Raw genomic sequence first — 56,749 nt, forward strand, 5'->3', positions numbered from 1 at the left:
GCTGACCGCCCATGCAGAAAAACGCAACCGGGAAGACGCCACCGCTCGGGCGGACCGGCGCGGCCCTGCTGGCCCTGCTCCTGGCAGCCTGCTGCCTCGGAATCGGCCTCGTCACCGCACCCGCCGCCCACGCGGACGAATGGCGCGACAAACAGTATTGGCTGGCTGAATCCGGAATCACCAAGGCCTGGGAAGTCTCCAAGGGCGCCGGCGTCAAGGTGGCCGTGATCGACAGCGGCGTGGACGCCAAGCATCCGGACCTCAAGGGTGCCGTGGTGGGAGGCTACGACGCTTCCGGCTCCGGGCAACCCGACGGGCAAAAGATTGTGGGCTCCAAGACCGAGCACGGCACCCTGGTGGCCACCATGCTCGCCGGGCGCGGCCACCAGCCTGCCGACGCCACAGCCAGTCCTTCCCCTGGACCCGCCGCGCTTCCTCCTGACGGAATCGTAGGCGTGGCCCCGGAAGCCCAGATCCTCTCCGTCTCCACCTGGCTGGGTTCAACCAACCCCTCGGGCAAGAGCGACCAGGACCAGATCCCCGAAGCCGTCCGCTGGGCAGTGGACAGCGGCGCCAGGGTCATCAACATCTCCCTCGGCAGCACCACCCCGCAGTGGCCGCAGAGCTGGGACGCCGCTTTCCTCTATGCCGAGCAAAAAGACGTGGTGATTGTGGCCGCCGCCGGCAACCGGGTGGGCGGCAACATCCAGGTGGGCGCGCCTGCCACTATTCCGGGCGTCCTCACCGTCGCCGGCCTGGACCGCAAGGGGGCAGCCTCCGTCGACGCGTCCTCGCAGGGCATCAGCATCGGCGTGGCAGCACCGGCGGAGAACCTGCTGGGCGGCGTTCCCGGCGGCAGCTACGCCGAATGGCAGGGAACCTCCGGCTCCACACCCATCGTTGCCGGCGTCGCCGCACTGATCCGGTCCAAGTGGCCGGAGATGAGCGCAAAGCAGGTCATCAACAGGATCGTGTCCACGGCCAAGGACGCCGGCGCCCCCGGCAAGGACCCGCTGTACGGGTTTGGTGTGCTGAACGCGGAGGCTGCCCTCAAGGACAACGTTCCCGAGGCCTCGGCCAACCCGCTCGGCTCCATCGCGGAATGGATCAGGGTGCACCGCCGGGGGAACCTGGCCACCCCGACTCCGCTTCCCACCGCCGAGGTTCCCAGCGCAGTGGCTACGCTGCCGGAGGCCACGGTACCTGCGGCAGAACCTCCGTCCCAGCGGGACAGTGCCCTTGCCGCCGCCGTCGTGATCGGTTTTGGCCTGCTGTTCGTGGCGATCATCGCGGCAGCGGTGGTCCAGCTCAGGCGGGCAGCCAGGAGTCCCGGCGAACTGCCGGAGGAGCCTGACACCGGCGTGGTGGACCGGGTGGATACGGGCCGGAAAACCTAGGGTCGGCAGCCTTCCTGACAGTTAGTGAAGATTTTCACAAACTGCTGTATCCTTGAAACCATGGCAACCACCCCAGAGCTCCAGGACCGTCCCAGGGTACTCGTCGTCGGCGGCGGGTACGTCGGCCTGTACGTAGCACTCAAACTGCAGAAGAAGATCGCGAATGCCGGTGGCATCGTCACCCTCGTGGATCCACTGCCCTACATGACCTACCAGCCCTTCCTGCCCGAGGTGGCCGGCGGCAACATTGAGGCTCGGCACGCGGTGGTCTCCCACCGCAAGCACCTCCAGCAGACCGAACTGATCCAGGGCCGGGTCACCGGGATCGACCACGCCAACCGCACTGCGGTGGTGGCACCCGCTGACGGCGGCGCGCCTTTCGAGGTTCCCTACTTCGACGTCGTCCTGGCCGCCGGTGCCATCACCCGCACCTTCCCCATCAAGGGCCTCGCGGACAAGGGCATTGGCCTGAAGACCATCGAGGAAGCGGTTGCGCTCCGCAACAAGGTCCTCGAGCGCATTGAACTCGCCTCCACCATGACCGATCCCGCTGCCCGCGCCAAGGCCCTGACCTTCGTGGTGGTGGGTGGCGGTTTTGCCGGCATCGAGTGCATCACCGAGATGGAGGACCTTGCCCGGGCCGCCGTCCGCAACAACCCGCGCATCAAGCAGGAGGAAGTCCGCTTCGTCCTGGTGGAAGCCATGGGCCGCATCATGCCCGAGGTCACTGCCAAGCAGGCCGAATGGGTTGTGGAGCACCTCCGCAGCCGCGGCATCGAGGTGCTGCTCAACACCTCCCTGGACAGCGCCGAAGGCACCCTCAAGCTCATCAACCTGCCGGACAAGTCCCCGGCCCAGGAATTCGAAGCCGACACCCTCGTCTGGACCGCCGGCGTGCAGGCCAACCCCATGGTCCGTTCCACCGACTTCCCGCTCGAGCCCCGCGGCCGTGTACGTGTCCTGCCGGACCTGCGCATCGCCGGTGACGAAGGCATCATCGACAACGCCTGGGCTGCCGGCGACGTCGCCGCTGTCCCGGACCTCACCGGAAAGGGCCTGCCGGACGGCACCTGCGTCCCCAACGCCCAGCACGCGCTGCGCCAGGCCAAGCGCCTCGCCAAGAACCTGTGGGCCTCCCGCTGGGACAAGCCGCTCAAGGACTACAAGCACAAGAACCTGGGCGCCGTTGCAGGCTTCGGCGAGTGGAAGGGTGTTGCCAACATCAACCTCGTGGGCAGCATCGGGCTCAAGGGCGGACTCGCCTGGCTGGCACACCGCGGCTACCACGGCCTGGCCATGCCCACGTTCGAGCGCAAGTTCCGGGTGATCTTCAACTGGATCCTCAGCTTCTTTGCAGGCCGCGACACCACGCAGCTGATGGACCTGGACAACCCGCGCGGTGCCTTCGTGGCAGCGGCTGCCCCGGCACCCAAGCCGGCTGCCGCACCCGCTGCGGGCGCCGTACCCGCCGCCCCGCCGGCAGGCGGCGCAGGCTCGGCGGAAAAGACGAAGGTCGATCCCAAGGAATCCGTGACGGCCAACGCCAAGTAGGACCGGTCCTGCCTTAACGCACGACGGCGGCTGTTCCCTTCCGGGGGACGGCCGCTGTTTGCGTCGGCGCTTCTTCCGCCTCCTAGACTGGCAGCATGACTGGCGAGAAAAACCTGCAGGCCCTGCTCGCGGGGATGCGTCCGGTGCAGCGGACCGGAGAGTACGTCTACGTCCTGTGGCCGCACGGGCGGCCGCTGGCAGCAGGCATTGAAGCGGCCGTCCGCGAGGCCGAAGGACTTACCGTAGTGCTGCCCCGTGCCGAGGCGGACAGCGAAGGGTTGTCCTACGACTTCGTCGGGGCCTGGATCACGCTGGAGATCCATTCTGCGCTGGAGGCGGTGGGACTGACCGCCGCGGTCAGCAAAGCCCTTACGGACGCCGGCATCAGCTGCAACGTTCTGGCAGGCTTCCACCACGACCACCTCCTGGTGCCGGTTGTTGACGCACCTCGAGCGCTTGAGGTGCTGGCTGAACTCTCCGCACGCAGCCGGCAGGGGCCGGGCCGGCTTCCGGACGTTGGCTGGCTGCAGGGTGGCGCACAGGTTCAGGATGGTGTGCGGCCGGTTCCCGGGCTGCAGCTGCGCGATGAGACTCCGGAAGACCGGGACGCGATCCTCGCACTGACAGCTGAGGCGTTCGCCATCTCCCCGGCCACGGGCCTTCCCGCAGAAGGGGAGCCGGTGGAAGTCAACGTCCTGCGCGAACTGTTCGAGGCCAAGGAATACCTGCCTGGCTTCAGCGTGGTGGCGGTGCTGGACGGCGAGGTGGTGGGCCACGTCATCAGCACCCGCGGATGGGTGGGCAGCCACGAACTCCTTGGCCTTGGCCCCCTCGGCGTCACCCCGCGGCTCCAGCGAAAGGGCATCGGGTCTGCGCTGATGAAGGAGACCATTGCCCGGGCCAACGCTGCGGGGGAGAGCGGCATAGCGCTTTTGGGCAGCCCGGAGTATTATCCGCGGTTTGGCTTCGTGCCGGCTGCCACGCTGGGCGTCCTCCCGCCCGAAGAAGCCTGGGGGGATCATTTCCAGCTCCTGCCGCTCGCGCTGTGGCCCGGAGGCGTCCATGGCGTCTTCCGGTATGCCGAACCATTCACCCGCCTCTAACGGGATACCATGGAGCCGTTGCCCCAGTAGCCCAATTGGCAGAGGCAGCGGACTTAAAATCCGCGTGTTGTGGGTTCGAGTCCCACCTGGGGTACAAAATCGTCGCCGCTGCTGGCAGCCGCGAACAAGGGAAGCCGCCCATCTTAGGGGCGGCTTCCTGCGTTTAATTCCGCATATGCAACGACTGTTATATAGATGTGACCTCAGTCACTTATCTTCGCCTGGGATATGCATTAGCTTGAAGCTAAATCAGGAACACCTGATTTTTCGCGTCAAAGGCCGTTCGCACCTTTAGATCGAGGAGCTCGTAAATGACTTTATTCCCCCATGCGGGAACCCGCGCTGCCAAGCTGACAGTGCTTGGCATCGGCGTCGCCTTTATGGCGACGGCGTGCGGCGGTTCGTCCACACCCACGGCGTCCGAGTCCACCACCGCTGCTGCGGCAGGTATCGCGTGCCCGGCACCTGAGGGCGGCGGGGGCGCGGCTGCGTCGCAGACGGCGGAAACAGGTTCCGTTCCGCCCTCTACCGGCACCACGGATACACCGCTGCGGATAGGCTCGCTGCTGCCCACCACCGGATCGCTTGCCTTCCTCGGCCCGCCCGAAATCGCGGGCGTCAACCTTGGCATTGAAGAAGTCAACAAGGCCGGCGGCGTCCTGGGCAAGCCGGTGGAAGTGATCCACCGCGACTCCGGCGATACCAAGACCGATATCGCCACCCAGTCCACGTCCGCACTGCTGGGCCAGGGGGTCAGCGCCGTCATCGGTGCAGCATCCTCGGGCGTTTCCAAGACGGTCATCAACCAGATCACCGGTGCCGGCGTCATCCAGTTCTCGCCGGCCAACACGTCCCCGGACTTCACCACGTGGGATGACAAGGGCCTGTACTGGCGCACGGCACCCTCGGATGTGCTCCAGGGCAAGGTTCTGGGCAACTACATGGCCACCTGCGGTGCGCAGACCGTGGGCATGATTGTCCTCAACGATGCCTACGGCACGGGCCTGGCCAAAAACATCAAGTCCGCCTTTGAATCAGCCGGCGGCCAGGTGGTTGCGGAGGAGCTCTTCAACGAGGGCGATACCCAGTTCAGCAGCCAGGTGGACAAGATCCTTGCTGCCAAGCCCGACGCTATCGCCCTGATCACCTTCGACCAGGCCAAGAGCATCGTCCCGCTGATGACCGGCAAGGGCGTCAAGCCCACCCAGATGTTCCTGGTGGACGGCAACACCTCCGATTACAGCAAGGACTTCCAGGCCGGTACGCTCAAGGGCGCCCGCGGCACCATCCCGGGCACCTTCGCCCAGGAGGACTTCAAGAAGAAGCTGCTGGCCATTGATCCGGCGCTGAAGGACTACAGCTACGCCGGTGAGTCCTACGACGCCGTCAACCTGATCGCGCTGGCCGCGGAATCCGCGAAGAGCACGAAGGGCGTGGATATCGCAGCCAAGCTCAAGGAAGTTTCTGAGGGCGGCGAGAAGTGCACTTCCTACGCGGCCTGTGTCACGCTGATCCGTGAGGGCAAGGATGCGGACTACGACGGCCAGTCCGGCCCGGTTTCCTTCTCGGACGCCGGTGACCCGACCGAAGCCTACATTGGCATCTACGAGTACCAGGATGACAACAAGTACAAGGCAGTCAAGGAAGAGTTCGGCAAGCTCTAACAGCCCTTCCTGAAGCACAAAGGGAGCCTCCGTCCAGATGGACGGAGGCTCCCTTTGTGTGTATCTGGAGTGAGGGCTATTCGACGGTGTCGGCAAGGGTGCCGAGGTAGAGCTGGATCACCTTCGGATCCTTCATCAGCTCCCGGCCCGTGCCGGTGTACGCATCCCTGCCCTGGTCCAGGACGTAGCCGCGGTCGCAGATCTGCAGGCAGCGGCGCGCATTCTGTTCCACCATGATCACGGACACCCCGGCCCGGTTGATCTCATGGACGCGCAGGAAGGTCTCATCCTGCTTGACCGGGGACAGGCCGGCGGATGGCTCGTCCAGCAGCAGCACTGCCGGGTCCATCATCAGGGCCCGGCCCATGGCCACCATCTGGCGCTCCCCGCCGGACAGCGAGCCGGCCCGCTGGGCACGGCGCTTGCCGAGTTCGGGGAACAGGCCGGTCACGAAGTCGAAGCGCTCAGCGAAGTCCTTGGGCCGCTGGAACATACCCATCTGGAGGTTTTCCTCGATGGTCAAAGTGGCAAAGACGTTGTTGGTTTGCGGAACAAACCCCACGCCGCGACTGACCAGCTTGTTGGCCTTCAGCCCGGTAATGTCCTGGCCGCGGACCACCACGGTGCCCGAGTGGACTTTGACCAGCCCGAACATGGCCTTCAGGAGGGTCGACTTGCCGGCACCGTTGGGGCCGATAATGCCGATGAGTTCGCCTTTGCGGGCCTCAATGCTGCAGCCGTTGAGGATGTTGACCCCCGGCAGGTAGCCGGCCACCAGGTTGGTGACCTTCACTACCGAGTCGCCGTCGATGACCGGCTGGGCGGCGGATGCCGCGCTCGTGCTGCTGCTGCTCATGGGGTGTCCTTCTCTCGGCGCTCTTCACCACTGATGTCCGTGCTGCCGTGGCGGCCGGGAGTGCCGCCGCTTGCAGGCCGCTCCGTCTGCCGGGATGTTCCGGTTTCTTCGGCTACCACGTCAAGAGAAATGATGCCGGCATTCTCGGTTCCCACCACGGACTCTTGGTCACTCACCAGCTCGGCTGCCAGTTCCTTGATGCCCTCGGAGTCACCCAGGTCCACATCATGGTGGGCGCCGAGGTAGGCATCAATAACCGCGGGGTTTTTCATCACCTCTGCGGGCGGGCCCTCAGCCACCACTTTGCCCTCTGCCATCACCACCACCCAGTCGGCGATGTGGCGGACCATGTGCATGTCGTGTTCGACGAACAGCACCGTCATGCCTTCTGCCTTGAGGTTCTTGATGTGGTCCAGCAGGGACTGCGTCAGCGCCGGGTTAACGCCGGCCATGGGCTCATCCAGCATCACCAGCTTGGGCCGCACCATCAGGGAGCGCGCCATTTCGAGGAGCTTGCGCTGGCCGCCCGAGAGGGATGCCGCGTAATCGTCCTTTTTGGTGTCCAGTTTGAACTTCTCGAGGAGGACGTCCGCCTCGGCGGTGATTTGTTTCTCCCGGCCGCCCCAGATGCCCTTGAACAGGGCCTTGGCCAGGCTTTCCCCGGGCTGGTTTGCCGCGCCGAGCCGCATGTTCTCCATGACCGTCAGTTTGCCCATGACCTTGGTCAGCTGGAAGGTGCGGACCATTCCCATCCGCGCCACCTTGTACGGCGAGACGCCGGCAATGCTCTTGCCTTCAAACTGCCATTTGCCGCTGTTGGGCGTATCAAAGCCGGTGAGGAGGTTGAACAGTGTGGTCTTGCCTGCTCCGTTGGGACCAATCAGGGCCGTGATCTTGTGGCGGGGAATTTCGAGGTATTCGACGTCCACCGCGTTGATGCCGCCGAAGCTTCGGGTCACGTTCTCCGCTACTACGATGGGATCGCGCTTCTTGCAGCCTGGACCAATGTCGCCGGCTGCGATGGGCCGGGCATCGGTCATGTAGTCCGGCTCCGTGGAGCCGGGATTGGTTGGTTCCGTGCTGTGCATGCTCATGCGAACGCCAGCTCCTTCTTGTTTCCGAAGACGCCCTGGGGCCTGAAGATCATCAGCAGCATCAGGGCGACGCCCACCAGGATGTAGCGCAGCTGCCCGGCCTGGACCGTGTTGAGCCACGTGACGGCCCCCGACTCGATGAGGCCGTACAGGATGCCCTGGGTCAGCGACAGGACTACCCAGAAGATCATGGCCCCGATCACCGGACCGAGCACCGTGCCCAGGCCGCCGAGCAGGAGGCAGGTGTAGAGGAAGAACGTCAGTTCCGTGCCGTAGTTTGCCGGCTGCACGGCTCCGCGGGGGAGGGTAAACACCATGCCGGCGAGTGCGCCGAGGACGCCGCCGATGATGAGGGCCTGCATCTTGTAGGCGTAAACGTTCTTCCCGAGGGAGCGGACGGCGTTCTCATCCTCGCGGATGCCCTTGAGGACGCGTCCCCAGGGGCTCCGCATCAGCAGCCACACCAGCGTGCAGCAGATGGCCACCAGGGCCCAGCCCACCACCCGGATGAAGAAGTCGCGGTTGTTCATGCCGAAGTAGGAGCCTTCGGGGAACGGGTTCATGGCGTAGAACCCGCCTTCGAACGCAGCAAGGCCGTTGGCCGAACCGGTCACCGAGGTGAGCTGGTTGGTGGTGACGATGTACCGGACGATTTCGGCTGCCGCGATGGTCACGATGGCCAGGTAGTCGGCGCGCAGCCGCAGCGTGGGGATACCCAGCAGCAGGGCAAAAATCGAGGAGGCAATGATGGCAATCAGCAGCCCGACAAAAAACGGGACGCCGAAGGTGAGGGTGGAGATGGCGAAACCGTAGGCTCCCACCGCCATGAAGCCGGCCTGCCCGAAGTTCAGCAGGCCGGAGTACCCGAAATGTACGGCGAGCCCGAGGGCAGCCAGGGCGTAGGCCGCCGTCGTCGGGCTGAAAATTTCACCGGCAGCGCTGGCAAGAATAAATCCAAAGTCCATGGCTGTCTCCTAACCCACGCGCTCGCGCCGGCCCAGGATTCCCTGGGGCCGGAACAAAAGGACAACGATCATGATGAAGAGGGCGCCCACGTATTTGAGGTCGGCGGCGAGGCCGAACACGGTGGTGAGCTCCACGAAGATGCCGACGATCACTGACCCGATCAGGGCGCCGAAGACGGTTCCCAGACCGCCCAGGGTGACGCCGGCGAAGATGAGCAGGAGGATGGCCGAACCCATGTCGAAGGTCACGCCCGGACGGTAGTAGGCCCACAGGATGCCGCCGAGGGCAGCCAGCATGCCGCCGGTGATCCATACGAGGCGGATGACCCCGTCAACGTCGATCCCGGACGCCGCGGCGAGGGCGGGGTTGTCCGCCACTGCGCGCGTTGCCTTGCCCAGCCTGGTCTTCAGCAGCACGATGCCGATCAGGGCAATGACCACGGCGCTGATGCCCAGGGACCAGAGGTTGTTCGGCGAGATGGATACCGGCCCCAGCTGGATCTCGGGGCTCTGTGCAAACGGCAGCTGCTGCGTGGCGCCGCCGAAGTAGAACTGGATCACGTAGCGTACCGCCAGTGCCAGGCCGATGCTGACGATCATCATGGGCACCAGCCCGGTGCCCCGGCGCCGCAGCGGCCGCCACAAGCCCCGGTCCTGGGCGTACCCGAACAGGCCGCCGCCCAGCAGGGACAGGATGATCGCGAGCCAGAACGGAAGGCCGATGGCGTTGAACGCAAACACCAGCACCGCGCCGAGCGTCACCATCTCGCCGTGGGCGAAGTTGGTGAGGCCGGTGGTGCCGAAAATCAGTGAAAGGCCCACGGAGGCAAGTGCCAGCAGGAGGCCGAAACTGAGTCCGGCCACGAGCCGGTTGAGGAGGTTCTGCCCGAAGTCCTGCTGCTGCACCACGATGCCTTTGCCGAAGGCGAAAATGACCGACAGGTTGGAGGTCTGGCTGAACGTCACCTCCCGCGGGTTCTCCTGGCCTTCAGCCAGGGTGATGCCCTCCGGCAGGGTGGATTCGTCCAGCTCCACGGTATAGGTGCCCTGCTGCGGCACGCCGATGTTCCAGGATCCGTTCGCTGTGGACTTCGTGGTTCCGGTGAAGTCGCCGCTCTTAGCCGTGATGGTCACGCCGGCCAGGGGTGCGCGGGTGTCGTCACGGAGGAATCCGCTGATGTTGTTCTGGAAGGTCTGGTTCGACGGGGATGGTGTCGGTGCGGGGGAAGTGGCCTGGGATGCCGGTGCGGCCACGAGGAGGATCGCCAGGATGGAAGCACTGATGGCTCCCAGCAGTCTCAGCAATCGGCCGCGTCTTCCGGCCGGCTGGCCTTGGGGTGTACTTCTCAAATTGAAAACCTCCACTTGGGGGCGGTCTCGGCTGCGCCTCTGCAGCCGCTGCGAACGGTCGCAGGACGGGGATGGCACCCACTGGCCCGGCACCCATCACGATTGTGAGTTCCGTCACCCTGCTTGGCTTATGCTACAGCGCAAAAGAAGCCTCAAATGCTGTGGTTCCGGCCTTGTTGGTAGCGATCAGATAACAACTGCCGGGCGCCCGGGGTCCAACGAAGGCGGCGGTGCCTGGAAAACCTTTGTTGAATAGAGGTGCTTCCTGGAAGGGTACTTTCGGACCGGCCCTGCAACCGGACGCCGGCCGTACGTCACGGTTGGGTTGCACCGCCGGCAGGCGGGGAACTTTTAGCGGTGCATCCGCGTGGAAATTGGTAGCGTGAACTTTAAGGTTCATACCCACCCACCACATGGAGGAATCCCGCAATGGCACTTGGCGGCAACCCGATCTTCAACGGAAAGAGCTTCCGTGGAGCCACCCAGGCACCGCCTGTCCCGCAGGCTCCTTACGGCCAGGCTCCCTACGGCCAGCAGTATGGCCAGCCTTTCGGCCAGCAGGGCTACGGGCAGCAGCCGTATGGCCAGGCTCCCTATGGCCAGCAGGGCTACGGCCAGCAGCCCATGACCGACGAGCAGCTGCGGCAGATGTACAACCAGCCTGCAGCGGGCCCGGCGGACACCGGCCGGATGACGTTCGACGACGTTATCGTCAAGACAGCGGCCTGCCTTGGTGTTGTGGTGGCCGGCGCTGCCGTCACCATGTTCGTCAGCATGGGCCTCGCCTCGCTGTTGATGATTGTTGGCGCCCTTGGCGGTTTCGTGCTGGCTCTGGTCAACACCTTCAAGAAGCAGCCCTCGCCGGCACTCATCCTCGCTTACGCCGGACTGGAAGGCCTGTTCCTTGGCGGCCTGACCCGGATCCTGGACGCGCAGTTCCCGGGTGTCGGCCTGCAGGCCGTGATCGGAACCCTGTCCGTGTTCGCCGTAACGCTGGTGCTGTTCAAGAGCGGCAAGGTCCGGGCAACGCCCAAGGCCATGCGCTTCTTTATGATCGCCCTCATCGGCTACGCGGTGTTTGCCCTGGTCAACATGGTCATGATGATGACTGGCGCAGTGCAGGAGCCGTTCGGCCTGCGCACCCAGGTTGAAATCTTCGGCATCCCGCTGGGCGTGTTCATCGGCCTGCTGGCCATCGGCCTGGCCGCTTTCTCCCTGATCATGGACTTTACCAGCATCGAAGCGGGCGTCCGCAGCGGCGCCCCGCAGCGCTTCTCCTGGACTGCGGCCTTCGGCCTCACCGTCACGCTCGTATGGCTGTACGTGGAAATCATCCGCCTGCTGGCCATCCTCCGCGGGGACGACTAGCCGCGGGGTGACCACCCGCCGTCGGACTCTTTGACGTAGGCCAAACAACAGCTGAGGGCCCCACCGCCAGGTGGGGCCCTCAGCTGTTTAACACGAACTCAGGCGACGCGCAGGGCGCCCGCAGCCGGGGTTACCGTGAAGATCTCCGGCGCCTTGAAGCCGGCATCGGCAAAGGCCTTGACGACGGCGTCACGCACCTTCTGCTCCGAGCCGGCCGGTGTGAGGGCGATGGCGGCGCCGCCGAAACCGCCACCCGTCATCCGGGCTCCGATGGAACCGTTGGCGCGCGAAACCTCCACCGCCACGTCCAGCTCCGGGCAGGAGATTTCGAAGTCGTCGCGCATGGAGACGTGGCTTGCATCCAGCAGGGCGCCGATGGACTCCGGCCCCTGTGCTGCCAGGAGCTCCACGGTCTGCAGGACCCTGTCGTTCTCGGTGACCACGTGCCGCACCCGCCGGAACGTCACCTCGTCCAGGAGGCCCGAGGCCTCCTCAAGGTCGGCTGCCTGGACATCGCGAAGCGCTTTGACTCCGAGGACCTCAGCCCCCAGCTCGCAGGACGCACGCCGGGACGCGTAACCGCCGTCGGCATGGGAATGCGAGACCTTAGTGTCAATCACCAGCATCACCAGGCCTGCCGGTTCCGTTTCGAAGGGAACCAGGCTGACTTCCTGGTTGCGGCAGTCCAGGAACACGGCATGGCCTTTTGACCCGCGCAGCGATGCTGACTGGTCCATGATTCCGGTGGGCGCCCCCACAAAATCGTTCTCGGCCTGCTGCGTGGCCAGGACCATGTCCTCCGCCTTCAGGCCGGCACCGGTCAGTTCGTTCAGCGCCGAAATGACCGCGCACTCGATGGCATGGGAGGAGGACAGGCCTGCCCCGAGCGGAACATTGGAGTCCAGCAGCAGGTCAATGCCGGGAACATCGATGCCCCGCCGGCGCAGTGCCCACATGACTCCCAACGGGTACTTGGTCCATCCCTTGGCCGAGCCGGGCTGCAGGGAATCCAGGGATGTGGTCACCACACCCTGGTCCCCGTACGTGGACAAGAGCCGCACCGTGGAATCGGAACGCACAGCGACGGCCACCCGGGCAGTCCGGTCAATGGCGAAGGGCAGCACAAAACCCTCGTTGTAGTCAGTGTGCTCACCGATCAGGTTGACCCGCCCCGGCGCCTGCCAGATGCCGGCGGGAACGCCGTCGAACTCCCGCGTGAACCGGGCGGCCAGGTCGTCGCTGCTTGCCGGTTCGGGCGTGGTCAGAGAATCACGAGCGGCGCTCACGCGGTTGCTCCTTCAGGCACGGCTGCCTCGGGGGCAGCGGGGGATGGGGTGGATGCCGGAACGGTCACGTTGCGCAGCCGCTCGGCCACGCTTTCCGGAGTGGTGTCATTGATGAAGGCGCCCATCGCGGCTTCCGACCCGGCAAGGAACTTCAGTTTGTCGGCTGCCCGGCGCGGCGAGGTCAGCTGGAGGTGCAGGTAACTGGCCGGACGCAGCAGGTGGTCAATCGGCGCCTGGTGCCACGCCGAGATGTACGGCGTGGGGGTGGGGTAGAGGGCGTCGAGGCGCTTGAGCAGGTCAAGGTACACATGCGCCAGCTCATCCTTCTCCTCCCCGCTCAGCGCCGCCAGGTCCGGAACCTGGCGGTGGGGAACCAGGTGGATCTCCAGGGGCCAGCGGGCAGCGAACGGGACATAGGCGCTGAAGTTCTCACCCTCCAGGACCATCCGGCTGCCGTCCCCGCGCTCGGAGCGCAGCAGCGAGCCCGTCAGCGTTTCCTTGCCGCCGGCAGCGTCGTAGAACTTCCGGGCCGCCGCGCCAAGGACCTCCGCACGCGGGGTCACGTAGGGGTAGGCGTAAATCTGGCCGTGCGGGTGGTGCAGCGTCACGCCAATGTCCGCGCCGCGGTTTTCGAACGGAAACACCTGCTTGATCCCCGGCAGCGCAGTCAGGGCTTCGGTGCGCTGGGCCCATGCCTCGATGACGGTGCGCGAACGCTCCTCGGTCAGGCCGCTGAAGGACCCGGTGTGGGCAGGAGTGAAGGCCACCACCTCGCAACGGCCATAGGCGGGCGCCTTTGTTCCCCAGGCAGCGTGGTCCGGGACCGTCCCGAGGGCCGGACCCAGGGACGGGAAGCGGTTCTCGAACACCACCACATCGTAGTCGTCAGCGGGAATCTCTGAGGGGTTGCTGGCCGTAGTGGGGCAGATGGGGCACTGGTCCGCCGGCGGAAGGTGCGTGCGGCTCTGCCGGTGGGCGGCGACGGCAACCCATTCACCGGTCAGGGCATCAAAACGGACTTCTCCCGGTTCACCCCGCGGCGGCAGGCCGCGGTGGTCGGTGGTGGTTTCCGCCGTCCGCACTTTGGGGGCGCGGGCGTCGTCGAAGTAGATCAATTCCCGGCCGTCGGAGAGCCTGGTGCTGGTGATTCCGGTCATGAAACCTGTCCTTTGGTGGTGCAGCAACTTAGCAATATTGTGCCACATTCCGCTCATAAGAGAATAGAATCAAACAAAAAGTAACACCCGCGGTGCTGCCGGAGTAGGGTGTTGGGCTGTACGGTATTGCTCATGAGTTCCGATGCACCCCTAGATACCAGCGTTGCTTCAGGCTACCGGGCGTACGCCACGGGCCGGCAGTATGAGCTCCGCCGCGGAGATGCCCTTGCCGTAGTCACTGAACTGGCGGCAGGACTGCGCCTCTACAGCCGGGGCGGGGTGCAGCTGACGGAGACCTACGGCGATGACCAGATTCCACCGGGCGGGTGCGGCATTACCCTGGCTCCCTGGGCCAACAGGGTCGAAGACGGACAGTGGTTCCTGGACGGCAAGAAGCAGCAGCTGGCCATTACCGAGGTGGCACGGAACAATGCGAGCCACGGCCTCCTCCGGAACGCCTCCTATGCGCTGGTTGACGAGTCGCAGCACTCGGTCACGCTGGAGGCCACCATCTTTCCCCAGCACGGCTACCCCTTCCTGGCCCGCCACCGGGTGCAATACTCCCTCGGAGAAGATCTTGGGCTGGTAGTTCGCCAGACCCTGGCTAACGACGCCAAGTCGCCGGCGCCCTTTGTCCTCGGGGCCCACCCTTACCTGCGCCTTGGCGATACCCCCACAGAAGACCTGGTGCTGACGGTTTCGGCTGCTACGCAGCTGCTCGCCGATGAGCGCCTCATCCCGCGCAGCAGTGCCCCGGTCCAGGGGGATACTGACTTCAGGGCCGGGCTGCACATTGCGCCGTTGAGCGTGGACGTCGCGTTGACCGGTCTCCGTTTCGAAGGGGGCAGGGCGCGCCACACCCTGGCCGGGCCTGGCGGGGAGCAGGTCAGCCTGTGGCAGGACGAGTCCTGCCGGTACGTCCATGTCTATGTCAGCACCATCTACCCCGGCCGGGACCGTGCCGTGGCAGTTGAACCCATGACCGGGCCGGCGAATGCCTTCAACTCCGGGGACGGCCTACGCTGGCTGCCGCCCGGGGAATCGTTCACCATCTCGTGGGGAATCGACTACAGCCCGGGCGCTGCGGGGTAGCAGTTTCCCATTAGGCCACGGCTGCGTAAGTATTAGGCTATGACCCCAGCCGAGGATCCCGTTACGCCCGACCCTCAATTACCCGTACGGCAACCAGCCGCCCCGACGGCCCAGGCGGGTCCGCCGCTGCGCGTCCTGACAGACCGTGAGCTGGACAAGGACATTCCGTACGGAGTGCGCATCGCCGCGTCCTGGGCCTGGCGGCTGGGGCTTATCCTCCTGGTGGCCGGCGCTTTGGTCTGGATGCTGCGGCAGATCAGCTTCCTGATCATCCCGGTGATGGTCGCCGCACTCCTGGCCGGCCTCCTCAGCCCGGTGACCCGCTGGCTGCGGCGCCGGGGACTGCCCGGCGGCCTCGCTGTGGCGGTGACCGTCCTCGGCTTTATCGGGCTGATCGCCGGATCGCTGGCGCTGGTGGGCAGGCAACTGCTCATCGGATTCGGTGAGCTCTGGTCCCAGGCCCTGGAAGGCGTGAAGCAGGTCCAGGACTGGCTTTCGGCCGGACCCCTCCACCTGACCGCCGCCCAAATTGACCAGTACGTCAAGGAAGCCACGGATGCGCTGCAGAACAACAGCAGCAGCATCCTTAGTGGCGCCTTGTCCTTTGGCAGTACCGCCGGCCACTTTGCCGCGGGAATGCTCCTGGCGCTGTTCATCCTGATTTTCTTCCTCCTCGAAGGCGACCGCATCTGGGCCTTCCTGGTCCGTCTGCTGCCAAGGAAAGCGCGCGCCGCAACCTTTGGCGCAGGCCGGAAGGGCTGGTCCTCCATGGTCAGCTACGCCCGGATCCAGATGTTCGTCGCACTGGTGGACGCCGTAGGAATTGGCGTTGGTGCGGCCATCATCGGTGTGCCCCTGGCGCTCCCGCTGGGCGTCCTGGTGTTCATTGGTTCCTTCATCCCCGTGGTGGGCGCCCTGGTGACCGGAGTCATCGCGGTCCTGCTGGCGCTCGTGGCCAACGGTCCGGTGAACGCCCTGATCATGCTCGGCATCGTGTTGCTCGTCCAGCAGCTTGAAAGCCACATCCTGCAGCCGCTGGTCATGGGCAAGGCGGTGGCCCTGCACCCGGTGGCGGTGATCCTGTCTGTCGCGGCCGGCTCCTACCTCGCCGGAATCCCCGGTGCGCTGTTCTCGGTGCCCATCCTCGCCGTCGCAAATTCGGCCATTCGCTACATCGCTGCCAGAACGTGGGAACATGAACAGGTGCTGGCAGCGCCGGGCGGCCCTTCGGTTGCCGGCGCCGGCCCGGACAACACCATGAGGCATGTTGATCCGCCGGACGCCCTCAAGGACGCCAACGGCGCCGCAGCCGGCACAAACGCAGAACATCCTGATGCCCGTACCCACGACGCGGCGCCAGGGCCGAAATCCAGAGGAGATTAGTCCGTGAACATCCTTGAAACCCTTCCCGTCACGCTGGACGATGTCCTGGAGGCGCAGAAGCTGCTCGACGGGATTATTGCGCGGACTCCGGTGGAATCATCACGCGCCCTGGGCAGGATTGTGGGCGGAGACGTCTACTTCAAGTGCGAGAACCTGCAGCGCGCCGGATCGTTCAAGGTCCGCGGCGCCTACGTCCGGATGGCACGGCTGTCGCCCGAAGAAAAGAAGCGCGGCGTGGTGGCCGCTTCCGCAGGCAACCACGCCCAGGGCGTGGCAGTGGCCGCGAAGAGCCTGGGAATCAAGGCCCGCATCTACATGCCGCTCGGAGTGGCCCTGCCCAAGCTGGCAGCAACCCGCAGCCACGGCGCCGAGGTCATCCTGCACGGCCACAACGTGGACGAGGCGCTGGCCGAAGCCCAGCGTTACAGCAACGAGACCGGAACGGTCTTCGTCCACCCGTTCGACAACGTCGACGTCGTGGCCGGCCAGGGAACCCTGGGACTGGAAATACTGGAGCAGGTGCCCAACGTGGACACCATCCTCATGGGTGTCGGCGGCGGCGGGCTCCTGGCGGGCGTCGCCGTCGCCATCAAGGCACGGGCCAAGGAACTGGGCCGCGAAATACGCATCATCGGTGTTCAGGCGGAGAACGCCGCGGCCTACCCGCCCTCACTTGCTGCCGATGCGCTGGTGCCTTTGAAGAAGGTATCCACCATGGCCGACGGCATCGCCGTGGGCCGGCCGGGCCAGCTGCCGTTCAGCATCATCCGCGAACTGGTGGACGATGTGGTGACGGTCAGCGAGGACTCCCTGGCCCGCGCGCTGATCTTCCTGCTGGAGCGGGCAAAGATGGTGGTGGAACCGGCCGGCGCCGTGGGCGTCGCCGCCCTGATGGACGGCAAGATCGAAAACCCCGGAACCACGGCAGTAGTCCTTTCCGGCGGCAACATCGACCCCATGCTGATGCTCAAGGTCATCCAGCGCGGCCTCTCCGCGGCAGGGCGTTACATGACCGTCCGCATGATGCTTGACGACCGCCCCGGTTCGCTGGCCACCATCGCCAGGATCATTGCCGAGAACGACGCGAACGTCACCGGGCTGGACCACACCCGCGTGGGCGGGTCCATCAGCATGGGCGACGTCTCCATCACCGTCAACCTGGAAACCAAGGGCCATGAGCACGGCGAGCAGGTGCTGAGCGCGCTCCGGGCCGAGGGTTTCCAGCCCATCGTGGTCCACTAGGAGGCTTGATGGCCGGACTGGCGCAGAACAGCGGTTTCGGAGACCGGCGCACCATTGCCGCCAGGGCAAAGGGCGGCCTGCTGGTGCTGGGCAGCTTTGTGGCGCTCCTCTTTGTCATCGAACTGTTCAACGCGCTGATGCTGCGCTCGCTCAACCGGACGTTCGGCCTGAGGCCCAGGAGCGCCGACGGGCTGCTGGACATCTTCACCTTCCCGTTGCTGCACGCCAACCTGAACCATCTGCTGTCCAACAGCCTGCCGCTGATAATTTTCGGCTTCCTGGTTTTCCTGTCCGGACTGCGGGTCTTTATGACGGCCCTGGCCTTCAGCTGGCTCGGATCGGGACTGACAGTCTGGCTCATCGGGAACGGCGGCATCACTGTGGGTTCGTCCGGCCTGGTTTTCGGGCTGTTCGCGTTCCTGCTGGTGCGCGGGTTTTTTAACCGCAGCTGGCGGCAGATCCTCCTGGCGGTGGTGCTGTTCATGGGCTACGGCGGCATCCTGCTGGGCGTCCTGCCCTTATTTCCCGGCTACGTCTCGTGGCAGGCCCACCTTGGCGGCGCTGCCGGGGGAGTAGTGGCGGCGCTGCTCCTGCGCCCCCGGAAGTCCGGGACGGTCAACGACTTCTGACCAACGTAGCCCGGCGTTTTCTTGAACCAACGCAAAACGCTGGCCGCCCCTAAGGGCGGCCAGCGTTTGTTGATGCTCTTGCCGGTATACGGTACTGCTACCCGGCGTATGGCTTGGCGGAAAGGATCTCTACTTTGATGTCCTTGCCGTTGGGCGCCGTGTAGCTGAGCGTTTCGCCTTCCTTGTGGCCAAGGATGGCAGCGCCCAGCGGTGACTTCTCGCTGAAGACGTCGATATCGGAATCGCCGGCGATTTCGCGGGAGCCGAGCAGGAAGGTTTCTTCGTCGCCGGCAATCCTGGCAACCACGATCATGCCGGGCTCCACGATTCCGTCGTCGGCCGGAGACTCACCCACGTGCGCATCGCGGAGCAGCGCCGTCAGCTGGCGGATGCGGGCTTCGATCTTGCCCTGTTCCTCCTTGGCTGCATGGTAGCCGCCGTTTTCCTTCAGGTCCCCCTCTTGCCGGGCCTGGTCAATCTTCTGGACGATTTCCGCGCGGCCAGGGCCGGAAAGGTGGTCCAGCTCTGCCTTCAGGCGGTCAAAAGCTTCCTGGGTGAGCCAGGCTGCAGCTGCGCTGTTGGTGGTAGACACGGACTTCTCCTCTAATGGTCCTACATGCAAAAGACCCCGCCACGGTGGCCACTTGTGGAACAGTAACCAGCTCAGCGGGGTAAAGGTATTGCTCCATTGTAGTCAATCCTGTGGATTTACCCAATGCGGGAGCGGCGCGGATCACATCTTCTGGCCTGAGTCACCCGGAATCCAGCAACTGTCCACCACGCCGGACACGGAGAGGGACTCCGTGCGGACGGATACGCGCTGGGAAACTGTCCGCCCGCCGTCGGCTGTTTCCTCTGCCTGCGACGGCGGAACGTCCACCACTTTCCAGCCCACCACGGCGAATTTGGAGTCCAGCGCCTTGATGGCACATTTCACGGCCGTTCCCGGCTCCCTTGTCACCTGGAAATCCACCTCCGCCACGGTGGCGTCCGTCGTGGCGTAGCCGATGTCCTTAAAGCTCACGGTGGAGAGGGAATTCGACGTGGAGACCCACGCCATGAATCCGATGCCGGCGGCCAGGCCAATACCGCCGATGGCCCGCTTGGCGGCAGGGGAGAGCCTGCGCTTTTTAGCGCCATAACGATTGGCTAGGCTAGTGTTCGCGGGCCCGGAGGGGGCCGGCTGGTCCGGGGAAGTCACCAGACCAGTTTAGTGCCCTTCCCCCGGGGACTTACCGGCCGGCAGCGTGCCGGCCCAAGCCAGCCGCCCGCCCAGTGAAACGAACAGCCGCCACAAGCCGACATATGAAGAATAAAGGAGCAGTCCTTCGATGACAGCGTCCAGTAACTCCCAGGCGCCGCTCCGGCTGCTCGCCGTCCACGCCCACCCGGATGACGAGTCCAGCAAGGGTGCCGCCACCATGGCGAAGTACGCTGCCGAAGGGGTGGAAGTCATGGTGGCCACCTGCACCGACGGGTCGCGGGGGGACATCCAGAACCCTGCCGTGGAAGACGAGCCGCATCCCAAGCGTGACATGGCGGGTGCCCGCCGCCTGGAAATGGAACGGGCCGCGAAAATCCTGGGCATCAAGCAGCGGTGGCTGGGCTTTGTGGATTCGGGCCTGCCCGAAGGTGATCCGCTGCCCCCTCTGCCGGCGGGATCGTTCGCCACGTTGCCGCTGCACCACGCTGCCGCCCCGTTGGTGCGCCTGGTCCGGTCCTTCAAGCCGCACGTGATCCTCAGCTACGACGAAAACGGCGGCTACCCCCACCCGGACCACATCATGGCCCACCGCGTTGCCGTTGAGGCCTTCGAGGCGGCCGGGGACCCGGCGCGCTACCCGGACGCCGGCGAACCCTGGGAGCCCAGCAAGCTGTACTACGACCGGGCCTTCAGCCCCGAGCGCTTCCGTGCCCTGCATTTCGCCCTGGAGGAGGCGGGCCTTCAGTCGCCGTACGCCGAGCGGCTCGCGGCGTGGCTGGAGTCCGACGCCGAGGGCCACACTCCGCCGCCCGCACCGCATCCCACCACCACGCAGGTGGACGTCGGGGACTTCTTCGAAGTCCGCGACGACGCCTTGCGGGCGCACAGCACGCAGGTGGACCCGCTGGGGTTCTTCTTCGCCGTTTCGCCGGAGATGCAGCGCCGGGCATGGCCGTGGGAGGACTACTCGCTGATCAGCTCCCGGGTGCCCTCCGAGCTGCCCGAGAAGGACCTGTTCGCGGGACTAAGATAGAACCGACAGGCAATTTCTATGCCGCGTAGAAGAAGCGTCCGGAGTCCGGACCGCTGTATCTGCTGCCTGCCGACACCCGTTCCATAGAAGGTATTCAACGTGCAAAGTCTGCTCCTCAGCCTGGCCACCACGCCCGCGCCCCAGCCCACACCGTCGCTGCGCGAGGGCATCACCCAGGACCAGGTGACACCGGGACTCCTGGGCTTCATCATGACGGCCTTCTTTGTGGTGGCCACGGCACTGCTCATCGTGGACATGGTCAGGCGGATCAGGCGGGTCCGCTACCGCGCCCAGGTGGAGGAGGAGCGCATTGCGGCGGCTTCGGCCGCGGACATCGAAGCGGCTGAGGCTGCGGAGGGAGGATCCGCCGCTGCGGGGCCGTTGGCAGGTCCGGCGGACGGTTTTGCTGCCGGTTCAGCCTCCTGGGAGTCCCTCCAGGGGCCGGCCGACGGCGGCACGGACGCCGGTCCCGGGACCCGCCGCCACTAGTTGGCTAGCCGAGCACGGCCAGGGCGATTGCGGTGAAGTGCGCGGCGAACGCAACCACGGTCAAGGCGTGGAACAGTTCGTGGAAGCCGAAGTGGTGGTAGCTGAAGTTCGGCTTTTTCAGCGCATAGAAGACTGCACCCGTGATGTAGAGAACCCCGCCCACGCAGATCAGGACGGCGGCAGGAATGCTCGCCTGGAAAAACTGCGGGAGATAAAACAGCGATCCGCAGCCCAGTGCTATGTAGATCGGAACATAAAGCCAGCGCGGCGCATCGGTCCACAGCAGCCGGAACAGCACGCCCAGAACGGCGCCGGACCAGATAACCCACAGCAGCAGGACAGCCTGGGGCTGTTCCAGGAGCGTCCAGGCCAGCGGGGTGTAGGTCCCGGCAATCACCAGCATGATGTTGGTGTGGTCCAGCCGCTTCAGGACCATCTTCACCTTCGGGGACCAGTTGCCGCGATGGTAGACGGCGCTGATTCCGAACAGCAAAACTCCGGTGGCTGCAAAGACGGCTGAGGTGATCTTGCGGTCCAGGGTGGGGGCAAGTGCCACCAGGACAATGCCGGCCGCCAGGGCCAGCGGGGCGGTCACGGTATGGATCCACCCGCGCCACTTCGGCTTGATCATCAGGAGTTCAGCCAGCCGGACGGCGGCATCGTCCACGGCGTTCTTTTCGGGGCCGGTTCCGGCGCTTGCGCCGCCATTCGGTTGCGGCGCCCGCGAAGCGTCCGGGGTGTCGCTGTTCATGGGTCCAGAATAACTTACGCCCCGGTAAGTTACCTGCGGGTAGTAAGGAGTGCCAGTGGATTGCGCTCCGGCCGGGGTCGCAGGTTCCGTTCCGGACGGTAGCCTAGGATGTGCAAAGCCGAACGTACAGCAAGGAAGTCAGGTGAGAGAACGCGTGGAGTTGCCCGGGTTCCTCTACGGCTTTTACGAGCGCAGGCTGCTGAAGGACCTCGCCCGTGACCGGATTCCCCGGCACATCGGGGTCATGGTGGACGGCAACCGGCGCTGGGCCAAGCAGTTCAATGCCCCCACCAGCCAAGGCCACCAGGCGGGTGCGGACAAGATCCACGAGTTCCTTGGCTGGTGCCAGGAGCTCGGCATCAAAGTGGTCACGCTCTACATGCTGTCCACGGACAACATGAACAGGTCCAGCGAAGAACTCGACCTGCTGATGGGCATCATCGCCAACACCCTGGACCGGCTGGACGAGGACGCCAACATCTCCGTGCACGCCATGGGTGCCCCCGAACTGCTGCCGGACTATCTGGCCGAGCGCCTCAACAAGCTGACGGCACGCACCCCGGTCCGGGAAAAAATCCACGTCAATGTGGCTGTGGGATACGGCGGCCGCCGGGAAATTGTTGATGCGGTCCGCGAGCTGCTGCACGATGCCGTGGCCAAGGGCAAGGACATCGGGGAACTGGCAGACGAGCTCTGCGTGGACGACATCTCCCGGTTCCTCTACACCCGCGGCCAGCCCGATCCGGACCTGGTGATCCGCACGTCCGGCGAACAGCGCCTTTCCGGGTTCCTGATGTGGCAGAGCGCCTACAGCGAGTTCTACTTCTGCGAGGCGCTGTGGCCCGCCTTCCGCAAGGTCGACTTCCTGCGTGCGCTGCGCGATTACGCCGGCAGGCAGCGGCGCTTCGGCGCCTGACACTCCCGCTTTACCGCGTGTTCACGCGGCCGCAACAAGAATCGCCGCGTAATGGTTGCGGAAATTACTTCTGATGGATTTACGTTATATCCATCAGCAGGCAAAACCGCCGGCTGATCGGGGAGGCCAGTACATGGAGCGAGACATCGCACCGGTTGTATGGGAGGCCGGACCCGGCCTCATGGCCGAGCCGGCTCACCACTAACACATCCGGGCTTGTGCCCGGGGCTGGAGTCGATGTGGCTACTTCTGAACAACTGCCCGCGGTCCTTTCCGACCAGGGAGAGAAAGCTACCTCTCGCGCCATGCGAGCCACTTTAGAAACCGGTGCAGCGGAAGAAGCTGCGGCCGGTTTTGCTGTTTCTGGAAGGGAAGCCACCATCCACACCTTCGTGATCGACACCTCCGTCCTGCTCTCCGATCCCCGTGCCCTGCTGCGCTTTGCCGAGCATGAGGTTGTGGTGCCGATCGTGGTCATCACCGAGCTTGAGGCCAAGCGGCACGATCCCGAGCTTGGCTACTTCGCGCGCAAGGCACTCCGGCTCCTCGACGACCTGCGGGTCAAACACGGCGGACTGAACCAGCCCATTCCCATCGGCGACGACGGCGGCAGCCTCGTAGTGGAACTGAACCACATTTCCTCGGAGGTGCTGCCGCTCGGCTTCCGCAGCGGGGACAATGACAGCCGCATTCTCGCCGTCGCAAAGAACCTTGCGAATGAAGGCCGGGATGTCACGGTTGTGTCCAAGGACCTGCCCATGCGCGTCAAAGCCTCAGCGATGGGGCTCACCGCCGACGAATACCGCAACGAGCTGGTGAAGGACTCGGGCTGGACCGGTGTGGCCGAGGTGGAGGCCGGCGAGCAGGAGATCAACACGCTCTACGGGCACGAGCCCGTCTTCATCCCCGCAGCGGCTGAGCTGCCGGTCAACACCGGACTGGTGCTGCTGTCCAACCGGGGTTCTGCCTTGGGCCGTGTCGGCCCTGACAAGCAGGTCCGCCTGGTGAAGGGCGACCGCGACGTGTTCGGCCTGCACGGACGGTCCGCGGAACAGCGGCTGGCCATCGACATGCTGATGGATCCCGCCGTCGGGATCGTCTCAATCGGGGGCCGGGCGGGAACCGGCAAGTCGGCACTGGCCCTGTGCGCCGGATTGGAAGCGGTGCTGGAGCGCCGGGAACACCGCAAGGTGATTGTCTTCCGGCCCCTCTACGCAGTAGGCGGGCAGGAACTGGGCTATCTTCCCGGCTCGGAGTCCGAGAAAATGAACCCCTGGGCGCAGGCTGTTTTTGACACCCTCGGGGCGCTGGTGAGCCAGGAAGTGGTGGAGGAGGTCATGGACCGCGGCATGCTCGAGGTCATGCCCCTGACCCACATCCGCGGCCGCTCCCTTCACGACGCCTTCGTGATCGTGGATGAGGCCCAGTCGCTGGAAAAGAACGTCCTGCTCACGGTCATGAGCCGGATCGGGCAGAACTCGAAGATCGTCCTCACCCACGACGTCGCCCAGCGCGATAACCTCCGCGTGGGACGGCACGACGGAATCGCCGCCGTCGTCGAAACCCTGAAAGGACACCCGCTCTTCGGCCACATCACTCTGACCCGCTCCGAACGCTCGCCAATCGCAGCACTGGTGACGGAACTGCTCGAGGGGTAGGTCGCTTGTGTGGAGGGCCGTGGCCGGGTTCACCGGGCCACGGCCCTTCTTGTGCCTATGTCACCTTCAAGAAAGTGGCCACGGCTTCGTGGCCCTCGACCTGCAAAGTCCAGTCGGGGCGTTTGAAGGTTTCCGGGGTGAGGCGGACGTGTTGGACGGTTTCGACTTTGGGGCCCCAGGCTTTCCGGGTGATGCCGTTCAATTCGTAGCCGAGGGAGCGGGAGACGCCGAGGGAGGCCTCGTTCCAGAGGGCTGCTTCCGATTCGGCTGTTTCTGCGCCCAGCCAGTCGAAGGCGTAGAGGGCGACGGCGGCGCGCATCTCCTTGCCCAGGCCCTGGCCCTGCACGGACTGCTTGAGCCATGAGCCGGTGCTGACGGTCTTGAGCGCGGCGAAGTCCTTGGCGCCGACGTCCTGGCAGCCGACGAACTCGCCGTCGTGCCAGATCCCGAGCAGCAGGGTCCACGCCTCCGGTGTGAACTCCGCCCGGCAGCGCCAGTACCAGCGGGCCATGTTGGGCCCGAGTTCCTCCGCCGGGAGCTCCGTCCAGGGAGTGCTGAACGGGTTCCGGCCGGCGTCGTGGATGCCGCTGCGGGCGGCCTCCACGGCCGCCGTGATGTCCTCATCCCTGATGGGGCGGAGTTCAAGGCGGGGAGTGGCCAGCCGCAGGCCAAAAAGTGGCCAGACGTCACTTATCGTTGTCATCCGCGAAGCCTAGCCGATGGCCTCATCCAGGGCTTGTCATCCTCAGGCGGGAATCTCCCAGCTGATGTGCTGCCGGACATCGGTGAGGCTCATTGACTGGGCGACGAACAGGTCGTCCAGCATGTATTCGTCCACAGCGAGGATGCGCAGCCAATGGCCGTATTCCTCGCTCCCGGGTTCCAGTGACTCGCTTGCCACGCATACACCCGTTCCCAGGTCCACCCGGATCCGGGACCTTCCAGGCAGGCACAGCGGCGATGCGGGATAGGCCGGGTGATAGGCGGCCGTGGGGCTCACCACTGCTTCCAGGACCGGGCGGCCCTCGTGCTCCCGGGAGCTGACCTTTTGGACTTCCACCGTGTTGCTGCCGGGGAATTCGATGGGCACCGGCGCGTTGCCGGCCAGTTCCACCGGGTCCAGTGCCGCGGAAAACCGGCCGTTGCCGAAGCCCGGTTCGCCGTAGGCTGCTTCCGGCCGGCGCCGCACCAGGCCCTGATCGTCGTAAACGGGGGTCACAAGGTGCGGCGGAAGGAGCCAGGACTTCCGGGTGGCGCTGACGTACAGGCCGTCTTTGGAATCATTGATTCCGGTGGTGCTGTGCAGGACGAGTCCGTCCGCGGTTTCGAGCCGGAGGGCGCCGGGGCGGCGCAGCCATGCCCGGACCAGGGGTGCTGCCGGGCTGGGCGCCTGGGCAAAGGGTTCATCCCAGTATTCAAAGCGCAGGGACTGCCACTTCCAAGGCGAGGACCTGCAAAGATTCCTGAAGAGGGCAGGATCCGCGGCGGCTGAACTGCTGTCCGGATTCATCCGGTGCCGGGAGTCCCAGGTCGCCATATCCACAGTTTACGCGCGGGCGGTGCGTGGGGGAGCGGAAATCCAGTAGCATCCGAGGGTGATCCAACGACTGGGCGAACTCTGGGCGCAGACCCCGCTGGCCTTCTGGCTGGTGCTTGCCGCCTGCGCCTACTTTGCGGTGATGGCCGTCCGGCTCACGGTGATCGACGTCCGGCATCACCTCCTGCCCAACCGGATCGTTTTTCCCTCCTACGCTGTGGCCGGTGTCCTCCTGCTCACGGCCGCCATCTTTGCCGACGCCGGTGCCGGTGCCGGTGCTGCGGCGCAGGGGCCGGATGGCTGGAGCGTTGGGTTGATGGCCGTGCCGGCCCTCCGGATAGTGGCCGGTGCTGCCATCCTGTGGCTTTTCTACTTCCTCCTCAGGTTTGCCTACCCGCCCGGGATGGGTTTCGGCGACGTGAAACTGGCCGGCGTCCTGGGCATGTACCTCGGCTACCTGGGGTGGGGCCACCTGTTCGTCGGCACCTTCCTGGCATTCCTGCTGGGCGGCCTGTGGTCCCTTGCCCTGCTGGCGGCCCGCAGGGGGACCTTGAAGTCGTCCATCCCGTTCGGGCCGTTTATGCTCGCCGGCGCCGCGGCCGCGATGCTGCTGCCGGCCTGACAGGCGGGATGAGCTGTGGGCAGGCAGTTCGGTAGGCTGGCTTAATGCCTGCGCCTGACTACGTCCTGAAACTTCGCGAAAAAATCGGCAACGATCCTCTGTGGGTCCCCGGCGTCCGGGGAGTGGTGGTCGATGACTCGGGCCGGGTCCTGCTGGCCCGGCGTGCGGACAACCGGCAGTGGGCCCTGATCACTGGAATGCTCGATCCGGGCGAGCAGCCCGCGCGCGGCCTGGTGCGGGAGATTTTCGAGGAAACGGCAGTGGTGGCCGAACCGGAGCGCGTTGTGTCCGTCGGCGCGGTGGGCCCAATCACCTATCCCAATGGTGACGTCTGCGAGTTCCTGGACGTGGTGTTCCTCTGCCGCTACGTGTCCGGAACAGCCCGGGTCAATGACGACGAATCCATCGACGTCGGCTGGTTCGGACTGGACGAACTCCCTGACCTCATGGCCGGTCATCTCACCAGCATCCACCGTGCCCTGGCCCCGGCAGAGGCAGCCCACTTCGAACCCTGACAGCTCGGGCGCAGCCGGGACCCGCAGGGCCCGGGAACGCAGCAGGGGCGCCGCAACCCCCAAGATTGCGGCGCCCCTGCCAGTCCCGCACTCCCGCACCACAGCCCGCAGGAGTACGACGGCGGTCAGTTACGCTGGGAAACCAGCTCGCCGTCGTCGTTCTTGACGCTGTCCTGAACACCGGGGGCTTCCGCCGCGGCCCGGGACGGGGCCTTGGCCAGCTCCGCGGCGAGGCGCTCTGCTTCCTCGCCACCCACGGCTTCCCCTCGGGCCACCATGCCCGCGGTGTCCGAGAGTGGAATCTGCTTCAGCGTGAGCGCCAGGATCAAAGCCAGCGCAATGAACGGGATCAGGTACCAGAAGACCGGGGCCAGCGACTCGGCGTAGGCGTTGACGATGGCGTCGCGCAGCTGCTCCGGCAGCTGGTTCAGGGCCTGCGGATCCAGTGTGCTGGTGGACTGTGCAGCCTGGTCGGCGGAGGCGCCGGCGCCGGTAAACGCGCCGGTCAGGGACTCGGAGAGCCGGTTGGTGAAGATGGAGCCGAAGATGGCCACACCCATGGCCGCACCCACTTCGCGGAAGTAGTTGTTGGTGCTCGTGGCCGTACCGATCTGGTCGGCGGGGACGGAGTTCTGCACCACCAGCACCACCACCTGCATGATCAGCCCCAGGCCGGCGCCGAAGATGAACAGCTGCACGCAGATGACCCAGATGGGGGTGCTGGCGGCGAGGGTGGTCATCCAGAACATGGCAGCCATGGTGAACGCGGCCCCGAGGATGGGGAACATCTTGTACTTGCCGGTTTTGGATATCCGGATGCCTGAGTAAATCGAGGTGCCCATCAGGCCGGCCATCATGGGCAGCATCAGCAGGCCGGACTCGGCGGCCGAGGTGCCGGAGGACATCTGCAGGAACGTGGGGACAAAAGCGATCGCGGAGAACATGCCCAGGCCGAGGGTGAACCCGATGGCCGTGGCGTTGACAAAGATCCGGTTGCGGAACAGGCCCAGCGGAATGATGGGGTCTTCGGCCCGGCGCTCCACCATCACAAAGGCGGCAGCGGACAGCACCATGCCGGCGCCGAAGGCCCACGTGAGCGGTGAATCCCAGCCTTCGTCCTTCTTGCCGCCGAAGTCGGTGAAGAAGATCAGGCAGGTGGTGGCCGCGGACAGCAGGACAACGCCCAGGATATCGATCCGCTTCTCTGCCTTCTTGTTGGGCAGCGTCAGGGTGAACCAGGCGATGGCAAACGCTGCGATGCCGATGGGGATGTTGATGTAGAAGGCCCATTCCCAGGTCAGGTGGTCCACAAAGAAGCCGCCCAGCAGGGGGCCGGCCACGGCGGAGAGGCCGAAGATGGCGCCGAGCGGGCCCATGTACTTGCCGCGGTCCTTGGCCGGCACGATATCGGCAATGATGGCCTGCGACAGGATCATCAGGCCGCCGCCGCCAAGGCCCTGGATGGCGCGGAAGATCACAAAGCCCCAGAAGTCGGTGGCAAGGGCACAGCCCACGGACGCCAGGGTGAACAGTGCGATGGCTACCAGGAACAGGTTCCGCCGGCCCAGGACGTCGCCGAACTTGCCGTAGATGGGCATCACGATGGTGGTGGCCAGAAGGTAGGCGGTGGTGATCCACGCCTGGTGTTCCACCCCGCCCAGCTTGCCAACGATGGTGGGCATGGCGGTGGAGACGATGGTCTGGTCCAGGCTGGAGAGCAGCATCCCGGCGATCAGCGCCGAGAAGATGATCCAGATGCGTTTCTGCGTCAGCAGCAGGGGGCCTGCCGGCGGCTTCGTGGCGATGCTCATTTTTTTCCTTCTGCGGCGGTGTCCGGCTGGTCGAATGGCTGGGAGAAGAGCAGGCTTGCGGCGGAGATGTTCTCCATCAGCAGCTCTTTGTAGGGGCGGGTGTTGCCGTCGGCGAAGTAGGCGATGCTGCTTTTCCGGGCGATGGTGCTGAGCAGCGTGACAGCCATCTGGACCACGGGGTGGTCAGTGGCGACGCCTTCCCGCCGGGCGACGTCGCGGGCGAACTGCGCTTCCCGCCGCTCGGTGACTCCTATGAGGCGGAGGATCAGCTGCGGCTCCTTCTTAATGACGGCGATCAGCTGGCGGGTTTCCTCCTCCGAGGCTTCCATATCCTCGGACAGCCGTAACGAAAGCCGTACAAGGTCCCGGAAGAGGGTGGGGGACATTTCCCCTGGCGGTGAGGAGGCGCCGCCGTCGATGAACTCCCGGAGGATGTCAGCGGGCATGTCCTCGTCCGCATGGCCGATCACGGCGTCTTCCTTTGCCGGGAAGTAGTTGAAGAACGTCCGGCGGGAGATGGCGGCGCGCTCGCAGACTTCCTCCACGGTGTAGCCGGTCAAGCCGCGCTCGGCCGTCAAGGCGCGGGCGGCCGCGGTAATCGCCGCCCGGGTTGCGGCGCGCTTCCGCTCGCGGAGGCCGCCTTCAATTACTGCACTATCATTCACGAAGTAAAGTTTTGCACTGAAACCTTTTCAGTGCAACTTTCGTTTTCCTGCCGGTACGACGACGGCCGGTACCTTTCGGGGGAAAGGTACCGGCCGTCGTCGTACTTGGGGGTTGGTGCGGAGGCTACGCCTTGTGTGCCGGAGCCGTCATGGTGGTGACGTCCAGGGCCTTGTCGAGGTCGGCCTCGGAGACCTTGCCTTCACCGTCGCCGACGAAGCCGAGCTTCTCGGTGGCCTGGCGGACGGTGAGGCCCTCGGCCACAGCCGTCTTGGCGATCTTGGCCGCGTTCTCGTAGCCGATGTACTTGTTCAGCGGGGTGACGATGGACGGGGAAGCCTCGGCGAGGAAGCGGGCGCGCTCCACGTTGGCCGTGATGCCGTCGATCATCTTGTCCGCCATCACGCGGCTGGTGTTGGCCAGCAGGCGGATGGACTCGAGCAGGTTGGAGGCCATCACCGGGATGCCGACGTTCAGCTCGAAGGCGCCGTTGGTTCCGGACCAGGCGATGGCGGTGTCGTTGCCGATGACCTGGGCGGCCACCATGATGGACGCTTCGCAGATCACCGGGTTGACCTTGCCGGGCATGATCGAGGAACCGGGCTGCAGGTCCGGGATGGCGATCTCGCCCAGGCCGGTGTTGGGGCCGGAACCCATCCAGCGGAGGTCGTTGTTGATCTTCATGAAGGAGATGGCGATGTTGCGCAGCTGGCTGGACGCTTCGATGAGGCCGTCGCGGTTGGCCTGGGCCTCGAAGTGGTCACGGGCCTCGGTGAGCGGGAGCCCGGTGTCGGTGGCCAGCAGTTCGATCACGCGCTCCGGGAAACCGGCAGGGGTGTTGATGCCGGTACCCACAGCCGTGCCGCCGAGCGGAACTTCGGCAACGCGGGGGAGGGAGGCGTTGATGCGCTCGATGCCGTAACGCACCTGTGCGGCGTAGCCGCCGAACTCCTGGCCGAGGGTCACCGGGGTGGCGTCCATGAGGTGGGTGCGGCCGGACTTAACGACGTCCTTGAACTCCACGGCCTTGCGCTCCAGCGATTCGGCCAGGTAGCCGAGGGCGGGAATAAGGTCGTTGATCAGGGCAGACGTCGCCGCCACGTGCACCGACGTGGGGAATACGTCATTCGAGGACTGCGAGGCGTTGACGTGGTCGTTCGGGTGGACAACCTTGTCGCTGCCGGCCGCCTTGAGGGCACGCGAGGCGAGCTCGGCGATGACCTCGTTGGTGTTCATGTTCGAGGACGTGCCGGAGCCCGTCTGGAAGACATCGATGGGGAAGTCGCCGTCGTACTTCCCGGCGGCCACCTCATCCGCCGCGTCTGCGATGGCCTTGGCAAGCTCGCCGTCGAGCACACCCAGTTCAGCGTTGGCCTGGGCAGCCGCCTTCTTGACCCGGGCCAGTGCCTCAATGTGGGCACGTTCCAGGGTCTTGCCGGAAATAGGGAAGTTCTCCACTGCCCGCTGCGTCTGCGCGCGGTACAGTGCGTTCACGGGGACGCGGACTTCGCCCATCGTGTCATGTTCAATGCGGAACTCTTCAGTGGAAGTCATGGGGCTAGCTTAGGGCGATCCGGCACCCCATCGAAAACCGTGAAGAGCATGCTACGGGCGGGTTTTGACCCCCGCCCTAGAGCTCACCGATCCCGGAAACAACGTTGGCGCGCCCCTCCGCCAGGCTGTAGGAGAGGCCGATGACCGCGGTTCGCCCGCTCTCAATTGCGTCCGAAATCACACGCGAGCTGTCCACCAGCCGTTTGGACGTCTGCTTGACGTGCTCAACCACCATGTCGTTGACCTCATGCTTGTCCTGGCGCATGGAGGTGAGGACCGACGGCGTGATGCGCTCCACCAGGTCGCGGATGAAGCCCGCCGGCATCTCGCCGGTATCCACCGCTGCCTTGGTGGCGCTGACGGCGCCGCAACTGTCGTGGCCCAGGATGGCGATCAGGGGCACGCCGAGCACACCCACGCTGTATTCCAGCGAGCCCAGGACGGCGTCGTCAATAACCTGACCTGCCGTGCGCACCACAAAAACGTCACCGAGCCCGACGTCGAAAATGATTTCCGCTGCGAGCCGGGAGTCCGAACAGCCGAAAATCACGGCGAACGGGTGCTGGTTCTCCACGAGTGAGGACCGGCGCGAGGAGTCCTGGTTCGGGTGGGAGGACTGGCCGGCGACGAAGCGTTCATTTCCTTCGCGCATCCGGCGCCAGGCAAGGGCAGGAGTCAGATAGGTAGTCACCCTGCTTACCTTAGGGGGCAGTGGTGGCCGCAGGTGAAACTGTGACGGCAGGATTGCTGTCCAGGGACTTCACGACGGCGTCCGCCAGGATAGCGAATTCGTCCAGTTGGGCGGCGCCCGAGAGGATGACGGTAGTCCCGCGGTAGTCGAGCACCATTGACTTTTCGCCCTTGCCGGTATCACGGAGTTCCCATTCCTGCCCGCCGGCATTGCGGGATCCGGTGACCGGTGCATTTTGTGTCTGCTGCAGGAGCCAGGTGGGGTTGGCAGCGCGGGTCTGGATGAGTCCAATGAAGGACTCCTTGGGCGTGATGTAGCCAACCTCCCACGAGGGGACGCCGCTTCCGGTGCCGGCTTCCCACCGGGCGTAGTTGGGCCGGAACGTGTTGCCGGTGTCCGGGGCCACCGGTGTGAATCCTGCCACATCCGTTGCATTGCGGGCGGCGGCGCTGACGTCGATGTCCGGGCGGTAGCCGTCACTCTTGGGGGAGGGGTTCATCAGGATGATGGGCAGGAAGGCCCCGATGCTGAGCGCCAGGGCGATGATCATCCCGATCACCGAGGCGTTGGCCCGTTTGGCTGCGGCAGCTGGAATCACAGGCCTTACCGGGGCCTGCCCTCCGGCTGCGCCAGGTCCGCTGTTGCTTCCGGATCCGGCCGGTTCGGGGGTGGGGCTGGTCTTTTCCTGCATTTCGCTCACCCCTCCATAGTCCCTTATGCCGGTGCACAACTCACACTCGCCCCGGATGGCGCCGGGAGCCCGGCACCAAAGCCTGCGCGGGTACATTGCGCCCCCGCGTCATGCCGCAGCCCGAAGTCGGCGCCGCGACTATGATCGATATCAGAGGAATCACCGCTTTCGCTGTTCCGGCGGAGCGGGTTCAATGATCGCCACTCGAAGAAGAGGTTCACGTGTCACCAGCGTCCATGACCCAGAAGTACTCCACGATCTCCCCGTCCCTGGCTGTGGGCAATGACGAGCCGGACCGCAACCTCGCCCTTGAGCTTGTCCGCGTTACCGAGGCGGCAGCAATCGCCGGCGGCCACTGGGTTGGCTTCGGCGACAAGAACACGGCCGACGGCGCCGCCGTTGACGCCATGCGCTCCTTCCTGCAGACGGTCCACTTCAACGGCGTTGTGGTCATCGGCGAAGGCGAAAAAGACGAAGCCCCCATGCTGTTCAACGGCGAACGCGTCGGTGACGGCACGGGCCCCGAATGTGATGTGGCAGTAGACCCCATCGACGGCACCCGGCTCACCGCGCTGGGTATCAACAACGCCCTGGCCGTCCTGGCCGTGGCCGAGCGCGGCTCCATGTTCGACCCCTCCGCGGTGTTCTACATGGAGAAGCTCGTCACGGGTCCGGAAGCCGCTGACATGGTGGACCTCCGCCTGCCCGTCAAGCAGAACCTGCACCTGATCGCCAAGGCCAAGGGCGTAAAGGTCAACCAGCTCAACGTGATGATCCTTGACCGCGACCGCCACCGCCCCCTGGTGGAGGAAATCCGCGAGGCCGGCGCCCGCACCAAATTCATCATGGACGGCGACGTTGCCGGTGCCATCGCGGCTGCCCGCTCCGGTACCGGCGTGGACGCCCTGATGGGTATCGGCGGCACCCCGGAAGGCATCGTTGCGGCCTGTGCCATCAAGTCCCTCGGTGGTGTTATCCAGGGCCGCCTGTGGCCCACCAGCGACGAAGAAAAGCAAAAGGCCATCGACGCCGGCCACGACCTCGAGCGGGTCCTGTCCACCAACGATCTCGTCTCCAGCGACAACTGCTACTTTGCCGCTACCGGCATCACCGACGGCGACCTGCTCAAGGGCGTCCGGTACTCCAAGGACAAGGTCCTCACCCAGTCCATCGTGATGCGTTCCAAGTCCGGCACCATCCGTTTTGTGGACGGCGAGCACCAGGCCAGCAAGTGGGAAGGCTACGCCCGCAAGAGCTGATCCCCTTCCTGCCTGACACAGGTCCCCGGAGCGCCGCAGCGTGCTCCGGGGATCTGCCGTTTCAGGCCTTGGTATAGGGTTGAAGCCATGATTCCTGCTGTTGTGCCCTGTACTGACCGCGCCCTCTGGGACGAATATGTTGACCAATTTCAGGGACATCCGCAGCAGCTGTGGGGCTGGGGTGAGACCAAGGCAATGCACGGCTGGTCCGTGGACCGGGTGCTGGTCAACGACGGTGACAAGACCGTGGGCTGCGCCCAGTTGCTGGTCCGGCGGCTGCCGTTCCCCTTCCGCGCCCTGGCATACATCCCGCGCGGCCCCATGTGTTCGGCGGAGGACGCCCCGGCCGTCCTGGGAAGCCTGGCCGACCATGCAGCCGCCCGCCACCACGCCGTGGCGCTGAGCATCGAACCCGACTGGGACGAGGACTCGGCCTTCGCCGGCGCCGTAGCCTCCGCCGGCTTCCGGACCACCACCAACACCGTGCTGATCCCGCGGACGCTGATCCTGGACCTGACCAGGACGGACGACGAACTGATGGCGGAGATGTCCAAGTCCACCCGGGCCAACATCCGCAAGGCCATGCGCAGCGACGTCGAATTCCGCAAGGTCAAGAATGATGCGGAGCTTGAACAGGTCCTGGCGATCTACCACGAGACGGCGGAGCGCGCCGGCTTCGGCATCCATGAAGACCAGTACTACCGCGACATCTTCAGGAACATGGGTGACGGGTCACCGGTCATCGCCGCGTTCGACGGCGAGCAGATGCTGGCCTTCGTGTGGCTGGCCAGGAGCGGGTCCACAGCCTTCGAGCTGTACGGCGGGGTATCTGCCGAGGGCCAGAAGCAGCGGGTGAACTACGGGGTGAAGTGGGCCGCCCTGCAGGCCATGCGGGAAGACGGGTGCTCCCGCTATGACTTCAACGGCCTCCTCAACGACGGCATCTCCGACTTCAAGAAGCAGTTCGCCAAGCACGAGAACATGCTGCTGGGCACGTGGGACAAGCCGCTCTCACCGCTCTACCCGGCCTATGCCCAGGCAATGCCGCTGGCCCGACGCGGCCTGCAGCAGGGGCGGCGGCTCCTGAAAACGGCGGCCGGCCGGGTGCGGCCGTTGATCCGTAAACTGCGCCCGGGCAACTGACCGGGTAGGCCAGGACAAAAAGGACCAGGACAAAAGGGCGACGGCGGCACCCACGCGGGTGCCGCCGTCGCCCTTTGCTCGTTGTTGGCTAATCAGCCCCTAGCCGCGGTCCGCGGACTGTGAAAGACCGGTGGTCACGGCGAACGCCAGCGCAGTTTCCGTGCTGCCGGCCACCGGATGAACGTTGACGGGTGCTTCGGCTGCAGCAAGGAAGGCGCTGCCGCCGTGGGAAAGCCGGAGGTCTCCCTTGGGGGAATCCAGGTAGATGTCCCCGGCCACCACAATCACCACCGCGGCGCCGGACTGTGCCAGCGGAACGGGGCCGGCGTCCGGCGCGAGCTCGATCCGCTGGAGCTGGAATTCCTCGAAGGGCGGCCGGAAGAGCTCCTGGTCCATCACGGTCCGATCAGCCGGAAGCATCGGCACGGCGACGGGCTGGAAGTCGATGGTCCGCAGCAGTTCCGGGACGTCGATGAACTTGGGTGTGAGCCCGCCCCGGAGCACGTTGTCCGAGGACGCCATCACCTCGACGCCGAGTCCGTGCAAGTAGGCGTGCACGTTTCCGGCCGGCAGGTAGACCGCTTCGCCGGGCTGGAGCGAGATGCGGTTGAGCAGCAGCGAGATGAGAACGCCGGGGTCGCCCGGGTACTTCTCATTGAGGCTGATGACGGTGGCCAGCTCGGTTTCGTAGGGTGCGAGCGGGGCCCCGGACAGAAGCGCGGCAACCACCAGCGCGGTGTCGCCGGCCACTGAGGATCCGCCGGTTATCAGCCGTTCGAAGGCTGCCCGGAGGCCGGCGCCTTCGTCGGCGGCCCTGAGATCCTCCAGCAGGGCATCGACCAGGGCGGGCGCCTCGCCTTCCGCCGCATCAAAAGCGGCCGCCACATGCTGCAGGATTTCCCGGGTCCGGGCTGCCGGGCGGAAACCGCACAGAGCCTCAAACGGCGTCAGGGCGAAAATCATCTCGGGCTTGTGGTTGTCGTCCCGGTAATTGCGGTTGGGGGCGTCCGAGGCCAGGCCCTCGGCATTTTCCCGGGCAAAGCCTGCCCGTGCCTGCTCAAGGCTCGGATGGACCTGCAGCGACAGCGGCTGGGCGGCAGCCAGGACCTTGGCGAGGAAGGGGAGGCGGGGACCGAAACGCGCCACCGAGTCCGCGCCGAGGAAATGCTCGGGATCGCGCGAGATCAAAGCGTCCAGGGCCGTGGCAGTGCCGTCCTCCGGAACGCGGGCCACGGAGGGCGAGTCAGGGTGCGCCCCGATCCACAGCTCCGCTTCGGGACGGCCGGATTCGGGGCGTCCCAGCAGGGCGGCGATGGCCGTCGTTGAACCCCAGGCATAATCCCGGATGACGTTCTCAATCTCGTACAAGTGGGTGTCCATTCCTAGGTCTGGAGGGAAAGCGGGCCTACAAGGGGGCGCACTGGCCGTTCGTCGCCACCAGTTCCCGGATGGCCTGTTCGTTGCCCTGGCGCTTGAGCTCGTTGAGCATGGCTTCGGTGATCGGCTCACCGTCCGGCGTGGTGGTTACCGGCGTGAAGTCCGACGGCGGGGGAGACTGCTGCGTCCGGGTCCCGCCGGCCAGCAGCGGAGCGGGGGAGAGCGCCGGTGCGGCCTGCAGGTGTCCGGTGGCAGCGGCCGGGACCACCATCGCGTCATCGGGGGATCCTGCGGACTGGGCTTCCGACGCCGACGCCAGCAACTGGCGGACGCGGCTGTGGATCTCGTCGAAGTCCGGAACGGTGGAGAAGGACGCGTCAAAGTCCGGCGGGCCGATGGTGAGCCGCTTGACGTCCTGGCCCTTGGCTTTGATGGCCAGGTCCACAAAGCTGCCGAGCTGGGAGGAGGAGATATTGGAGTCGACAACCTTGGTGCCGGCGTTGGCGATATCCTCGAACTTGGCCAGCAGCGTGGCGGGGTCCAGCTGCTTGAGCATGGCCTGCTGTACGCATTGCTGGCGCTGGATGCGGGCGTAGTCGTCCACGAATTCCCGCGACCGCCCGTACCAAAGGGCGTGGTAGCCGTCCAGGGTCTGGTCCCCCGCGGGGATCCAGCCCAGGGGCATGCCGTGGATGCCGTTGGCCTCATCAATCGTTTCGCCGCTTAGGGGCACCCAGCCTCCGGCCTTGATCCTGATGCCGCCCATGGCATCGATCAATTTGGAGAACCCTTCCATGTCCACCAGCACGTATGCCTGGACCGTGATTCCCAGGGTTCCCGAGACGGCCTCGAGCGTGGCCTGGGCGCCGGGATCTGCTACGCCGGGGTAGAGGTCGGCGTGCTCGTTGGTCACTTCGGTGTTGATGGCATTGATCAGGCATTCGTCGCCGCAGTCGTAGCCGTCAGGGTAGAGGGCCCGCATGGGGGAGTCCTCGCTGAACTGGGCGTTCTGGAGGTTACGGGGAACGGAGATGATGGCGGTCTGGCCTGTCTTGGCATCGACGCTCAGGACCGAGAGGCTGTCCGTGCGCCTGCCGGTACGGTCATCGCCGGCGTCTCCGCCCATCATCAGGAAGTTGTAACGGCCCTCCACCGGTTCCATGGCGGGGCCGGCGGAGAAGATGCTGCCGATGGCATTGCGTCCCACGTTGAGCAGGTATGCGGCGTAGCCCAGCGAGCCGCTGCCCAGGACCATCGCCAGCACCAGGGCAATAACGACGGCGTGCCGGGACGGCGGCGCCAGCAGCACAGGGCGGATCAGCCGCAGGGTGTTGATGAACAGGACCGCCCAACCGGCTGCCAGGGCCACCATCACGATGATGATGGCGAGCGAGGCGAAGGGATTGGTGATGATGTTGATGAGCAGGGTCCGGTTGACCAGCAGCAGGAGCACGGCCAGCACCAGGAGTGCCCAGACGCCGAGCGTTACCCTCAGTGCGGCCCGGCCGAGTCTCCGGTCGCCGGCCACGAGCTGTGCGCTGCCGGGAACCAGGAGAGTCATCAGGACAAGCACAAACCCACGCTTGGTCCGGACCTGGGGGGAGGCGCTGACCGGATAACGGACCGGGTCAGTCAGCGCAGTGTCCGAGGGCGACTGCGGGATCTTGCTGCTGGACATGGCCGCCTTCCTAACGGCTGCCCCGGAGCGGCCCGTTGCCTTCTGCGAAGACCTCGCTGACCTTCTGCCGGAGGTTTGCCCCCTTGCGGGTGGCCACGGCATTGAGGTCAGCGGCAAACTCGATGAGGTCGGCGCGCAGGGAGGCGGCAAGCTCATCAGTGCCTGCAGCCAGCATGCGGACCGCAAGCAGCCCGGCATTGCGGGCTCCCGCGATGGAAACCGTGGCCACAGGAACGCCGGCGGGCATCTGCACAATGGAGAGCAGCGAGTCCATCCCGTCCAGCGTCTTCAGGGGCACGGGCACCCCGATCACGGGAAGGGGTGTGACGCTGGCCAGCATCCCGGGCAGGTGGGCGGCGCCGCCGGCACCGGCGATGATGACCCTTAGCCCGCGCTCGTGCGCCGTCTGGCCGTAGCGGATCATCTCAGTGGGCATGCGGTGGGCGGACACAACGTCGGCCTCGAACGGGATGCCGAACTCGGCCAGGGCATCCGCTGCTGCTTCCATCACGGGCCAGTCGGAGTCGGATCCCATCACCAGGCCCACCAGGGGGCTGGTGGCGGAACCGCGGCCCGGGGTGGCTTCGGCGCTCATGCGTTCTCCTCAAGGATTGCTGCGGGTTCTTCTGCCGGCACGCGTCCGTCCCGGATAATGCCTGCCACCACTGCGGCCCGGCGCCGGACGTCGTCAACGTCTGCCGTGGATGTGCCTGTGAGGTTGACGTGGCCGATCTTGCGGCCGGGGCGCACGGACTTGCCGTAGCAGTGCACCTTGGCTGCCGGTTCGCTGGCAAGGGCCAGCGGATAGGCGGAAAACAGGTCCTGGTTGTCCCCGCCCAGGAAGTTCTTCATCACCACAACCGGGGCCAGGGCATCCGTGGCGCCCAGCGGCAGGTTGAGGACTGCCCGCAGATGCTGCTCGAACTGGCTCGTCACCGAGCCGTCCTGCGTCCAGTGCCCGGTGTTGTGCGGCCGCATCGCAAGTTCGTTGACCAGGAAGCCGGCTCCTGTCCCGGGCGTCTCAAAGAGTTCCACGGCCAGGACCCCGGTCACGCCCAGTTCGCTGGCGATCCGCAGGGCTGCGTCCTCCGCCGCGGCGGCGACTTCCACCGGAATATCAAGGGCGGGGGCGATCACTTCGTCGCAGACGCCGTCAACCTGGACGGTATGGACTACGGGCCACGCCCGCGCTTCGCCGTCCGGGGTCCGGGCAACCAGCGCGGACAGTTCCCGGGTGAATTCGACCTTTGCTTCGGCGAGGAGCGGGCTCATGGCCTCAAACCAGTCACCGGTTTCAGCGGCCTCCGCCGGGGAGGAGATGATCCGCACACCCTTGCCGTCGTAGCCGCCGCGCGGCGTCTTCAGGACAACGGGCCATCCTGTTTCCTCACCGAATGCAACGAGCGCGGCGACGTCGGACACCGAAGCCCACACTGGGTTCGGCAGCTCCAGGCGGTCGATGGCCGCGCGCATCACGAGTTTGTCCTGGGCATGGACCAGGGCGTCCGGGCCGGGCTGGACGTTGACGCCCGCTTCCTGCAGGGCCCGGAGATGGGCGGTGGGAACGTGCTCGTGGTCGAACGTCATCACGTCCAGGCCCTTCGAGAACTCCAGCAGGGTCTCGAAGTCCTTGTAGTCACCCACCGGCGAGGAGGGCACTGCCGAGACGGCGGAAACGTCGTCACTTTCGGCGAGGACGCGGAGTTCGAAGCCGAGTGCTGTTGCGGCCGGGGCCATCATTCGGGCAAGCTGGCCGCCGCCAACCACACCTATTACTGGAAAAGTCACATGGGCCAGCCTACCGAAAACCGCCCCGTATCCCGCCTTCGGGTCGCGGCGGCGCCTCAGTTTTTCCTTCGCGCGCCGTCCGCTGAAGCAAGTTAGGGGGCTGCCATACAGCTGCGGGGGCTAAAATAGGCCTCTGGCCGTGTGGCCCATTGTTTCAACGGCCATGGAGGGTCATGTTTAGCGCACTTGCAGATCGCATCCGGGGGCTCGCCTCGCTTTTCTGGCGTGAGGTGGCCAAATTCGGTGCCGTGGGCGGTGTGGCGTTCGTCATCGATAACGGCCTCACGTATTACCTCATGCACGGACCAATGACCGACAGCGAGGCCAAGGCGCGGTTTGTGGGTGCCTCGGTGGCCACCATCTTTTCCTGGATCGCCAACCGCCTCTGGACGTTCCGGCACCGCCGGCAGGCGAACGTGCTGCGCGAGTTCCTGATGTTCATCCTCATTAACGGCATCGGCATCGGCATCTCCACGGGTTTCACTGCCCTTGCCAAGTACGGGCTGGGCATCACGGACAAGAACCTGCTGTTCTCCGCGGGAGTTGCGGGCATCCTGGTAGCCACGGTGGTCAGGTTCTTCGCCTACCGGTTCCTCGTGTTCAACCAGGAACTGGACCAGGAACCCGAGTTTTCGCACGACCACGAGCTCATCGAACTCCACCACGCCAAGCATTCCGGAACCGGCACAGGTGTGGCGGAACCCGAACCCTCTGCCGGGGATACGGCGCAGCCCCAAAAGTAGCGGCGGCCGCAGTAGCGGCCGCCGGGACCAGCTGGTCAGCTGCCGTGGATGCGTTCTGCGGCGAGCAGCTTCCCGGTGTCCGTTACCGCAGGGTGCGTGAGCACCACCGACCCTCCGGCGCGCCACGCGCCCAGTGCATTGGCCAGGGCGGCTTCGAGCCCGCCACTGCCCGCAACGTGCAGCCGGACGCCCTCTTCGTGGGGCACTGCGAAGCCGTCCAAAAGGTCCTGGTGGAGGTGCCGGCGCCCATCGGATCCGACGATGGCGCAGGCCGACGGATCTGGCTCGGCATGCTGCATAAAAACGTCGCCGTGGGAGCGCACCTCCGCGGCGTAATCGAGGACGCCGGCCGGGAGCCCGCTGTCCCAGCGCATGGCCAGGGCAGGCAGCGCAACTGCCACTACGGCGTCGTACTTTCCGTTGACTGACTCCGGTGCAGCAGTGGCCAGGAAGTCGGCGTCGTCCGCGCTGAGGACAGTCTCGAGACCGAGCTGCCATCCAGCCAGTGCCCAGACCATGGACTTCCAGTGCGCCGGAAGGTCCAGCGCCAGCCGCATGCCGGGACCGGCGTCCAGTTCGTCCCGGAGGAGGTTGCTGGTCTTGGCCACCCAGTTGTCGAGCACCCTTCCGGACAATTCCACGCGCTCCCCGTCCGGGCCGTACCAGGTGAGCCGCGGGGCAGTGGAGTTGCCGGAACGAAGATTGGCCATCAGATCGATTGCGGGGGTTGTCATGGCTCAATCCTGCCATCCGCCGAACTTCGGGTCATCCGTCGGCGCCGCACCGGATACCTCGCCTCGCAGCACATGTGATGTTTATCACCTTTGGTACTAAGCGTACTTGCTATTTCCCCGGGGACCGGCTATTTTCCGCGCCGGAACAAGCCTTTTGGTGTTTCCTGCGTCCGCATTCGGCGCCCCCTGGGCTAACGTCGTGCGGCAGCCGGCGAAAAATCCGGGCGTGGCGTGCAAAACTTCGCAGGTTTTACTGATTATTATCCGGGCAGCGGCTTGACTCACCCTAGTTACACGCGTGTAATTAGATAACTAAAGGCAACTGCGTAAATACCGGCACACAACCGAGTGTCCACGTATCCAGGCAGTGGCTGCAACATCAGGAGGGTCGCCGTGGGGCAAGCAGAGCGTATCCAGGAAGATGCCGTCGTCGCCGGTCAGGCAACGGCGAAATACCGTGCACGGGGGGTGCCGAGCGATTGGTACGTTGACCCGGCCGATCCTGATGCGGCGGAACGGTACAACAGGAACAACAAGGACTTCCTCCAGGACCAGGCCACGGCGTTCCTGGCCGCACACGAAGCGCTCCTGGACGGCGGCGGGGATCCTGAGGACGAGCTGGACCCGCCGATGGAACTGGCGGCAGCCGGAACATCGCAGCCGGTCTGGATCGGCCTGCCCTTCCAGCAGGACTTTGATGACGAAGGCGAGCTCGGCTGGCAGACGGACGCTTTGTGCGCCCAGACGGACCCGGAGGCGTTCTTCCCTGAAAAGGGGGGTTCCACCCGCGACGCGAAAAAAGTGTGCGGCGCCTGCAACGTGCGGTCGCAATGCCTTGAATACGCATTGGCTAACGACGAACGGTTCGGCATCTGGGGAGGCCTGTCCGAGCGTGAGCGCCGGCGGCTAAGGAAGCGAGCAATCTAATTCATCAGGATGTTCACGTCACTGCCGTTGTGGTTGCCCACAACGGCAGTGCCTATCTCCCCAGGACCCTGGCAGCACTGGCGGACCAGACCCGGCCCGCGGACTACGTCATCGGCGTCGACGCCGGTTCCCGCGATGATTCGGAAGTCCTGCTCCAGCAGGCCTTGGGTGCGGCCCACGTTGTCAGCCACCGCGGGAAAAGCGGAATGGGCGCTGCAGTATCGACGGGCCTCGCACGGCTCGCACCCTGGCGTGGTGAGCCAGGCGCGGGCAGCCCGGAGTGGATCTGGCTGCTCCATGACGACGCCGCTCCCGCTCCCGAAGCACTGGCTGAATTGCTCACCGCTGTTGAACGCGCCCCCTCGGTCACTGTTGCCGGCTGCAAACAGCTGGACTGGCACGCCGAACGCCACCTGATCGACGTTGGCCTGTCAACGAGCCGCTGGGCCGAACGGCTGACCCTGATTGACGCCGATGAACTGGACCAGGGGCAATACGACGGACGAACCGATACGTTCGCCGTGAATTCAGCAGGCATGCTGATCCGCCGCGACATCTGGGAGCAGCTGGGCGGTTTCGACCCCGCGTTGCCGGGCAGCGGCGACGACGTCGACTTCTGCTGGCGGAACCGGCTGGCCGGACACCGGGTGGTGGTGGTCCCGGCCGCCAGGATGTTCCACGTCGCCCACCGGCCCCATGCCTTGGGGAACGCCGCGGCAGCCCGAAAAGCCCAGGTCCATCTGCGCCTGAAACATGCACCGCTGTGGATGGTGCCTGTCCACGCGGCGGCCGCCCTGCTGGGAAGCATGTTCAAATTTGTGCTGAGCATTGCCGTCAAGGATCCCGGCCACGGCATCACGCAGCTGCTTGCCACCTTCGCTGCGCTGGGCCGGCCCCGGGCCGTCCTCAAGGCCAGGCAGGCAGCCCGGAAAACGCGCCGGATCAGGCGCTCCGTCATCCGCAAGCTCCAGACACCCAGGCGGGAGGTCTGGAGCCACAGGCGTTCGTTGATGGAAGCACTGGGGTCGGACACCAATGCCGCAGACGACCTCGAACACGACCCCCTGGCTCATCAGCCCTCCGGCGACGCTTCGGACGACTTCGCGGCGCTGGCCACCAGCAAACGCGGCTGGGTGGGTAACGGGGCGCTTGCCGCCGTCATCCTCGGGTCCGTCGCGTCGCTGCTGGGCCTGACCGGAATCTTCGGTGCCCCCGCAGTGTCGGGCGGTGCCATGATTCCCGTTGCCGCCGGGCTGGGCGACATCTGGCACCATGCGTCCAGCTGGTGGATCTCCCTGGGCGCCGGACTCCCGGGCCGGGGCGACCCCTTCGGCTACGTCCTTTGGATCCTCGGAGTACTCGGTGGCGGCGATGCCAATGCTGCGATGGCCTGGCTGCTCCTGCTCGGCACCCCACTGTCCGCCCTGACCGCCTGGTTTGCTGCCGGCGGGCTGACGGTCCGCCGCCGGTTGCGCCTGGTGGCGGCACTTTTCTGGGCCGCTGCCCCGGCCCTTCAGGTGTCCCTGAACCAGGGACGCGCCGGCGCCCTCATCGCCCACATCATGATCCCCCTCCTGGTTCTTGCCTTGCTGCGGGCCACCGGCTCAGCCGTGGGCCAGGGCCGTTTCGAGTCGCCTGCTTCCAGCGGCCACCCCTCGGCCGACAGGCCGGTGCTGAAGCCCGGGATCAACGGCACGCCGTCCTGGACCGCGGCTGCGGCGGCGGGCCTCGCGATGGCAGTGGTCACCGCCTCCGCGCCTTCCCTGCTGGTTCCGGCCACCGTAGTGGTAGTACTTTGCGGCCTCCTCCTGGGGCGCCGCGGGCGTACTGTCTGGTGGGCACTGCTGCCCACGGCTGCCCTCTTCATCCCCTTCGGGCTGTCCACCCTCGACAGGCCCCGGGCCTTGCTCGCTGATCCCGGCGTGCCGCTGGCCTTCGACGCCGCTCCGTTGTGGCAGCAGCTCCTCGGCCAGCCGCTTGAGTTCGGGCAGGGCGCAGGCCTTTCCGGACTTCCGTATTTCGCCGACGGCACCATGCCTTGGGCAGTGCTGCTGGCTTTCCTGGCCGCCGGCCCGGTCCTGATTTTGGCCGCAGCGGGAATCCTGCTGCCGGGCCAGCGGGCCGGCATTGCCCGGTGGCTGTGGGTCGTTGCCACCATAGCCCTCGCCGGAGGCTGGTTCGCGGGGCAGGTGGCCGCGGGCATAAATGCCAACACCATGGTTACGCCCTTCCCCGGCCCGGCGGTTTCTGCTGCGGCCTTCTCCCTTCTGGGCGCCGCTCTGCTGGGGGCCGAGCAGCTCCTCGGCCGTGTGGACAGGGCCGCAGGAGCCGGCACCAGGCACAGGCTGACGCTGCGGTCCGCCACAGCACTGGGCACAGTGCTCCTGGTTGTCGGACCCCTGGCCGGCATGGCAGCCTGGTCGGCGCAGAACCTGCTTCGCACCTCTGTGGTGACGGCGCAGGCGCCTCCCGGCCCCGACGGGCCCCTGGGCACGCCCCGCCTGGTGGAAGCCGCCAACCAGCGCATCCTGCCGGCTACCGCAATCGACCGGGGGACCGGGCCGGAGCAGACACGCACGCTGTTGATCAGCACCCGCGACGACGGCACCTATGACGCCTCGCTGATGCGCGGTGCGGGCACCACGCTGGACAGCCTCTCAGCCATTGCCTCCGCCCGGAACATCCTGGGCACACCGGGGTCCGAGACGGTCCGCGACGACGACGCGGTCACGGCCGCGGTCCGCCGGGTGGTGGCCACGCTGGTAGCGGGCCAGGGTGTGGACCCCAGGACTGACCTGGAGCAGCTGGGCGCCGGCTTTGTGGTACTCCGGGCGGCTGACACCGCCGCGCAGTTGACCGCCAGCAGGATGGACGCCGTGCCGGGCCTGATTGCCGTGGGGCAGACCGACGTCGGCTGGCTCTGGCGCATCACTCCGCTGAACCAGCCGGCCCTGCAGCCGGCAGACATCACGCACCGGGTACGGATCGTTGATGGCAACGGCGCCGCGATTGGCCTGGTCCCTTCGGGCTACGACGACGTCGACGCTGCAATTCCCGAGGGCCCGGAGGGCCGCCTGGTGGTCCTCGCGGAACGGGCTGATCCCGGCTGGACTGCGTGGCTGGATGGCCGGAAGCTGACAGCCACCACCTCAGGGTGGTCCCAGGCCTTCACCCTTCCACCCACAGCGGGCCACTTGACGGTGCGCTACGAGAACCCGGGCGCCGTGTGGGCTGGAATCGGCCAGGCGGTGGTCATCGGGCTCACCGTGATGCTGGCCATCCCCATGCCGGCCCGGCGCCAGCGGACCGGCCTTTCCCGGGATGAAGGCTCCCTGCGTAAGGAACACCAGAATGCATAACAACTCCGATGCCCCGGCAGCGCATCCCGCGGTGCCTGCCAGCGGGGAGGAACCGCAGAAAAGCTCCGTCACGGATCAGCGCCCCGGAGCCGGCCGCAAAACGCTGGTGGCAGGGCTGCTCTCCGCCGCGGTGATTATGGTCGGGGCCGGAGCCGTGGTTGCGGCCGGATCCCTCCTCCCGCAGGCGGGCTCCAGCCGCAGCGTACCCGCGGGGGTTTCCGCAGTTCCGGCCGGGACCAGCGTGGGGGTCTGTCCAGGACCAGCCCGCCTGCTGGAAGGCACGGAGGCGGGCACCGATCCGCAGTTCAGCCCGGAGTCGGCTACCGCTGCCAGTTCCGTCACCGGCGCCGTGCTCAGCGCCGGCGGTGTCCTGCCGGCAAGCCGTCTCGCGGACCTTAACGGCAGGACCGGCGTCGACATTGCCAAAGCGCCAGGCCAGGCCGCTGCCGCCAATGCTCCGCAGGAGCTGTTGGCAGGAGTTGTGGCCGGCAGGCCGGTGGACCAGGTGAGTGTGCTCAGTGCCGATGCCACCGCGAACCAGAGGGCGTCGGCCGGGGCGGCCATGAAGTTCACCGCAACCGACGGCGACCTGCAGGGGACTGCGGCCGCCAATTGCCAGCAGCCCTCCAACGACCAATGGCTTGCCGGCGCCAGCACCACCGTGGGCCGGACGTCGGTGCTGATGCTCACCAACGCTTCCACCACACCGGCCACCGTCAGCCTGGAACTGTTCGGCTCGAACGGGCAGATCCAGGCGCCCGGAAGCCGTGGGCTGCTGGTGGCACCCGGTACTTCGCGTCCAGTAGTGCTTGCGGGCCTCGCGCCGGGTGAAGCCCAGCTGAGCGTGCACGTCCGCAGCGCAGGCGGACCCGTAACAGCCCTGATCCAGCAGAGCGTCCTCCGGGGACTCACCCCGGGCGGCGTGGACTTCATCGCCCCCGGTGCGGCGCCTGCTGTCCGGCAGGTGATGACCGGCGTCGACATCCAGGATGCAGCCCAGGTCGCCTCGCTCACGGAAAAGTCCGGATATGAAGACGCCGGCCCTGCCCTGCAGCTCACCGTGCCCGGCCCCTCGGACGCCGTGGTGGAGGTCAAGCTGTACGGCCGGGACGGCCAGAAGGCCCTGCCTTCCGGCGGCGTGATCACCGCCAAGGCGGGCGCTGTCACGGAGATCCCCCTCGCAGGGGTCCCGGCCGGCCACTACACCGTGGCTGCATCATCCGACGTCACGTTCGTGGCCTCCACCCGGGTCACCCGCGGCCTCGAGGACGGCAAAGCGGCGGATGTTGCGTGGGCGTCATCCGGGGTGCGCCTGGGCAGCCAGCACGTGGTCCCGGTTCCGCCGGGCGGCCAGCGGACCCTGGTTTTTGGTGCGTTGGAGAACCGGGCCACCATCACCTATTCGGCCATCACCGCGGACGGCAAGGTCCGGGCGCCCGCCACGGCGGACATCGCGGGCGGAACCACGGCGTCCATCACCATTCCTGGAAAGGCTGACGATTCCGACGTCGTGGGCTACGTGGTCTCGGCTTCCGGGGACGCCGCGTACGGTGCCTTGCTGCTGCAGCAGGACGGCCGGGATGACGTCTCGTCACTGGCTTTCCTGCCGGCGGCCGCCGGGCAGGAAACAGTACCCGTGACGCTCAGCTACTGATGGTGCCCGCTGCCGCCGACGCGCAATACCGCCGCGGTCAGTACCTGCGCCGGTAAACGGGGTCCAGGGTCTCGGGGGCAACACCCAGCATTTCGGCGGTGTGTTCCACCACCACGTCGTGGACCAGGTCCTGGAGGTCGTCGGCGCCGCCGCAGGTTTGCTCCACCACGCGCCGGTACACGGTGATCATGGGACCGTCCTCGTCCGTTGCCGGGATGTAGGCTCCCATGGGGGCCGGGGCCGAATTTGCCGCAAGCTGCTCGAGGTCCGGCGGAATTTCATCCACGCCGAACCGCACGCCATCCAGCGTCTTGCCCCAGATGTCGTGAAGCCGCTGGGCGGAATCCAGCACCATGTCATCGAACCGGTCCGAGCGCGTACGATACCCGGGATGGGTGGGAAGCATTACTTCGCCGCGGAGGCCGCGCCCGTGCCGGTTACGGCGCCGGGCCATAAAGCTTTTGCCGGGCACTGCGGTGCCTTGGTCCTTGCGGGCATCCGGGTCAGCCAACCGGACCGTAAAACCTGATTCATGGTTCGATGACTGCATACATCGACTGTAAACCCGGGCGAACAATTACGCGATACATTGTCCCCAGCTTCACAGGCGCGTCGACCCGCAGCGGCAATGCGCAGTTTTGCGGCGGACTGCGAGTAGTCTGGGATGTCGTGGGAGCTATCCGTCAGTGTTCAAGATCTGCGTGCCGCCAGTCAGCGGTGGCTACCCTGACGTACGTCTACGCCGACTCCACCGCAGTCCTCGGGCCGCTGGCCACCTACGCCGAGCCCCATTGTTACGATCTGTGCGAGCAGCACGCGGATTCCCTCACCGTTCCGCGCGGGTGGGAAGTCCTGCGCCTCGCCATGCCCACCACCCCGCAGCAGCCGGGCCCCGACGACCTGCTGGCCTTGGCCAATGCCGTGCGCGATGCCGCGGCCCTGCCGGCCCAGCCCCAGCCGCCGGCAGCCAAGCGCGGGCCGCATTCAGCCCTGGAGGCCCCGGCTGGCGCGGAAGGTACCCGGCGGGGCCACCTGCGCGTCCTGCGGGAACCGTCCTGAACGCATCTGGCGGTAGGCTGGAAGCTGCAATTCCGTCCGTTACCGGCGCCAGCGCGCCCGCCAGGGAGCATGTACCAATGCCAAAGATCAGTCCTGAACTGCTGTCCGTCCTGCGTTGCCCCGTGACAGGTTCGCGGTTGGTGCAGGAGGGTGAGGAACTTGTTGCCACGGCCGCGGACGAGTCCGGAGTGAAGCCCCGGTACGCCATCGAGGACGGGATTCCGCTCCTGCTTCCGCCTGAACTGCTGGCAGCCGCCGCCTCAGCCGGTTCGGACCAGCACGATTCCTCCTCCGCTGCGCCGCCGGCAGAGTAGCGATATCCCTTTCGAACCACAGGCCAACCGGCCACGCGGCCCGGTGCCGCAGTTCCCGCACATGGCACCGGCCACCGCCGGACTAACTGAAGGATTTACCCATGGCTTTTGATTACAAGGTTGCCGACATCTCGCTGGCGGAAGCCGGCCGGCACCAGATCCGCCTTGCCGAGCACGAAATGCCCGGCCTGATGTCCCTGCGCGAGGAGTTTGGCCCCAGCCAGCCGCTCAAGGGTGCCAGGATCGCCGGATCCCTGCACATGACCGTGCAGACAGCCGTGCTGATTGAAACGCTGACGGCCCTCGGCGCAGAGGTCCGCTGGGCTTCCTGCAACATCTTCTCCACCCAGGATGAAGCTGCTGCCGCTGTTGTGGTGGGCAAAGGCACCGTAGAGGACCCGCAGGGCGTGCCGGTGTTCGCCTGGAAGGGCGAAACCCTCGAGGAATACTGGTGGACGGCCGAGCAGATCCTCACCTGGCCCGGCGCCGAGTCCGATCCGGAGCTTGGCCCCAACATGATCCTGGACGACGGCGGCGACGCCACCATGCTGGTGCACAAGGGCGTTGAATTCGAGGCAGTGGGCAACGTTCCCTCCGCCGATCCCACCGATTCCGAAGAATACGGAATCTTCCTGGAGGTCCTGCGCCGCTCCATCGCGGCAGACCCCAAGAAGTGGACCCGCACGGCCGCCACCATCAAGGGCGTCAGCGAAGAAACCACCACCGGTGTGCACCGCCTCTACCAGCTCGCCGAGCAGGGCAAGCTGCTGTTCCCGGCAATCAACGTCAACGACTCCGTCACCAAGAGCAAGTTCGACAACAAGTACGGCATCCGGCACTCCCTCCCGGACGGCATCAACCGCGCCACCGACGTTCTCATGGGCGGCAAGGTCGCCGTCGTCTGCGGTTACGGCGACGTCGGCAAGGGTGCAGCCGAGGCTCTCCGCGGCCAGGGCTCCCGGGTCATCGTCACCGAAATCGACCCCATCTGCGCGCTGCAGGCGGCCATGGACGGCTACCAGGTGGCCAAGCTGGAGTCCGTCCTGGCCCAGGGTGACATCTTTATCACCACCACGGGCAACAAGGACGTCATCATGGCCGAGCACATGGCGGGCATGAAGAACAAGGCGATCGTGGGCAACATCGGCCACTTCGACAACGAGATCGACATGGCCGGGCTCGCCAAGGTTCAGGGCATCAAAAAAGTGGAGATCAAGCCGCAGGTCCACGAGTGGGTTTTCGACGCCGGCACCGCCGCTGAGCGTTCCATCATCGTCCTCTCCGAAGGCCGGCTGCTGAACCTGGGCAACGCCACAGGCCACCCCTCGTTCGTGATGAGCAACTCGTTCGCGAACCAGACCATCGCCCAGATTGAGCTGTGGACCAAGAAGGACCAGCCGGAAGGCCAGCGCGAGTACGAAAACCAGGTCTACGTCCTGCCCAAGGTCCTGGATGAAAAGGTGGCACGCCTGCACCTGGACGCCCTGGGCGTGGAGCTCACCGAGCTGACCAAGGACCAGGCGGAGTACCTGGATCTCGACGTCGCCGGCCCCTACAAGCCCGAACACTATCGTTACTAAGAAGTAAAGTGCCCGGGTGTCCACCGCACCCGGGCTGTTACTTTTTGCACCTAGGATCAAAACATGGAGCCTGAACTCAAGCCCCGCCGCACGGGCGCAACCAAGAAGATTCTTTTGGTGGTGGCCGTGTGCCTTCTGGCCGCCGTCGGCGGCGTGTTCGCCGCGGTGGCCCCCGGGATCGCCCGCGGTGCCATCGAATCCGAGGCAGGCTCCGCCGTCAGGTCATCCCCTGGTGTCGCCTTGCCAGTGATCGCCCCCGTGAAACTGGATGCCGCGCCGGCCAACGGTGCCAAGCAGGTGAACCCGGCCGCCCCGGTGTCACTGAAGGTCACCAACGGCACCATCGAGCGGGTCACCCTCACCAGCACCTCGGGCGAGACGGTCGAAGGCAGCATCGACGCCGGAGGCACCGGCTGGACCGCGGCGGGGGCGTTGAAGTTCAACACGGACTACAGCTACACCTACGTGGTCAAGGACAGCGCCGGGCGCGAGACCAGCACCACGCAGACGTTCAGCACGGTCTCCAGCACCCATGAAGCGGATGCTGCCATCTACCCGCTCGACGGCATGAAGGTGGGGGTGGGACAGCCGCTGCAGATCATCTTCAGTGAACCTGTCATCAACCGCGACGCCGTGGAAAAGGCCATCAGCATTTCCAGCAGCGCCGGCCAGGTGGGCGCTTTCCACTGGTACAGCGACACGATGGTCCGGTACCGGGCTGAGAACTTCTGGGCAGCGAATTCCACCATCACCATGGACATGAAGCTGTTCGGCGTGGACCTGGGGAACGGCCAGATCGCCAACTTCAACAAGAAAGTCAACGTCTCCATTGGCGACAAGAAGGTGGCAGTGGCGGACGCTGCGGCCCATACCTTCACGCTGAGCGTCAATGACCAGGTGGTCAAGACACTGCCCGTGAGCATGGGTGACCAGCGCTTCCCGTCTGCCCGGGGCTACGGCGTGCTGATGGAGAAGAAACGCTACGACCACTTCAGGGCCTCGAGCATTGGACTGAAGCCGGACGACCCCGCCTATTACGGTGACGTGGACGTCGAGTACACCATCCGGCTGACGCTCAGCGGGGCTTACATCCACCAGGCCCTGCCGTCCGCGTTCCCGTTCATCGGCAACACAAACGTCTCGCATGGCTGCATCGGGTTCGCCCCCGACGGCGCCGCCTGGGTCTTCGACAACATGGGCACCGGCGACGTGGTCCAGATCGTCAACACCGAGGGTGACTACGCGGCCCACACTGACGGCTTCGGCGACTGGAACATCCCCTGGGGCGAATACGACAACTAGCGCGTGACTATCGGCGGCTAACTGCTGAACGGCAGCCGGTGCAGCCGCTCACCTGTCTCAGCGCTCCGCCGTCGGGCCTTCCCCAGCCGGGCGAGCTCCCTGCTCCGCCGTTCAGCAACGACGGCGGCGAGGTAGTCATCAGGGGTGGTTCCGGGAGGCGGGGGAGGAGCCACGTGGGCTGCGAGTTCGGTGGCGATGGATTCGGCCATTCCAGCCCTGGACAGGGGCGCCATCCGCCCGGCCTGCCGGATGAACTGGGAGGCCCGCCGGGCGGTGGCATCCGGGATCCTTCCGATGTCCGCCGCGGCCGCCCAGGCCTGCAGCCTGGGCGGAACGAACACCGGCGCTGACTGTTCCACCGGCACCCGGCTCCGGATGGCGTAGGTTCCGGCCATCAGGTCGCCCAGCCGACGTGACCTTTTATTAAAGAGGGCCACGGCAATGGCGAGGCCGCCGAAGGTCAAATAGATTTCGAGGAATCCGGCCAGGCCGCGGATGAGGGCGTGGCGGCAGCGGATGGCCCCGCCGTCCTCCCGCACCACCCGCAGGCCGGCGGCCAGTTTGCCCAGCGAGAGCCCGCGGCTCAACGTCTCGATGGCCACCGGCACAATCACCAGGCAAAAGACCACACTGGCAAGAACCAATGCCCGCTGGGCGGCCTCGTCCAGGTCCTCACCGGCGGCCGAGATTCCGATCAGGATCACCACCAGCAGGACGATGCTCAACGCCATGTCCAGGAGCAGGCCCAGGGCGCGGGCCGCGAAGGACGCCGGACGCAATTCCAGGACAACCGCTTCGCCGGTGACGATCGAACTCACACTGGTTCCTGTTCCTCGCAGCTGTTGTTGCAGACGCAAGTCTAGTGCCGGGCGCTAGGCTGATGCCGTGGATATGGACGCGTTCTCCGCCGTCAATGCGGACAGGTGGTCCCGGCTGCACGAACTCGCCTATAAGGCCAGGCTCACCGGGACCGAAGCAGACGAACTGCTGGCCCTGTACCAGTCCACGTCCGCACATTTGTCCCTCATCCGGTCCCTGGCGCCGGAAAGCGGCCTCTCTGCATCCCTTTCAGCCACCCTGGCCCAGGCCCGGACCCGTTTCACCGGGGCGCGCTCCAACGTGATGGCAGACCTCGCGCGGTTCTTTGTGGTGGCCCTTCCAGCGGCGCTGTACCGGCTCACCTGGCTCACCCTGGCGTGCGGTGCCGCATTTGTCCTCATCGGCACCGCCTATGCACTGTGGATCGGGGGAAGCCCGGAGGCATTGCGGGCGGTGGCGTCGGAAGCCGCTGCCCGCCAGTACGTCGAAGAGGACTTCATCGACTACTACTCAGAAAACCCCGCCGCGTCCTTTGCCGGTGCCGTCTGGACCAACAATGCCTGGATCAGCGCACAGGCTGTGGTTTTGGGGATCACCGGGGTGTGGGTTCCCATGATCCTGTTCGCCAACGCCCAGGGGGTGGGGATCGCCGCCGGCATCTTCGCCGCGGCCGGCAAGATTGATGTTTTCTTCAGCTACATCCTGCCGCACGGCCTGATGGAGCTGACGGCAGTGTTCATCGCCTGCGCCGCCGGCCTCCGGATCTTCTTGGCCATGGTGTCACCGGGCCCGCGCACCCGGGGCCGGGCCGTGGCCGAGGAAGGGAGGTCGCTGGTCACCGTGGCCCTGGGGCTGGTCCTGGTGCTGTTCGTGTCCGGACTGGTGGAAGGCTTTGTCACCCCCGGTGCGCTGCCGGTATGGGCCAAGATCGGGATTGGGGCCTCCGTACTGGCCGCGTACTGGCTCTATGTCCTGGCCCTCGGCCGGCGCGCCTACCTGGCCGGGGAACGCGGTGACCTGCGCCGCGAGGATGCAGGGTATTCCGAAATCGCTGCCTGAATCGTTGTAATCCATCCGGGGTGGTTCCTCGCCCAGCCGGAATTCCGAACGGTAGGCTCGTCAACAGAGAAAGCGCGCCGGTTGAACCCGGTGGAACCCGGAACCTGGCGCGAAGACCCAACGGAAGTGGACGCTGCTGTGAAAGACGAAACTCCTGCCCGCGCCCGGCGCGCCGAGCCGCAGCCGGACCCGATCCTGGACACGTCGGGAGACTCTGACGAGCCGGCGTTCTCCTGGATGAGCGGCGGCACAGCTGCCGGAAGTTCTGCCACGGACAGCAATGCATCCGACAGCACCGGACCCCGCCACACCAGTGACCCTGCTGGCCTTGCAGAGCCTGACGGCCCGGCAGAGCCCAAAGGCACGGCCGTGCCCAAGGGCCCGGCAGAGCCCCAGGGCACGGCCGTGCCCGCAGTCGCGGGAGCGCCCAAAGGTCCAGTAGAATCCCAGCCGGAAAGCAGGGCCGACCGCAAAGCCGCAGAGGCCGCCGTAGAAGAGCCGGTGCCCTCATCCAGCAAGGCAAGCTCGCCGGTCTTCCGCGAGCAGCTGCCCACCTCGGCCCTGCAGGTCCGTCCGCCGCAGGAGGAGGTGGAGCGGCGCAACGCCCAGCGGGAGAGCGCAGCAAACGCCAAGCCGGTGGCCCCCCGTGTGATGCAGGTCCTGCTCGCCATCTTCTTCCCGCTGGTCTTGCTGATCCTCGCCGTCCGGGCGGTTACCAGCCCGCTGTTCCTGTGGGTGGAGTACAACCGCCCCGGGTTTCCCGGCGACGGCTACGGGTTCAGCACTGATGACAGGATGACCTACGGCTCCTACGCGGTGGACTACCTCAACAACTGGGCCGCCCCGCGCTACCTGGGGGACCTGGTGCACCGCAGCGGCGACAAGCTGTTCAAGGACGGCGAAGTCAGCCACATGGCGGACGTCAAGCTGGTCATCCTGTCTACCTTCGGTGCCGGAGTACTGCTGGCCCTGGTGAGCATCATCGCCATCGTGTACCTGCGCAGGCGCAGTTCCGGGGGCGTCCGGAGGGGCCTGTTCGCCGGCTCCATCATCACCCTGGTGCTCATCCTGGGCCTGGGTTCGCTGGCAGTACTCGGCTGGCAGCAGTTCTTCACGGAGTTCCACCGGATATTTTTCGCCGAGGGCTCCTGGACCTTCAGCATGGACGACACCCTGATCCGGCTGTTCCCCGGCCAGTTCTGGATTGACGCCGGAATGGTCATTGCAGGCCTGGTGCTGGTGACCTCGCTCGTCACTATGGTCCTTACCTGGCCGACGCGCCGGCGCCGGGGCTTGGCTAAGAAGGATGCCGGCACGGCAGGGGAGCAGCCCGCCGGTCAGGCGTAAAGCTTCCCGATCTCGTCGTCGAAATCGCGCACGACGGCGCTGCGCTTCACCTTCAGCGACGGCGTCAGGTGACCGGATTCAACAGTGAATTCGGCGTCCAGCACGGTGAACTTGCGGATGGATTCAGCCTTGGACACCAGCAGGTTCGCCTGGTCCACTGCTTCCTGGACCGCTGCCGCCACCCCGGGATCGGCGGCTGCCTCGCGGACGGACCGGGAGGGCAGGCCGCGCTCGGAGTGCCAGTTCTCCAGGCCCTCCGGGTCGAGGGTCACCAGGGCCGACATAAACGGCCTGCCGTCACCCACCACCACGGCATGGCCCACCAGTTGGTGGGCCCGGATTTTCTCCTCCAGCGGTCCGGGCGCCACGTTTTTGCCGCCGGCCGTGACCAGCAGGTCCTTCTTCCGCCCGGTGATGGTCAGGAAGCCCTGCGGGTCCAGTTCCCCGAGATCACCTGTGCGGAAGAAACCGTCCACGAAGGCCTCGGCGTTCGCGGCCTGGTTGGCGTGGTAGCCCCGGAAGACGCCGATCCCCTTCACCAGGATCTCCCCGTCCTCGGCCACCCGGATGGTGGTGCCGGGAATGGGGATGCCCACCGATCCCACCTTGGTGCGGGTTGGAGTATTTGCCGTGCACGGGGCGGTGGTTTCTGTCAGGCCATACCCTTCCAGGACCGGGATCCCGGCGCCGCGGAAGAAGTGGGCGTCCTCCAGTCGAAGCGGGCTGGCGCCGGAAACGGTATAGCCCACCTGGCCGCCCATGGCCTGGCGGAGCCGGGGGTAGAGCAGCCGGTCGAAGATGCCGTGACGGATCCGGCACAGCAGGCCCGGGCCGGCTCCCTCGCCCCGGCTCTTCAAATCCTCGGCACGGGAGAACTCAATGGCAGTGGCAGCCGCCGCACTGAACAGCCGGGCTTTGCCCCCCACTGCAGCCTTGTGCGCCGCAGTGGCACGGACTTTTTCGAAAATCCGCGGAACCACCAGCAGGAAGGTGGGCCGGAATGATCCCAGGTCCTCCAGGAGCCGCACCGCGCCGGGCGAGTGCCCCAGGGTGGCACCGGCAGTGAGGCAGACCACCTGCACCGCGCGGGCCAGCACATGGGCAAGCGGCAGGAACATCAGGGTCCGGGCCTGCTCCTGGAGCAGCAGCTCGGGCAGGAAGGCAACGATGTTCTTGGCTACCAGGGCGAAGTTTCCGTGCGTGATCTCGCAACCCTTGGGCTTGCCCGTGGTCCCGGAGGTGTAGACCAGCGACGCGACGTCGTCCAGCAGCGCCTTGCTGCGGTGCCGCTCCAGCTCGGCGTCGGTGACGCCCGTCCCCGCTGCGGCAAGGCTCGCGAGATTGGGGGCGTCGCCGTCGAAATCCATCCGGACCACGTTGACCAGCCGGTCCCGGAGCAGGGGAGAGCCGGCCAGGACGGCAGTCACCATCCCCGCTTTGCTCCGGTCCTCCGCGAACACGCGCCGGACGCCGGCGTCGTGGAGGATCCACTCCACCTGGCTGGCGGAGGACGTTTCGTAGATGGGAACGGTCACGCCGCCGGCAAACCAGATGGCGAAGTCCACCAGCGTCCACTCGTAGGAGGTGGCTGACATGACGGCCACGGTGTCGCCGGGCTCAAGCCCGCCCGCGATGAGGCCCTTGGCAAGGGCGCTGACATCCTGGAGGAATTTCCGTGCGGGCACGTCCACCCACCCGTTGGGCCCCTTGCGCCGGTACAGGGCCAGGGCCGGATTGGCTGACTCCTGCTCCAGCAGCAGGTCCGTGACGTTGCTGGCCGCGTCAACCTCAACCAGCAGCTCTGTGCTCGCTTCTCTCACAGCAGGTCTCCGTTCCGCTGCCACGCCGCGGGCAGCGGCTCCTTCGGGGGTCTTCTGACATCCTGCCCTAGATCCAGGACGGCATCCACATCCGAAGCCTCCACTCCTGGTAAGGGATGATTTCGGCGGCCCAGACCGGATAGAAGAAGGCGGACAACAGCATCGCCGCCGTCACAAACAGGACCACCAGGTACAGGCCGGACCGGCGGCGCCACGGCGGGTCCGCCGGTTTCCCCAGGACCAGCCCCAGGCAGTAGACCAGCGCCAGCACCAGGAACGGCTCGAAGGACACCGCGTAGAAATAGAACATGGTCCGTTCGGGGTACATGAACCAGGGCAGGTATCCGGCGGCCATGCCGGCCAGGACAGCGCCGGCCCGCCAGTCCCGGCGGCCCGCCCACCAGAACAGGAGCACCACCAGGGAGATGGCGGCCCCCCACCAGATCAGCGGGTTGCCTACGGACAGGATGGCGGATGTGCACCGGTCAAAGTCACAGCCCGGGGTACCGCGCTCG

General features: G+C 66.0%; 53 protein-coding genes and 1 tRNA gene (2 of these 54 running past the window's edge). 29 read left to right on the top strand and 25 right to left on the bottom strand.

Features of this window, described 5'->3' with window-relative positions; all coding sequences use genetic code 11:
* The 6 genes from AC3A4Z_RS09360 to AC3A4Z_RS09385 form a co-directional block, all read left to right on the top strand.
* Window positions 1-5, top strand: the 3' portion of a protein-coding gene (locus AC3A4Z_RS09360) for a Ppx/GppA phosphatase family protein (protein WP_498711341.1). The gene continues 943 nt to the left of window position 1, outside the view; only the last 5 of its 948 coding nucleotides appear in the window; the start codon falls outside the window, past its left edge; it ends in the stop codon at window positions 3-5.
* 6 nt (window positions 6-11) lie between these two features.
* Window positions 12-1,397, top strand: a complete 1,386-nt coding sequence (locus tag AC3A4Z_RS09365; protein ID WP_498711342.1) for a S8 family serine peptidase — start codon at window positions 12-14, stop codon at window positions 1,395-1,397.
* A gap of 60 nt (window positions 1,398-1,457) precedes the next feature.
* A complete protein-coding gene (locus AC3A4Z_RS09370) occupies window positions 1,458-2,948 on the top strand; it encodes an NAD(P)/FAD-dependent oxidoreductase (protein WP_498711343.1) in 1,491 nt (496 codons plus the stop codon).
* Between the two features lie 95 nt (window positions 2,949-3,043).
* On the top strand, window positions 3,044-4,051 hold the full coding sequence (locus AC3A4Z_RS09375) for an N-acetyltransferase (RefSeq protein ID WP_498711344.1): 1,008 nt from the start codon (window positions 3,044-3,046) through the stop codon (window positions 4,049-4,051).
* Between the two features lie 20 nt (window positions 4,052-4,071).
* Window positions 4,072-4,145, top strand: a tRNA-Leu gene (locus AC3A4Z_RS09380).
* Between the two features lie 217 nt (window positions 4,146-4,362).
* Window positions 4,363-5,715, top strand: coding sequence for an ABC transporter substrate-binding protein (locus tag AC3A4Z_RS09385; protein WP_498711345.1), 1,353 nt, complete (start codon window positions 4,363-4,365; stop codon window positions 5,713-5,715).
* Window positions 5,716-5,791: 76 nt separating this feature from the next.
* On the opposite strand, the gene AC3A4Z_RS09390 is transcribed toward AC3A4Z_RS09385, so the two are convergent.
* The 4 genes from AC3A4Z_RS09390 to AC3A4Z_RS09405 are packed head-to-tail and all read right to left on the bottom strand — an operon-like array spanning window position 5,792 to window position 9,935.
* Window positions 5,792-6,571: an ABC transporter ATP-binding protein gene (locus AC3A4Z_RS09390; RefSeq protein ID WP_498711346.1), complete on the bottom strand. Its 780-nt coding sequence runs from the start codon at window positions 6,569-6,571 to the stop codon at window positions 5,792-5,794.
* Window positions 6,568-7,665, bottom strand: coding sequence for an ABC transporter ATP-binding protein (locus tag AC3A4Z_RS09395; protein ID WP_498711347.1), 1,098 nt, complete (start codon window positions 7,663-7,665; stop codon window positions 6,568-6,570). Before AC3A4Z_RS09395 ends, AC3A4Z_RS09390 begins: the two co-directional genes overlap by 4 nt.
* On the bottom strand, window positions 7,662-8,630 hold the full coding sequence (locus tag AC3A4Z_RS09400; RefSeq protein ID WP_050055893.1) for a branched-chain amino acid ABC transporter permease: 969 nt from the start codon (window positions 8,628-8,630) through the stop codon (window positions 7,662-7,664). The genes AC3A4Z_RS09395 and AC3A4Z_RS09400 overlap by 4 nt, the downstream gene beginning before the upstream one ends.
* 9 nt (window positions 8,631-8,639) lie before the next feature.
* On the bottom strand, window positions 8,640-9,935 hold the full coding sequence (locus AC3A4Z_RS09405) for an ABC transporter permease subunit (RefSeq protein ID WP_493970355.1): 1,296 nt from the start codon (window positions 9,933-9,935) through the stop codon (window positions 8,640-8,642).
* Between the two features lie 474 nt (window positions 9,936-10,409).
* Between AC3A4Z_RS09405 and AC3A4Z_RS09410 the strand changes: the two genes are divergently transcribed.
* Window positions 10,410-11,348: a Bax inhibitor-1/YccA family membrane protein gene (locus AC3A4Z_RS09410; protein ID WP_493970356.1), complete on the top strand. Its 939-nt coding sequence runs from the start codon at window positions 10,410-10,412 to the stop codon at window positions 11,346-11,348.
* 98 nt (window positions 11,349-11,446) lie between these two features.
* Here the strand turns inward: AC3A4Z_RS09410 and galK are convergent, their stop codons facing one another.
* Together galK and galT are read right to left on the bottom strand one after the other, a co-directional pair.
* Entirely contained in the window at window positions 11,447-12,634 is a 1,188-nt protein-coding gene (gene galK / locus AC3A4Z_RS09415) for a galactokinase (protein ID WP_498711348.1), read from the bottom strand.
* A complete protein-coding gene (galT, locus tag AC3A4Z_RS09420; RefSeq protein ID WP_498711349.1) occupies window positions 12,631-13,791 on the bottom strand; it encodes a galactose-1-phosphate uridylyltransferase in 1,161 nt (386 codons plus the stop codon). Before galT ends, galK begins: the two co-directional genes overlap by 4 nt.
* A 132-nt stretch (window positions 13,792-13,923) precedes the next feature.
* Between galT and AC3A4Z_RS09425 the strand changes: the two genes are divergently transcribed.
* The 4 genes from AC3A4Z_RS09425 to AC3A4Z_RS09440 are packed head-to-tail and all read left to right on the top strand — an operon-like array spanning window position 13,924 to window position 18,137.
* Window positions 13,924-14,883 (top strand): aldose 1-epimerase family protein, encoded by a 960-nt coding sequence (locus AC3A4Z_RS09425; protein ID WP_498711350.1) that lies wholly within the window; start codon window positions 13,924-13,926, stop codon window positions 14,881-14,883.
* Between the two features lie 39 nt (window positions 14,884-14,922).
* Entirely contained in the window at window positions 14,923-16,266 is a 1,344-nt protein-coding gene (locus AC3A4Z_RS09430; protein ID WP_498711351.1) for an AI-2E family transporter, read from the top strand.
* 3 nt (window positions 16,267-16,269) lie between these two features.
* Window positions 16,270-17,508, top strand: coding sequence for a threonine ammonia-lyase (gene ilvA, locus AC3A4Z_RS09435; RefSeq protein WP_493970361.1), 1,239 nt, complete (start codon window positions 16,270-16,272; stop codon window positions 17,506-17,508).
* Window positions 17,509-17,516: 8 nt separating this feature from the next.
* Window positions 17,517-18,137, top strand: a complete 621-nt coding sequence (locus AC3A4Z_RS09440; protein WP_493970362.1) for a rhomboid family intramembrane serine protease — start codon at window positions 17,517-17,519, stop codon at window positions 18,135-18,137.
* A gap of 97 nt (window positions 18,138-18,234) precedes the next feature.
* On the opposite strand, the gene greA is transcribed toward AC3A4Z_RS09440, so the two are convergent.
* Window positions 18,235-18,729: a transcription elongation factor GreA gene (greA, locus tag AC3A4Z_RS09445; protein WP_050055887.1), complete on the bottom strand. Its 495-nt coding sequence runs from the start codon at window positions 18,727-18,729 to the stop codon at window positions 18,235-18,237.
* 141 nt (window positions 18,730-18,870) lie between these two features.
* Window positions 18,871-19,338 (bottom strand): DUF4307 domain-containing protein, encoded by a 468-nt coding sequence (locus tag AC3A4Z_RS09450; RefSeq protein WP_493970363.1) that lies wholly within the window; start codon window positions 19,336-19,338, stop codon window positions 18,871-18,873.
* 130 nt (window positions 19,339-19,468) lie between these two features.
* Here AC3A4Z_RS09450 and mca point away from each other — a divergent pair, with 130 nt between their 5' ends.
* Together mca and AC3A4Z_RS09460 are read left to right on the top strand one after the other, a co-directional pair.
* The gene (mca, locus tag AC3A4Z_RS09455) at window positions 19,469-20,374 is read left to right on the top strand and encodes a mycothiol conjugate amidase Mca (protein WP_498711352.1); all 906 of its coding nucleotides are present in this window, start codon (window positions 19,469-19,471) and stop codon (window positions 20,372-20,374) included.
* 99 nt (window positions 20,375-20,473) lie between these two features.
* The gene (locus tag AC3A4Z_RS09460) at window positions 20,474-20,863 is read left to right on the top strand and encodes a hypothetical protein (protein ID WP_498711353.1); all 390 of its coding nucleotides are present in this window, start codon (window positions 20,474-20,476) and stop codon (window positions 20,861-20,863) included.
* A gap of 4 nt (window positions 20,864-20,867) precedes the next feature.
* Here the strand turns inward: AC3A4Z_RS09460 and trhA are convergent, their stop codons facing one another.
* On the bottom strand, window positions 20,868-21,614 hold the full coding sequence (gene trhA, locus AC3A4Z_RS09465; RefSeq protein ID WP_498711354.1) for a PAQR family membrane homeostasis protein TrhA: 747 nt from the start codon (window positions 21,612-21,614) through the stop codon (window positions 20,868-20,870).
* Window positions 21,615-21,768: 154 nt separating this feature from the next.
* Between trhA and AC3A4Z_RS09470 the strand changes: the two genes are divergently transcribed.
* Together AC3A4Z_RS09470 and phoH2 are read left to right on the top strand one after the other, a co-directional pair.
* A complete protein-coding gene (locus AC3A4Z_RS09470) occupies window positions 21,769-22,530 on the top strand; it encodes an isoprenyl transferase (protein ID WP_050055883.1) in 762 nt (253 codons plus the stop codon).
* A 239-nt stretch (window positions 22,531-22,769) separates the two neighbouring features.
* The gene (gene phoH2 / locus AC3A4Z_RS09475; protein WP_498711355.1) at window positions 22,770-24,188 is read left to right on the top strand and encodes an RNA 5'-3' helicase PhoH2; all 1,419 of its coding nucleotides are present in this window, start codon (window positions 22,770-22,772) and stop codon (window positions 24,186-24,188) included.
* A gap of 55 nt (window positions 24,189-24,243) precedes the next feature.
* Here phoH2 and AC3A4Z_RS09480 read toward each other — a convergent pair whose 3' ends face one another.
* Both AC3A4Z_RS09480 and AC3A4Z_RS09485 read right to left on the bottom strand, forming a co-directional pair.
* Window positions 24,244-24,891 (bottom strand): GNAT family N-acetyltransferase, encoded by a 648-nt coding sequence (locus AC3A4Z_RS09480; protein WP_498711356.1) that lies wholly within the window; start codon window positions 24,889-24,891, stop codon window positions 24,244-24,246.
* A 42-nt stretch (window positions 24,892-24,933) separates the two neighbouring features.
* Window positions 24,934-25,725 (bottom strand): hypothetical protein, encoded by a 792-nt coding sequence (locus AC3A4Z_RS09485; protein WP_498711357.1) that lies wholly within the window; start codon window positions 25,723-25,725, stop codon window positions 24,934-24,936.
* A 58-nt stretch (window positions 25,726-25,783) separates the two neighbouring features.
* Here AC3A4Z_RS09485 and AC3A4Z_RS09490 point away from each other — a divergent pair, with 58 nt between their 5' ends.
* Both AC3A4Z_RS09490 and AC3A4Z_RS09495 read left to right on the top strand, forming a co-directional pair.
* A complete protein-coding gene (locus AC3A4Z_RS09490; RefSeq protein ID WP_498711358.1) occupies window positions 25,784-26,347 on the top strand; it encodes a prepilin peptidase in 564 nt (187 codons plus the stop codon).
* A 44-nt stretch (window positions 26,348-26,391) separates the two neighbouring features.
* Window positions 26,392-26,862, top strand: a complete 471-nt coding sequence (locus tag AC3A4Z_RS09495; protein ID WP_498711359.1) for an NUDIX hydrolase — start codon at window positions 26,392-26,394, stop codon at window positions 26,860-26,862.
* A gap of 125 nt (window positions 26,863-26,987) precedes the next feature.
* Here AC3A4Z_RS09495 and AC3A4Z_RS09500 read toward each other — a convergent pair whose 3' ends face one another.
* The 5 genes from AC3A4Z_RS09500 to AC3A4Z_RS09520 all read right to left on the bottom strand — a co-directional run bounded on the left by AC3A4Z_RS09500 (window position 26,988) and on the right by AC3A4Z_RS09520 (window position 32,272).
* Window positions 26,988-28,673: an MDR family MFS transporter gene (locus AC3A4Z_RS09500; RefSeq protein WP_498711360.1), complete on the bottom strand. Its 1,686-nt coding sequence runs from the start codon at window positions 28,671-28,673 to the stop codon at window positions 26,988-26,990.
* Window positions 28,670-29,338, bottom strand: coding sequence for a TetR family transcriptional regulator (locus tag AC3A4Z_RS09505; protein WP_498711361.1), 669 nt, complete (start codon window positions 29,336-29,338; stop codon window positions 28,670-28,672). Before AC3A4Z_RS09505 ends, AC3A4Z_RS09500 begins: the two co-directional genes overlap by 4 nt.
* Before the next feature lie 124 nt (window positions 29,339-29,462).
* Entirely contained in the window at window positions 29,463-30,890 is a 1,428-nt protein-coding gene (locus AC3A4Z_RS09510) for a class II fumarate hydratase (protein WP_498711362.1), read from the bottom strand.
* A gap of 76 nt (window positions 30,891-30,966) precedes the next feature.
* Window positions 30,967-31,581 carry a carbonic anhydrase gene (locus AC3A4Z_RS09515; protein ID WP_498711363.1) on the bottom strand — a complete coding sequence of 205 codons (615 nt, stop codon included), beginning with the start codon at window positions 31,579-31,581 and terminating at the stop codon, window positions 30,967-30,969.
* Between the two features lie 10 nt (window positions 31,582-31,591).
* A complete protein-coding gene (locus AC3A4Z_RS09520) occupies window positions 31,592-32,272 on the bottom strand; it encodes a DUF4245 domain-containing protein (protein WP_498711431.1) in 681 nt (226 codons plus the stop codon).
* Window positions 32,273-32,508: 236 nt separating this feature from the next.
* On the opposite strand from AC3A4Z_RS09520, the gene glpX reads away from it, so the two are divergent.
* Together glpX and AC3A4Z_RS09530 are read left to right on the top strand one after the other, a co-directional pair.
* Window positions 32,509-33,531 (top strand): class II fructose-bisphosphatase, encoded by a 1,023-nt coding sequence (gene glpX, locus AC3A4Z_RS09525; RefSeq protein ID WP_176156781.1) that lies wholly within the window; start codon window positions 32,509-32,511, stop codon window positions 33,529-33,531.
* 87 nt (window positions 33,532-33,618) lie between these two features.
* Window positions 33,619-34,674 (top strand): lipid II:glycine glycyltransferase FemX, encoded by a 1,056-nt coding sequence (locus AC3A4Z_RS09530; RefSeq protein WP_498711364.1) that lies wholly within the window; start codon window positions 33,619-33,621, stop codon window positions 34,672-34,674.
* 99 nt (window positions 34,675-34,773) lie between these two features.
* Here the strand turns inward: AC3A4Z_RS09530 and manA are convergent, their stop codons facing one another.
* Genes manA through AC3A4Z_RS09550 form a run of 4 tightly spaced genes read right to left on the bottom strand, consistent with a single transcriptional unit; the run spans window position 34,774 to window position 39,517 of the window.
* On the bottom strand, window positions 34,774-36,042 hold the full coding sequence (gene manA, locus AC3A4Z_RS09535; protein WP_498711432.1) for a mannose-6-phosphate isomerase, class I: 1,269 nt from the start codon (window positions 36,040-36,042) through the stop codon (window positions 34,774-34,776).
* Window positions 36,043-36,079: 37 nt separating this feature from the next.
* On the bottom strand, window positions 36,080-37,729 hold the full coding sequence (locus AC3A4Z_RS09540; protein WP_498711365.1) for an LCP family protein: 1,650 nt from the start codon (window positions 37,727-37,729) through the stop codon (window positions 36,080-36,082).
* Between the two features lie 10 nt (window positions 37,730-37,739).
* Entirely contained in the window at window positions 37,740-38,324 is a 585-nt protein-coding gene (purE, locus tag AC3A4Z_RS09545; RefSeq protein WP_498711366.1) for a 5-(carboxyamino)imidazole ribonucleotide mutase, read from the bottom strand.
* Window positions 38,321-39,517, bottom strand: coding sequence for a 5-(carboxyamino)imidazole ribonucleotide synthase (locus AC3A4Z_RS09550; RefSeq protein WP_493970379.1), 1,197 nt, complete (start codon window positions 39,515-39,517; stop codon window positions 38,321-38,323). The genes purE and AC3A4Z_RS09550 overlap by 4 nt, the downstream gene beginning before the upstream one ends.
* 173 nt (window positions 39,518-39,690) lie before the next feature.
* On the opposite strand from AC3A4Z_RS09550, the gene AC3A4Z_RS09555 reads away from it, so the two are divergent.
* Window positions 39,691-40,260, top strand: a complete 570-nt coding sequence (locus AC3A4Z_RS09555) for a GtrA family protein (RefSeq protein WP_498711367.1) — start codon at window positions 39,691-39,693, stop codon at window positions 40,258-40,260.
* A 35-nt stretch (window positions 40,261-40,295) separates the two neighbouring features.
* Here the strand turns inward: AC3A4Z_RS09555 and AC3A4Z_RS09560 are convergent, their stop codons facing one another.
* A complete protein-coding gene (locus AC3A4Z_RS09560) occupies window positions 40,296-40,994 on the bottom strand; it encodes a TIGR03089 family protein (RefSeq protein WP_498711368.1) in 699 nt (232 codons plus the stop codon).
* 393 nt (window positions 40,995-41,387) lie between these two features.
* On the opposite strand from AC3A4Z_RS09560, the gene AC3A4Z_RS09565 reads away from it, so the two are divergent.
* From AC3A4Z_RS09565 to AC3A4Z_RS09575, 3 genes are read left to right on the top strand one after another with little or no spacing between them, the layout of a single operon-like run.
* Window positions 41,388-41,921 carry a WhiB family transcriptional regulator gene (locus AC3A4Z_RS09565; RefSeq protein ID WP_498711369.1) on the top strand — a complete coding sequence of 178 codons (534 nt, stop codon included), beginning with the start codon at window positions 41,388-41,390 and terminating at the stop codon, window positions 41,919-41,921.
* Window positions 41,922-41,950: 29 nt separating this feature from the next.
* Window positions 41,951-45,280: a glycosyltransferase gene (locus AC3A4Z_RS09570; RefSeq protein ID WP_498711370.1), complete on the top strand. Its 3,330-nt coding sequence runs from the start codon at window positions 41,951-41,953 to the stop codon at window positions 45,278-45,280.
* The gene (locus AC3A4Z_RS09575) at window positions 45,273-46,934 is read left to right on the top strand and encodes a DUF5719 family protein (protein ID WP_498711371.1); all 1,662 of its coding nucleotides are present in this window, start codon (window positions 45,273-45,275) and stop codon (window positions 46,932-46,934) included. Before AC3A4Z_RS09570 ends, AC3A4Z_RS09575 begins: the two co-directional genes overlap by 8 nt.
* A 37-nt stretch (window positions 46,935-46,971) precedes the next feature.
* On the opposite strand, the gene AC3A4Z_RS09580 is transcribed toward AC3A4Z_RS09575, so the two are convergent.
* Window positions 46,972-47,484: a metallopeptidase family protein gene (locus AC3A4Z_RS09580; RefSeq protein ID WP_498711372.1), complete on the bottom strand. Its 513-nt coding sequence runs from the start codon at window positions 47,482-47,484 to the stop codon at window positions 46,972-46,974.
* Window positions 47,485-47,603: 119 nt separating this feature from the next.
* Here AC3A4Z_RS09580 and AC3A4Z_RS09585 point away from each other — a divergent pair, with 119 nt between their 5' ends.
* From AC3A4Z_RS09585 to AC3A4Z_RS09600, 4 genes are all read left to right on the top strand, one after another.
* Entirely contained in the window at window positions 47,604-47,993 is a 390-nt protein-coding gene (locus AC3A4Z_RS09585) for a DUF3499 domain-containing protein (protein WP_200900836.1), read from the top strand.
* 77 nt (window positions 47,994-48,070) lie between these two features.
* Complete coding sequence (locus tag AC3A4Z_RS09590; RefSeq protein ID WP_498711373.1) at window positions 48,071-48,307, top strand: Trm112 family protein; 237 nt, start codon at window positions 48,071-48,073, stop codon at window positions 48,305-48,307.
* Between the two features lie 101 nt (window positions 48,308-48,408).
* On the top strand, window positions 48,409-49,887 hold the full coding sequence (gene ahcY / locus AC3A4Z_RS09595; protein ID WP_498711374.1) for an adenosylhomocysteinase: 1,479 nt from the start codon (window positions 48,409-48,411) through the stop codon (window positions 49,885-49,887).
* 63 nt (window positions 49,888-49,950) lie between these two features.
* The gene (locus tag AC3A4Z_RS09600; protein WP_498711375.1) at window positions 49,951-51,189 is read left to right on the top strand and encodes a L,D-transpeptidase; all 1,239 of its coding nucleotides are present in this window, start codon (window positions 49,951-49,953) and stop codon (window positions 51,187-51,189) included.
* Window positions 51,190-51,206: 17 nt separating this feature from the next.
* Here the strand turns inward: AC3A4Z_RS09600 and AC3A4Z_RS09605 are convergent, their stop codons facing one another.
* Window positions 51,207-52,007: an RDD family protein gene (locus AC3A4Z_RS09605; RefSeq protein WP_498711376.1), complete on the bottom strand. Its 801-nt coding sequence runs from the start codon at window positions 52,005-52,007 to the stop codon at window positions 51,207-51,209.
* 67 nt (window positions 52,008-52,074) lie between these two features.
* On the opposite strand from AC3A4Z_RS09605, the gene AC3A4Z_RS09610 reads away from it, so the two are divergent.
* Together AC3A4Z_RS09610 and AC3A4Z_RS09615 are read left to right on the top strand one after the other, a co-directional pair.
* Entirely contained in the window at window positions 52,075-53,067 is a 993-nt protein-coding gene (locus AC3A4Z_RS09610; RefSeq protein ID WP_498711377.1) for a stage II sporulation protein M, read from the top strand.
* 138 nt (window positions 53,068-53,205) lie between these two features.
* Window positions 53,206-54,414, top strand: a complete 1,209-nt coding sequence (locus AC3A4Z_RS09615; protein WP_498711378.1) for a TIGR01906 family membrane protein — start codon at window positions 53,206-53,208, stop codon at window positions 54,412-54,414.
* Here AC3A4Z_RS09615 and AC3A4Z_RS09620 read toward each other — a convergent pair.
* Window positions 54,405-56,234 (bottom strand): AMP-dependent synthetase/ligase, encoded by a 1,830-nt coding sequence (locus tag AC3A4Z_RS09620; RefSeq protein WP_498711379.1) that lies wholly within the window; start codon window positions 56,232-56,234, stop codon window positions 54,405-54,407. The genes AC3A4Z_RS09615 and AC3A4Z_RS09620 overlap by 10 nt on opposite strands.
* Before the next feature lie 67 nt (window positions 56,235-56,301).
* On the bottom strand, window positions 56,302-56,749 hold the 3' portion of the coding sequence (locus tag AC3A4Z_RS09625; RefSeq protein WP_498711380.1) for a dolichyl-phosphate-mannose--protein mannosyltransferase. The gene runs 1,280 nt beyond the window's last position; only the last 448 of its 1,728 coding nucleotides appear in the window; its start codon lies off the right edge, out of view — the gene reads right to left on this strand; the stop codon is at window positions 56,302-56,304.

The sequence above is a fragment of the Arthrobacter sp. Soil_C_49 genome (assembly GCF_057656635.1).

Excerpts from the sequence above, each read along its gene's own strand:
- AC3A4Z_RS09385 (WP_498711345.1), top strand. The coding sequence starts at position 4,363 with ATGACTTTATTCCCCCATGCGGGAACCCGCGCTGCCAAGCTGACAGTG.
- AC3A4Z_RS09485 (WP_498711357.1), bottom strand. The coding sequence starts at position 25,725 with ATGGCGACCTGGGACTCCCGGCACCGGATGAATCCGGACAGCAGTTCA.
- AC3A4Z_RS09400 (WP_050055893.1), bottom strand. The coding sequence starts at position 8,630 with ATGGACTTTGGATTTATTCTTGCCAGCGCTGCCGGTGAAATTTTCAGC.
- AC3A4Z_RS09575 (WP_498711371.1), top strand. The coding sequence starts at position 45,273 with ATGCATAACAACTCCGATGCCCCGGCAGCGCATCCCGCGGTGCCTGCC.
- AC3A4Z_RS09580 (WP_498711372.1), bottom strand. The coding sequence starts at position 47,484 with ATGCAGTCATCGAACCATGAATCAGGTTTTACGGTCCGGTTGGCTGAC.
- AC3A4Z_RS09365 (WP_498711342.1), top strand. The coding sequence starts at position 12 with ATGCAGAAAAACGCAACCGGGAAGACGCCACCGCTCGGGCGGACCGGC.
- AC3A4Z_RS09395 (WP_498711347.1), bottom strand. The coding sequence starts at position 7,665 with ATGAGCATGCACAGCACGGAACCAACCAATCCCGGCTCCACGGAGCCG.
- AC3A4Z_RS09555 (WP_498711367.1), top strand. The coding sequence starts at position 39,691 with ATGTTTAGCGCACTTGCAGATCGCATCCGGGGGCTCGCCTCGCTTTTC.
- AC3A4Z_RS09530 (WP_498711364.1), top strand. The coding sequence starts at position 33,619 with ATGATTCCTGCTGTTGTGCCCTGTACTGACCGCGCCCTCTGGGACGAA.
- AC3A4Z_RS09375 (WP_498711344.1), top strand. The coding sequence starts at position 3,044 with ATGACTGGCGAGAAAAACCTGCAGGCCCTGCTCGCGGGGATGCGTCCG.
- AC3A4Z_RS09590 (WP_498711373.1), top strand. The coding sequence starts at position 48,071 with ATGCCAAAGATCAGTCCTGAACTGCTGTCCGTCCTGCGTTGCCCCGTG.
- purE (WP_498711366.1), bottom strand. The coding sequence starts at position 38,324 with ATGAGCGCCGAAGCCACCCCGGGCCGCGGTTCCGCCACCAGCCCCCTG.
- AC3A4Z_RS09495 (WP_498711359.1), top strand. The coding sequence starts at position 26,392 with ATGCCTGCGCCTGACTACGTCCTGAAACTTCGCGAAAAAATCGGCAAC.
- AC3A4Z_RS09430 (WP_498711351.1), top strand. The coding sequence starts at position 14,923 with ATGACCCCAGCCGAGGATCCCGTTACGCCCGACCCTCAATTACCCGTA.
- ahcY (WP_498711374.1), top strand. The coding sequence starts at position 48,409 with ATGGCTTTTGATTACAAGGTTGCCGACATCTCGCTGGCGGAAGCCGGC.
- AC3A4Z_RS09410 (WP_493970356.1), top strand. The coding sequence starts at position 10,410 with ATGGCACTTGGCGGCAACCCGATCTTCAACGGAAAGAGCTTCCGTGGA.
- AC3A4Z_RS09600 (WP_498711375.1), top strand. The coding sequence starts at position 49,951 with ATGGAGCCTGAACTCAAGCCCCGCCGCACGGGCGCAACCAAGAAGATT.
- AC3A4Z_RS09425 (WP_498711350.1), top strand. The coding sequence starts at position 13,924 with ATGAGTTCCGATGCACCCCTAGATACCAGCGTTGCTTCAGGCTACCGG.
- AC3A4Z_RS09440 (WP_493970362.1), top strand. The coding sequence starts at position 17,517 with ATGGCCGGACTGGCGCAGAACAGCGGTTTCGGAGACCGGCGCACCATT.
- glpX (WP_176156781.1), top strand. The coding sequence starts at position 32,509 with ATGACCCAGAAGTACTCCACGATCTCCCCGTCCCTGGCTGTGGGCAAT.
- trhA (WP_498711354.1), bottom strand. The coding sequence starts at position 21,614 with ATGAACAGCGACACCCCGGACGCTTCGCGGGCGCCGCAACCGAATGGC.
- AC3A4Z_RS09390 (WP_498711346.1), bottom strand. The coding sequence starts at position 6,571 with ATGAGCAGCAGCAGCACGAGCGCGGCATCCGCCGCCCAGCCGGTCATC.
- galT (WP_498711349.1), bottom strand. The coding sequence starts at position 13,791 with ATGACCGGAATCACCAGCACCAGGCTCTCCGACGGCCGGGAATTGATC.
- AC3A4Z_RS09500 (WP_498711360.1), bottom strand. The coding sequence starts at position 28,673 with ATGAGCATCGCCACGAAGCCGCCGGCAGGCCCCCTGCTGCTGACGCAG.
- AC3A4Z_RS09520 (WP_498711431.1), bottom strand. The coding sequence starts at position 32,272 with ATGCAGGAAAAGACCAGCCCCACCCCCGAACCGGCCGGATCCGGAAGC.
- AC3A4Z_RS09560 (WP_498711368.1), bottom strand. The coding sequence starts at position 40,994 with ATGACAACCCCCGCAATCGATCTGATGGCCAATCTTCGTTCCGGCAAC.
- AC3A4Z_RS09510 (WP_498711362.1), bottom strand. The coding sequence starts at position 30,890 with ATGACTTCCACTGAAGAGTTCCGCATTGAACATGACACGATGGGCGAA.
- mca (WP_498711352.1), top strand. The coding sequence starts at position 19,469 with ATGACAGCGTCCAGTAACTCCCAGGCGCCGCTCCGGCTGCTCGCCGTC.
- AC3A4Z_RS09370 (WP_498711343.1), top strand. The coding sequence starts at position 1,458 with ATGGCAACCACCCCAGAGCTCCAGGACCGTCCCAGGGTACTCGTCGTC.
- AC3A4Z_RS09480 (WP_498711356.1), bottom strand. The coding sequence starts at position 24,891 with ATGACAACGATAAGTGACGTCTGGCCACTTTTTGGCCTGCGGCTGGCC.
- AC3A4Z_RS09540 (WP_498711365.1), bottom strand. The coding sequence starts at position 37,729 with ATGTCCAGCAGCAAGATCCCGCAGTCGCCCTCGGACACTGCGCTGACT.